Origin of the sequence: Thermus brevis (assembly GCF_026427635.1) — a bacterium.
Taxonomy (GTDB): domain Bacteria; phylum Deinococcota; class Deinococci; order Deinococcales; family Thermaceae; genus Thermus; species Thermus antranikianii.
Genome location: NZ_CP102606.1, coordinates 109,902 through 162,858, shown reverse-complemented (window position 1 = coordinate 162,858; position 52,957 = coordinate 109,902). Strand labels below are relative to the sequence as shown.

Below are 52,957 nucleotides of genomic sequence, written 5' to 3'. Positions count from 1 at the left end.
GCCCGAGGTGACCTGGCATGTAGCTTGGGCGGAGGAGGCGGAGCTCCCTCCCTTTGACACCCTGCTTCTCCTTTCCGTCTTCCCCGAGGGCTTTGTGGACCAGGAGCTGGAAAGCCGCCTCGAAGTCCATTCCTTCTGGAAACGCTTCAGTTTCTTTGACCGCCTTCCCCTTCTGGCCCGGCTTTTGAAGCCCGGGGGGCTTTTGATCTACGGCCACGGACCCTTCCTAGGCAAAAGCCCGGAAGGGGTGGAGGAAGGGCTAAAGCACCTGGGGTTTGACCAGGTGGAGCGGGTGGGGGAGGGAGAGTACTTTCTGGTGCTGGCGAGAAGGCCCGAGGCGCTGGAGGTTAAGGAGGAGGCCTGGTCCCAGGCAGTGGACGAGGAGGCTTCCTTGGACCTCGAGGAGGCGCCCCTGCAGGTTCCCGTTCTGGTTCAGGGGGATCTTTCCGAGGTGCGGGAGCTTCTGGCCGCAGGGCGGTATGCGGAGGTGCTGGCCCATCTGCCCGAGGGAGTGGAAGGGGAGGCGGCCTGCCTGAGGGGGCGGGCCCTTTTCGCCCTTTCCCGCTATGCCGAGGCGGAGGAGGTCTTAAGGCGGGCCCTTTCCGAGGAAGCGGAGGACCTGAGGGCCATGGTGCTGGTGGAGCTCGGGGAGTACGAGCGGGCCAGGCCCCGCCTCGAGGCCCTGGCCGGGAGGGGAGGAAGGTACCGGATCTACCTGGGCCGGGTCTACCTGAGCCTGGGGCGGTATGCGGACGCCCTTAGGCAGTTTGTGGAATCGGGCCTGCCCGAGGCAGAAGGGTACGTGCGGGAGGCCTTGGAACGGATCACCGAGCGCATGCGCCGCTTCGCCCGGGAAGGGGAGTGGGCGGAGGTAAGCCGCCGGGCGGAGTTTGTAGAGGATCTTTCCCCAAACCTCCTAACCCGGGAGATGCTCCGGCTTGGCTTAAAGGCCGCCCTGATCCAGGGGCTTTTTGCCCGGGCGGAGCGGTATGCCAGGAGGCTTGCGGATCTGGACGAGGCCGAGGGCTTCTTGGGGCTCGCCCTGGTGGCCCTAAGGGTGCGCTCCCCTCTGGAGGTGCGGCCTCTAGAGGATTTAAAGCCGGTGGAGCCCTACCTCACCGAGGCCTTGGCCCGGGCGGAGATCCCCGAGGCCTTGCTGCTTCTTGGGATGCTCCGGGAACGGGAGGGGCGCCACCTGGAGGCCCTGCGCCTTTTGGAGCGGGCGGCGGAGCGGGGAACAGGGGAGGTGGCGGGCCTAGCCTATCACCACCTGGCCCAGGTGAAGAGGGCCCTCAGGCGGCCCCTTAAGGAGATCCTGGGGGACCACAAGCGGGCCCACGCCTTGAGGGCCTACCCCGCCCCCTACCTTTTCCAGCTGGCCCAGGAGGCCCTGAAGGGGGGAGAGGAGGTCCTGGCCCGGGAGCTTCTCTCCCGGGCCCGGGATGCCGGGCTTTCCGAGGTGGCCGAGGAGGACCTCATGGGGCTCCTTGCCCTTCTGGAGAGGCTGGAGGGTCCCTGGGCTGCCTTTAGCCTTCTCTACCAGGCCCTGGGCCGCACGCCCAAGCCCCCCCTGGAGCTTCTGGCCCTGGCCTACCGGCTTTCCCGTGGTTTCCGGGAAAGCCCCGAGGCCTCGGAGGTGCGGGGGCAGTACCTGGCAGCCCTGTATGCCGAGGGGCGGGGGGAGGAGGTGGAAAGGCTCTTGCTGGAGGAACTGAAGGCTGACCCCCAGGCCCTGGAGGTGCTCTTTGACCTGGCGGAGCACTACGAGGCCCAGGGCAACTGGCGGAAGGCGGCGGAGCACTGGCAGAAGGCCTTGGAGGTAGCCCTCTACCGGGAAAAGGACCTGGACCTTTCCCGGGAAGTCTTAAGAAACCTCCTCTTCCTGAGGCCCCACGACGAGAGCCTTACCCTTTACCTGGAGGAGCTTAAGGCGGTGAGCCGGGGCCTGGAGGCCTTGGGGGAAAGCCCAAAGGCCCTGCCCGAGACCAAGGAGGAGCTCCTGCAGGAGGGCCTGCCCCAGTTCCACGGGGAGCACCTTCTGGTGGTGGGCGGGCACACCCAGCTCAGGAGCCGGCTGGTTCCCCTCCTCGAGGCCCGGGGCCTCAAGGTGGACTGGTTTGATGCGGACACCGCCGGGGTGGGCAAGGAGGCCCTGAGGCGTATCCAGAACCGCCTGGAGAAGGCCCATGGCCTCATGGTGGTTTCCAGCTATGTGGGCCACGACTTCTCCGAGCCCGTGCGCCTCGAGGCGGAGCGCCTGGGGGTTCCGGTCTACGTGATCCCGGGGCGGGCCCGGGGGGCCACGGGGTTTTTGAGAGCCCTCAAGGCCTTCGCCCCCGAGCTCTTCAAACGGGCCCTCAAGGGGGTACAGTAGGGTTCATGGAGGCGCCGGTTCTGAAGCTGGGCTACTCCCCCTGCCCCAACGACACCTTCATCTTTTACGCCCTCACCCATGGCCTTGTGGAAAGCCCCCTTCCGGTGGAGGCGGTTTTGGAGGACGTGGAAACCCTGAACCGCTGGGCTCTGGAGGGGAGGCTACCCCTGACCAAGCTCTCCTATGCCGCCTATGGGAGGGTGCGGGACCGGTATGTGGCCCTACGGAGCGGGGGAGCCTTGGGAAGAGGGGTGGGCCCTTTGGTGGTGGCCAAGAAGCCCTTGAGGAGCCTGAAGGGAGCCCGGGTGGCCATCCCCGGGCGGAACACCACGGCTTTTTTGCTCCTCTCCCTGTACGCGGAGGGGTTTGAGCCGGTGGAGGTGCGCTACGACCGCATCATGCCCCTGGTGGCCCAAGGGGAGGTGGAGGCGGGCCTCATCATCCACGAAAGCCGTTTCACCTACCCGGAGTACGGCCTGGTCAAGGTCCTGGACCTGGGGGAGTGGTGGGAGGGGGAAACGGGCCTGCCCCTTCCCTTGGGGGCCATCCTGGCCTGGCGGGATCTGGGGAAGGAGCTCATCCAGGCCCTGGACGAGGCGGTGCGGCGGAGCCTGGAATACGCCTTTGCCCATCCCGAGGAAACCCTTCCCTACCTGAAAGCCCATGCCCAGGAGCTTTCGGAGGAGGTGATCTGGGCCCATGTACGCACCTATGTGAACGGGTTCAGCCAGGACGTGGGGGAGGAAGGGGAAAAGGCGGTGAAAAGGCTCTTCGCTGAGGCCGAGGCCCGGGGGCTTATCCCTTCCTCCGAAGCCCCCCTCTTTTTGTAAACTCGGGGCATGTTCCAGGAGCTTTCCCTCGAGGCCCGGCGGGAGATGGCCAGGGTGTTCCAGCCCAAGAGGGTCTTGCGGGGTACCCCTCTCTACGCCTTGGGGGACCGGGCGGACGGGGTGTACCTGGTGCGGGAGGGGCTTGTCTGGCTAGAAGGACCCCGCTCGGCGGAAGGGGAGCCAGCCACCTTGGGGGTGGTGGGGCCTGGAGGGCTTTTTGGGGAGGAGGTCCTGGTGGGGGGGCGACGTCGCACCTCGGGAGCCACCGCCCTGACTTACGCCGAGTTCCTCTTCGCCCCCCAGGAAGCCCTAGCCCCCTTGCGGGCGCGTTTTCCCGAGGTGGAGCGCTTCCTCCTGGAGGCTCTGTACGCCCGGCTGAAAGAGGCAGAGGAGCGGCTTTGGGAGCTGCGCCACCTCTCCGTGAGCCAGCGCTTGGCCCGGCTTCTCCTGAGGCTAAGCCAGGCGGGGGAGGTGGCCTTTTCCCACCAGGACCTGGCCCGCATGGTGGGGGCCACCCGGGAGACCGTGACCAAGCTCCTGGGGGAGTGGGCCCTTTCGGGGGTGGTGGACCTGGGCTACCGGAGGGTGGAGGTCCGGGAACCCCAGGCCCTTGCCCGCCTGGCCGAGGCGCTTTAGGCTTTGAAGCATGGAAGCCCAGGTCCTGGCCCAGCTTTTGGGCCTACCCCAGGGGGAAGAGGTCCTCAAAGAGCGCTTGGGCCGGGAAGGACATCCCCAACTTTCTTCGGCGCTCACAGCTTACCTGAAGCGTCTTCAGGCTCCACGGGAGGTCCTGGCGGCCCTCGAGGGCCTGGGGCAGGGGGCGGTGGTCACGGGCCAGCAGGCGGGGCTTCTGGGAGGGCCTGCCCTGACCTTCTACAAGGCCCACACCGCCTTGGGCCTGGCGGAAAAGGTGGGGGCGGCTTCCCTCTTCTGGGTGGCTTCCCAGGACCACGATGTGGAGGAGGTGCGCCACCTTCACCTTCTCCTGGAGGAGGAGGTGCGTACCCTGTCCCTGCCCCTGCCGCCCCTTCCCGCAGGGCGGATTCCTTTTGCCCTTTACCGAGAGGCGGTGAGGGAGTTTCTGGGTCCCTGGTCCCGGGATGCCCGGGTGGCCTACGCCCTGGAGGGGGAAACCTTGTCCGAGTTTTTCGCCCGCACCCTCTTGGCCTTTCTGGGGGAGCGGGGCCTCATTCCCTTTGACCCCATGGCCCCGGAGCTTGCCCCCCTTTTCCAAAAGGCCCTGGAAAGAGAGCTGGAGGACCCCCTGGCCAGCGCCCAGGCCATCAACCAGGAGGCGGAGCGCATCCGCGCTTTGGGGGGCAAGCCTCCTTTGAAGCGCAAGCCAGGGGCCACCAATCTGTTTTTAGAAACTGATCAAAGAAGATTGCTTTTTTATCAGGATGGAGCCTTTACCGACGGGGTGCGCCGCTACGGCAAAAAGGAGCTTCTGGAGATCCTCAGGACCGATCCCAGCCGCCTTACTCCTGCGGCGGGCTTGAGGCCGGTGTTCCAGGACCTGGTTCTGCCCACGGCGGGCTTCGTGGTGGGTCCCAACGAGTTCCGGTATGTGGCCGAGCTTTCCGGGGTCTACGCCCTTTGCGGCATCCCCATGCCTGCCCTCTTCCTTCGCCTGAGGGCGGTGGTTTTGGAGCCTCCCATCCGCCGCATTGTGGAGAGGTACCGCCTGGATCCCTGGGCGTTTGTGGATGGGGGGGAGGATGCCTTTCTTAAGGCTGTCAAGGAGGTGCTGGAAGGGTTCAGGGGCCTCGAGGCGGAGCTTTTGCGCCTCTTGGAGGAGGTGGAGGCCCTGGGCCAGAAGGCCCATGCCCTGGAGCCCACCTTGGAAAGGCCTTTCCGCCGCTTCCAGGCGAGGCTGAAGGGGGAGGGGGAAAGGCTTTTGAAGAAGCTCCTTCGCGCCCGCATGGGGCGGGATGCGGTCCTTCTCCGTCACCTGGAGCGCCTCAAGCGGCACCTTTTGCCTCGAGGCCTGCCCCAGGAACGGGTCTACCCCTTCGCCATGTACGCCTTGCGCCACCCGGAGGCCCTCCTTAAGCTCCAGGAGGCGCCCACCTCGGGAAGGGCCACCCTGGTTTTGGGCTAGGTGGTAGGATGGGGGCAATATATGACGCATGGGTTAAAGGGCGCCCTTCTGGCATGCCTCCTTTTGCTGGTCTGGCTCCTGCCCTCCCGGGGCCAGAAGGAGGACCTCCTCCTCAGGGTGCTCCTTAAGGAGGTGCCGGAAGGCCAGGAGGTATCCCTTCTCCTGCCGGAGGGCCAGGGAACCGTGCGGGCCAGGGGGATGGCCCAGGGGGTCTGGGTGGAGGGCAGGCTCCAGCCCTTTTGGGAGTTTCCCGAGCCCTATTTCCGCCTGGATGGGCGCACCTATAGGGGTGGGGTGCGCCTTCTTGCCCAGGGGGGAAGGCTTTTGGTGGTGAACCTGGTCCTTTTGGAGGATTACCTCCTCGGCGTCCTCCCTGCAGAGATGCCCGAGGGCTTTCCCCAGGAGGCTTTAAAGGCCCAGGCGGTGGTGGCCCGCACCTTCGCCGTGAACCGCTTGAATCCCCGGGCTCCTTACGACCTCTGCGCCAGCGAGATCTGCCAGGTCTACCTGGGCTTGGCCGTGGAAACCCCCAGGCATACTGAGGCGGTGAGGGGTACCCAGGGTAAGGTCTTAAGCTACCAGGGAAGGGCCATTTCCGCGCTGTACCACGCCGACTCCGGGGGTATGACCGCAGGGAGCGAGGAGGTCTTTCAGACGGCCCTGCCCTATTTGCGGCCGAGGCCGGACCCCTACGCCCGGGGTCCCAAAAGCCAGTGGCAGCTTTCCGTGAGCCCGGAGCGGGCGGCGGCGGCCTTGAGGGCCATGGGCCGTACTCCCCAGGCCGGCTCCCTTGGGGATTCCCCGGTGGTGCTGGAGCGAAGCGCCTCGGGCAGGGTATGGCGCCTACGGCTACTGGGGGTGGAGGTGCAGGGCCCCGAGGCCCAGCGGCTGGTGCGGAACCTGGGCCTGCCTTCGGCCTTGGTGGAGTTTAGGGGTTGGCAGGCGGAGGGCCGGGGAGCAGGGCACGGGGTGGGGCTCTCCCAGTGGGGTGCCAAGGGCATGGCGGAGGCAGGGTACGGGTACCGGGAGATCCTCGGGTATTACTTCCCCGGCACCTTCCTCTCCGACCTTTTGCTGGGTGGGATTCCGGGCCCTGAGGAGGCTTGGGCCACAAGATAGCCTCGCCGACCCCGCTAAAGAGCCATGTTGATTCCCACGCCCATCGGTCCTTTGTGGCTCGAGGTGAGCCCCGGGGGGGTGCGGCGTTTGGAGCCCGCCCTTTTCCCCCGGGGCCTCGAGGCCAGGGGCCCCTTGGCCGAAAGGGTGCGGGAGCGGGTGCTGGCCTACTTCGCCGGGGAAAAGCCCGATTTTTTGGACATCCCCCTGGACTACACGGGGTTTTCCCCTAAGCGGGTGGCCCTTTATGAGAGGGTGCGCCTTATCCCCTACGGGCACACGGAAAGTTATGGGAGCCTGGCGCGGGAGCTTGGCCTTTCCCCGAGGGCGGTGGGGGCGGGGATGCGGGCTTCGCCCTTTTTCCTCCTGGTGCCTGCCCACCGGGTGATCCACGCCGACGGGCGGCTTGGGGGGTTTGCCGGGCAGGAGGGGCTTAAGGCCTGGCTTCTGCGCTTTGAAGGAGCCTGGTCCTAAACCTCCACCCAGATGGCCACGGAAAAGGGGGGGAGCTCGGGCCCGCAAAGGCGTCCTCCCACCGGGGTGCAGGTTTTCCCGGAGAGGAGGTCCACACCCTGAGCCCCTCGAGGCAGGGCACCATGCAGGGGAAAATCCTGGCGGAAAGGCTCGGAGGAGGCGTTCACCACCACCAGGTAGGGCCCCCGGGTGAAGGCCAGGTGCCCGTCTGCGGCATAGACCCGCTGGTAGGGGGCGGTGCGGAGCTCGGGGTGTTCCTGGCGCAAGCGGGCCATGCGCCGCACGGTTTGGCGGATCTCCTCCTTCCAGCGGGCCTGGTCCCAGACCATGCCCGCCCGGTTTTCCGGGTCGTGGCCCCCTTCCATCCCCACCTCCTCCCCGTAGTACACCGTGGGGTTTCCGGGCAGGAGGAAAAGCAGGGAAAGGGCCAGCTTAGCCCGCTCCACGCTTCCCCTAAGGAGGGTGAGGAGGCGGGGGGTGTCGTGGGAGGTGAGGAGGTTCATCTGGGCCCGCACCACTTCCGGGTGGTAACGGCTGAAGAGGCCCTCCAGGCGGTGGCTGAAGGCCAGGGCCTGAAGGGGTTCGATCCGCCCCAGCCCCGAGCGGGAGGATAGCTCCTGGTCCAGGACCTCTCCCCCCACGAAGCCCAGGATGGCCCGGCTCAAGGGGTAGTTCATGGTGGCGTCGAACATATCCCCCTGGAGCCAGAAGTCGGCTTCCTCCCAGATCTCCCCTACGATGTAGGCCTCGGGATTGGCTCCCTTGACCCTCCTGCGGAAGGCCCGCCAGAACTCGGGGTCAGAGATCTCGTTGGGCACGTCCAGCCGCCAGCCATCCGCGCCGAAGCGGATCCAGTGCTCCGCCACCTCCAGGAGATACTCCCGCACCGCCGGGGTTTCCACCCGGAGCTTGGGGAGCTCGGGATTGCCCCACCAGGCCTCGTAGTTGGGGTGGCGGCTATAGGGGTTTAGGGGAAAACCCTTCACGTAGTACCAGTCCCGGTAGGGGCTTTGTTCTCCGTTTTCCAGAAGGTGTTGGAAGGCAAAAAAGCCCCTACCCGTGTGGTTGAAGACCCCGTCCAGGATAACCCGCATGCCGTGGGCATGGGCTACTTCCAAAAGGTGCCTTAGGGCCATGTTCCCCCCCAGGAGAGGATCCACCTGGAAATAGTCCGTGGTGTGGTACCGGTGGTTGGCGGTGGAGGCGAAGACGGGGTTCAGGTAAAGGGCTTCCACCCCCAGGTCCTTGAGGTAGGGGATTTTCTCCGCTATGCCCCAGAGGGTTCCCCCCTTGAAGCCCCTAGGGGAGGGGGGTGCCTCCCAGGGTTCCAAAGGACCCGCCGGAGCAGGCTTTCCGAAAGGGCCAGCCCGGAAGTAGCGGTCGGGAAAGATCTGGTAGAAGAAAGCCCCCTCGTACCAGGCCACGGGCCCAAGTGTACCACGCAGGCAGTGTGTTATAGGCCACAAAAATCCTTGCCTCCTCCAGGTGGCTTTGGTATCCTCCCGGGGTGAGGGGTATGGGGGGCCGCCTTTTCGTCATGACCGGGGCCAGCGGGGTGGGGAAGGGCACGGTGCGGGCCAAGGTGCTGGAGCGCACCCGCCTCTTCTACTCCATCTCCATGACCACCCGTCCCCCGCGTCCCGGAGAACGGGATGGGGTGGACTACTACTTTGTGGATAGGGCCACCTTCGAGGCCTTGCTGCGGGAGGGTGGGTTCTTGGAGCACGCCGAGTACGTGGGGCACCTGTACGGTACCCCCAAGGCTCCGGTGGAGCGGGCCTTGGCCCGGGGGGAGGATGTCCTCCTGGAGATCGAGGTCCAGGGAGCCCTGCAGGTGCGCAAGAAGGTACCGGAGGCGGTCCTCATCTTCCTCCTGCCCCCTTCCCTTTCCGAGCTGAAGCGGCGTTTGGTCTACCGGGGCAAGGACGCTCCGGAGAAGATCGAAAAGCGGCTGAAGCAGGCGGAGTGGGAGATACGAAACGCCCACCTCTTTGACTACGTGATCGTGAACGATGTGCTGGAGGAGGCGGTGGCCGACTTCCTGGCCATCCTTACCGCCGAGAGGCGGCGCACCCCCAGGATGGGCCCCGCCTTGGAGAGGGCCTTGAAGCGGGATAAGGACCTGGAAGCTGAGCTGGACGAGATTCTACGGAGGAGTTATGGCGGAACCCGGGATTGACAAGCTTTTTGGCATGGTGGATTCCAAGTACCGGCTCACCGTGGTGGTGGCCAAGCGGGCGGAGCAGCTTCTCCGCCACCGCTTTAAGAACACGGTTCTGGAGCCGGAGGAGAGGCCCAAGATGCGGACCCTCGAGGGGATCCTGGACGACCCCAACCCCGTCACCTGGGCCATGAAGGAGATGCTCACGGGAAGGCTGGTCTTCGGGGAGAACCTGGTGCCCGAGGACCGCCTGCAGAGGGAGATGGAGCGGCTTTACCCGGTGGAAGAGGAGGAGTAGGTGGCCCGGGTCCTGGTGGCGGTGACGGGGGGGGTGGCGGCCATCAAGGCCCCCCACCTCCTCCGTCTTCTCAGGGGCCAGGGCCACGAGGTACGGGTCCTGGCCACCCCCAGGGCCCTGGAGTTCATCACCCCCCTTTCCCTGGCGGTGGCCGCCGGGGGGGAGGTGGCCACGGAGGAGGCCTGGTTCAGGCCGGATGGCCGGGCCTTACATATAGAACTCGCCCGCTGGGCCGATGTGGTTTTGGTGTCTCCCGCCACCGCCGACGCCATGGCCAAGGCGGCCCTGGGCCTGGCCGACGACCTCCTTTCCGCCACGCTTCTCGCAGGGGCTAAGCGGGTGGCCTGGGCCCCGGCCATGAACGAGGCCATGTGGCTTTCCCCCAGGACCCAGGAGCATGCCCGGACCCTCGAGGACATGGGCCATGCCCTCTTCGGCCCCGCCCACGGACCCTTGGCGGCGGTGGGGGAGGGGGAGGGATGGGGACGGATGCTGGAGCCCGAGGAGCTTTTGGAGAGGCTTCAGGCCTTCCTCACGCCCAAGGACCTTAAGGGCCTTAAGCTTCTGGTGTCTGCCGGCCCCACCCGGGAGTACCTGGACCCGGTGCGCTACCTTTCCAACCCTTCCTCGGGCCGCATGGGCTACGCCGTGGCCGAGGCTGCCCGGGACCGGGGGGCGGAGGTGGTGCTGGTTTCCGGGCCCACGGCCCTGCCCGCCCCCTGGGGGGTGGAGGTGGTGCGGGTGGAAAGCGCCTTGGAGATGCGCGAGGCCATTCTGGGGCGCTATTCCTGGGCCCAGGCGGTGGTGATGGCGGCGGCGGTGGCCGACTACCGCCCGGCGGAGGTGAGCCGGGAGAAGGAGCCCAAGGTGGCGGCGGAGAAGGTTCTCCGCCTCCTTCCCAACCCCGACATCCTCAAGGAGCTGGGGGAGAACAAGGGACCGAGGGTCCTGGTGGGCTTCGCCATGGAGACCGGGGAGGGCCTGGCGCGGGCCAAGGAGAAGCTTCTCCGCAAGAACCTGGACCTCATCGTCCTCAACTGGGTGAACCGCGAGGGAGTGGGCTTCGGCAGCCTCGAGAACGAGGTGGTCCTCCTCCTCCGGGATGGCCGGGTGCTGGAACTCCCCCGCATGCCCAAGCGGCAGGTGGCCGACCGTATACTGGACTTGGTTAAAGAGTTCTGGAAGGGTTAGAGGGGTGTCTATGCGAAGCAAAGCGGAGCGGCACCGCGCCATTCAGGAGATCGTGAGCCGGGAGGAGATCGGCACGCAGAAGGAGCTGGTGGAGCGCCTGAGGCAGCTGGGGTTTGAGGTGACCCAGGCCACGGTGAGCCGGGACATCGCCGAGCTGAGGCTGGCCCGGGTTTCCCTGGGCAAGGGGCGGCACAAGTACGCCCTGCCCTCCATGGAGCTTCCCGAGGACGTTTACGAGGAACTGAAGCGGCAGTTTGGCCTCTTCGTCAAGGACGTGGACCGGGGGGGGAATATCCTGGTGGTGAAGACGGCGGAGGGCCACGCCTCCGGCATCGCCCTTTTGATGGACCGCCTCAAGCGGGACGAGATCGTGGGCACCCTGGCGGGGGAGGATACCATCCTGGTGGTGGCCCGGACCGAGGAAGGGGCGAGGGCCCTGGAGGAGGAGTTCGGGGAACTCCTGGTGGCGGGGAAGATGCGCCTTTAGGCCTTCGTGCTGGAGCTTTTCCTCAAATCCTTCCTCACCCTCTTCGTGGTCATGGACCCGGTGGGGCTGGTGCCGGTCTTTCTGGCCCTGGCCGGGGACCGTCCTCAAAGGAAACAGGCCCAGATCGCCAGGAAGGCGGTGCTGGTGGCGGGGGGGCTTTTGGTCTCCTTTTTTTTCTTCGGGCGGGGGCTTTTGGGCTACCTGGGGATTAGCCTCGAGGCCCTGCGCATCGCCGGGGGCATCCTCCTCTTCCGCATCGCCACCGAGATGGTCTTCGCCCACCACGAGCGGGAAACGGAGGAGGAAAAGGATGAGGCCCGCCTCCGGGCGGATATCTCCGTCTTTCCCCTGGCCATTCCCTTGATCGCCGGCCCCGGGGCCTTGGCCAGCGTCCTTATCCTGGCCGCAGAGGCCCGGAAGGAACCCCTGGGCTTTGTGGTGGTCCTTTTCACGGTCTTTTTGGTCCTGGCCCTGGCCTATGTGTTCCTCCGGCTTGCGGCCCAGGTGCGCCGGGCCCTGGGGCGCACGGGGGTGAACGTGGTCACCCGGGTCTTGGGGATCCTCCTGGCGGCTTTGGCGGTGCAGTACGTGGCGGATGGGGTTAAAGCCCTTTTCTAGCCCTCTTGGCCCGGTACATGCGTTTGTCGGCCTCCTTGAGGAGGGCCTCCAGGTCCTCCCCCTCCACCAGAAGCCCTCCTGCGGCCACCTGGTAGGGCAGGTTCTCCTGAAGCCGGGCGATGAGGGCGGGGATCTCCACCGCCTTCAGGCCCAGGTGGAGGCTTACGAACTCATCCCCGCCGATGCGGAAGGCCACGTCGCGGCGGCGGGAGAGGTTTCTTAGGGCCTGGGCCAGGCTCTTCAGGGCCTGGTCGCCCACCGCATGGCCCTCCCGGTCGTTCAAGGCCTTAAGGCCGTTGAGGTCCCAGTAGATCAGGGACAAAGGCTCCCCCAGGGTCCGGGCTTCCTGCAGGAGCAGGGGAAAGGCCTCCTCCAGGGCCCGGCGGTTGCCAAGACCGGTGAGGGGGTCGGTGCGGGCGGCCTCCTGCAGGGCCTGGCGCTCCTTAAGGGCCTTGAGGAGGAGGGCGGCTTCCAAGGCGAAGGCCTGGGCCAGCTCCAGGGAAAGGGGGCCGAAGGCCTCGGGGTCCGAGAAGCTATCCAGGTTCATGGTGGCCAGCACCTCCCCCTCCAGGACGATGGGCAGGCCCAAGGTGGCCTGGATTTCCAGAAGGCGGCCGTGCTCGAAGAAGAGGGGCCTGGCCTCCACGGTGCTCAGGCTGGAAAGGTGCCGCACCTCCTCCCCTTTGAGGACCCGGGGCCGGCCCTTTTGCCAGTTGTCCACTCCTAGGCCGTACCAGAAGATCTCCTCCTCCAAGGAGGTGCGGGCCATGAGCAGGCGATCGCTGAAGCCTTCCTGGGCCACCAGGTAAAAGAACCCCCCTTCCCTTAGGAGAATGCTGCCTGCTTCAGCTCCTGGTACCACCGCCACGGCTTCGCGGATCAAGTCCTTGAGAAGGCCCTCCGGCTCCTCGTGTTGCACGAGCCCCTTCAGCACCCGAAGGAGGCTTTGGTAGGCCTTGGCCCGCACGGCGAGATGGCTGACCTCGAAGAGAAGCAGGTAGGTACCCTCCGGGGCGGGCAGGCGCACTACATGGTAGGTCTTCGTTCCCACCTCCAGGGTGTCCCCTTGGGGGAGGGGGAGGCCTTCGGCTGGGGAGTTGCGCACCACCTCTCTTTCCCGGACAAGATAGACGGGGTAGGGAGCCTCGAGGGGATTCATTCCTGGGCCTCCACCCAATCCTGCGCAAGGTGGCCGTTTCCTTCCAGAAGGAGGCGGGCGTGAGCCAAGGCGGCCTCGGTGTACTGGCCGGAGAGGAGGCGGGCAAGCTCCCGTATGCGCTTCTCCCCTTCCAGCACCTCGATGCGCACCTCCTCCCCTTCCTTCACCACCCTGAGGTGCCTCTTCGCGCGGGCGGCAATCTGGGGCAGGTGGGTGACCACCAGGACCTGCCGGGCCTGGCCCAGCTGGGCGAGCCTTTCCGCCACCTTCCAGGCGGTTTCCCCGCCCACCCCGGTGTCCACCTCATCGAAGACCACGGTGGGGGCCTCGGCCCCGGTGAGGAGGGCTAAAGCCAGGGCGATGCGGGAGAGCTCCCCGCCGCTGGCTGCGGAAAGGGAAGCAGGGGGAAGGTGGGGGTTGGCGGAGAAGCGGAAGAGGACCTCCTCCAGGCCCTGGGGTCCGGGTTCGGGAAGGGGCTTGAGCTCCACCTGGAAGCGGGCTTTGGGGAAGCCCAGAGCGGAAAGCTCCGCCTCCATTTCCTTTTCCAGCTTCCGTGCCGCCTCGAGGCGGGCTTCGGAAAGGCGCTCCCCCGCCTTATAGAGGGCCTCCGAGGCCACCCTTAAAGCTCTTTCCAGCTCCAAGAGCCGTTCTTCCCCTCCCTCCAGGGCCTTCAGCTCCTCCTCTGCCCTTTCCCGGTAGCGCAGGACCTCCTCCAGGGTGGGGCCGTACTTGCGCTTAAGCCTTTCCAGAAGGGAAAGGCGCTCCTCCAGCTGGGCCAGGCGGCTGGGATCTCCTTCCAGGCTTTCCAGGTAGTCCTCCAGCTCCCGGGCCACGGCCCGGCCACCTTCCAAAGCCGCCTCCAGGTCCCTGGCCAGGGCCTCGAGGGCCGGGTCAAAGCGGCTTCCCGCCCTTAGCTCCCGCAGGGCTGCCTGAAGAAGATCCAGGGCACCTCCTTCCGCCAAGAGGGCGTAGGCCTTTCCCGAGCGCTCCCTCAGGGCTTCCAGATGGCGAAGCCTTTGCGCCTCGGTCTCCAGCTCCTGATCCTCGCCAGGCCTGGGGCTTGCTTCCTGGATCTCCTTGAGCTGGAAGCGCAAGAGGTCCTCCCGCTCGGTCTTGGCCCTCAGAGCTTCCTCCAGGGTGCGCTTTTCCGCAAGGAGAGCCTGATGCCTCCTGTAGGCCTCCCCGTACTCCTGGAGGAGGCCCGGGGGCAGCAGGGCATCCAGAAGCTCCCGCTGCCTTTTGGGGGAGAGAAGGGCGATGGCCGTGTGCTGGGCGTGGAGGGAAAGCCACCTTTCCGCCTCCTCTTGGAGTTCTTTTAGGCTCACCACCTCCCCATCGATCCGGGGGGTAGAGCGGCCCCCAACGCGGCGGGAGAGGATGTGCTCCTCGCCCTCACCTTGGAAGAAGGCGGTCACCAGGAGGCTATCGCCAAAAGGACCCAAAAGCCCCTCGGACCTGGCCCCCAGGAGGAGGGCTAAAGCGTCCACCAGGAGGCTTTTCCCCGCCCCGGTTTCCCCGGTGAGGACGTTGAGCCCAGGCCCGAGCTCCAGGGTAGCCTCGCGGATTACGGCGAGGTTACGCACCTCGAGGCGCTTGAGCATCCTCTTCCATTCTAAGGCTTCCCTAGGGCATGGGGTGGGCGAGGGCGAGCCGCCTAACCTCCTCCCGCAGGGCCTCCGAGGGCCCCTCCATGAGGGCCCGGTCGATGAGCTCCGCCACCAGGGGCATCTCCTCCGGGGTGAAGCCCCGGGTGGTGATGGCCGGGGTGCCGATGCGGATCCCAGAGGTGACCCTGGGGGGCTTGGGGTCAAAGGGGATGGCGTTCTTGTTCACGGTGATGCCCACGGCATCCAGCTTCTCCTCCGCCTCCTTGCCGGTCAGGCCCTTGGGGCGGAGGTCCAGGAGGAAGAGGTGGTTGTCGGTTCCCCCCGTGACCAGGCGGTAGCCCCTTTTGGCCAGCTCCTCGCCAAGGCGCTTGGCGTTTTCCACCACCAGCCGGCTATACTCCTTGAACTCGGGCTGCAGGGCCTCAAAGAAGGCCACCGCCTTGCCGGCGATCACGTGCTCCAGGGGGCCGCCCTGGATGCCGGGGAAGATGAGCTTGTCTATCTTCTTGCCCAGCTCGAGGTCGTTGGAGAGAATTAGCCCGCCCCTCGGGCCCCTTAGGGTCTTGTGGGTGGTGCTGGTGACCACGTGGGCGTAGGGGAGGGGGTTGGGGTGGAGCCCCGCCGCCACCAGGCCGGCGAAGTGGGCCATGTCCACCACCAGGTAGGCCCCCACCTCCTCGGCGATCTCCCGGAAGGCCTTGAAGTCCCAGAAGCGGGGGTAGGCGCTGGCTCCCGCCATGATCACCTTGGGCCGGTGCTCGAGGGCCAGGCGGCGCACCTCCTCCAGATCGATGAGCTCGGTGTCGGGCCGGACCCCGTAGGAGACCACCTTGTAGAGCTTTCCGGAGAAGTTCACCTTGGAGCCGTGGGTGAGGTGGCCTCCCGCGGCGAGGTCCATCCCCATGAGGGTCTCCCCCGGCTCCATGAGGGCCATGTACACCGCCATGTTGGCCTGGGAGCCAGAGTGGGGCTGGACGTTGGCCCAGGCGGCCCCAAAGAGCTCCTTGGCCCGCTCGATGGCCAGGCTTTCCACCTGGTCGATGATCTCGCATCCCCCGTAGTAGCGGGCACCCGGGTAGCCCTCCGCGTACTTGTTGGTGAGGACGCTTCCCACAGCCTCCCGCACCTGGGCGGAGACAAAGTTCTCGCTGGCGATGAGCTCCAGGCCTTCCCGCTGGCGCTTTTCCTCCAAGGCGATGAGCTGAAAAAGGGCCTCGTCCCGTAAGCTGGTCCTGACCATAGGCCGATTATAGGCCCTGCACCGGGGCGCTACCAGGTTACCTTTACCGGGAACCGGGGCCTTAGGAGGAGGCGGAAGGACCCCGGAAAGGGCCTTTCCTTTGCTAAGCTTGGGACATGAAAGGAAGTGTTTTCCCGATTTTGAAGTGGGGGCTTGCCCTGACCCTGGCTATCCTGCTTGTGGCCATTATTCTCATCAACTTTACCTCCAGCCGCGACCTGCCGGAGCTGGTCCGGGTGCAGGTGGAGCGGTATGCGGTGTGTAGCTACTGGTTCTTCGGCTGGCACCTGGCTTCCACCGGGGCTTTCGCCTTTATCTTCCTGCTGGTGGGGTTTCTTCTGGGCCTTGGGACGGGGTTTTTCCTAAGGCGGGGGGTGGCCTCGAGGGGCTAGCGCCCCCCTGGCTTGGCTAGGGTGGGGACTAGGGATAGGGCCTAGAGGATTTCCAAGGCCAGTTTTTCCCCTTCCACGGGCACCCCGGCCGGGTAGCGCCCGTTGAAGCAGGCCAGGCACACGGGCCCTCCAATGGCCCGTTTCACCCCTTCCTCCGAGAGGAAGGCCAAGGTATCCGCCCCGATGAAGGCCCGGATCTCCTCCACGCTCTTCTCGGCGGCGATGAGCTCCTTACGGGCGGCGGTGTCGATGCCGTAGTAGCAGGGGAAGCGGATGGGGGGGCTGGAAACCCGGAAGTGGACTTCCCGGGCCCCTGCTTCCTTCAGCATGGCCACGATGTGGCGGCTGGTGGTGCCCCGCACGATGGAGTCGTCGATGAGCACCACCCGCTTGCCCTGCACCGCCGAGGTGGGGGAGAGCTTCAAGCGGGTCTTCAGGTCCCTTAGCGCCTGGGTGGGCTGGATGAAGGTGCGGCCCGCATAGGGGTTCTTGTAAAGGCCGTACTCCAGAGGAAGGCCGCTAGCCTTGGCGTAGCCCACCGCCGCCCCGATGCCGGAGTCGGGCACCGGCACCACCATGTCCGCTTCGGCCGGGGCTTCCCGGAAGAGCTCCATGCCCATGCGCACCCGGGCCTCGTAGGCCTCCACCCCGTCCAGGAGGCTATCGGGCCTGGCGAAGTAGATCCACTCAAAGGCGCAGGGGGCGGGGTTTGGGGAAAGGGCCTGGAGGCTTTTAAGCTCGCCTTCCTCCACCCAGACCACCTCTCCCGGGCGCACATCCCGGAGGTACCGGGCCCCCATGAGCTCGAGGGCCGGGGGCTCGGAGGCAAAGGCGTAGCCTTTAGGAAGCCTGCCGATGGCCAGGGGCCGCACCCCGTGGGGATCCCGGAGGGCCACCACGGTCCTGCGGTCCATGAGGAGGATGGAATACCCTCCCTCCAGGGCCTTCATGGCCTCGGCGGCCGCCTCAGGGAGGGAGAGGTGGCCCAAGCGGGCGAGGAGGAGGAGCATCACCTCGGTGTCCGAGGTGCTCTGGAAGGTGGCCCCTTCCTTTAGAAGCCGGTCGCGAAGGGGTTTGGCGTTGGTGAAGTTGCCGTTATGGGCGATGGCCAGAACCCCGTGGGCGGTGCGGGCGGTGAGGGGCTGGGCGTTGAAGCGCAGGTTGGAGCCCGTGGTGGAGTAGCGGGTGTGGGCCAGGCCCAGCCGGGCTTCCCCCAGGCGCAGGCGGGCCAGGCGCTCCTCCGTAAAAACCTGGTTCACCAGGCCGAGATCCTTCTCCACCAAAAACTCCTTCCCGTCCGATACGGCAATCCCCGCCGCCTCCTGCCCCCGGTGCTGGAGGGCGAGAAGGCCCAGATGGAGTAGCCCCGCCGCGTCCAGGGGTTCTTCGCTCCAAAGCCCCAAGACCCCGCACTCTTCCCTAGGCTTGTCCATCCAGCACCTCCCTCAGGGGCCGCTTCCAGGCGGCGAGGAGCTCCTGTACCTCCCACTCTAGCACCCCATCCGGGGTGAGGACCGTGAGGGTATTCCCCCCGGTTTCGCCCAGGACGCGGTAGGGAAGGCCCCTTTCCTCCAGGCGGAAGGTGACCTCCTTGAGGTCCTCCTTGGCCACGGTGAAGAGGATCCGGCTCGGTGCCTCGCCGAAGAGGGTGGCAAGCTGGCCTGGCGGCTGGTCGAGGCCCCGGGTGCGCACCTCCACCGTGGCTCCTAGGCCATAGGGGAAGGTCATCTCCGCCAGGGCCACCAAAAGCCCTCCTTCCGCCAGGTCGTGGGCGGTGCGGGTGAGGCCCAAGCCGATGAGCTCCCGGATGGCCTCCTGTACCCGCTTCTCCCGCTCCAGATCCAGCTTGGGTGGATGGCCCGTCTCGAGGCCCGTAAGGAGGTGGAGGACCTCGCTTCCCCCAAGCTCCCCTTTCTCCTCTCCCAAAAGGAGGATCACCTCTCCCGGGCGGCGGAAGCCCATCTCCGCCCGTCTCCTGATGTCCAAGACCCCCACCACCCCCACCATGGCCGTGGGGGGGATGCGCCGGCCCCCGCTTTCGTTGTAGAGGGATACATTTCCGGAGACTACCGGCACCCCCAGGGCCTCGCTGGCCTCCCTGAGGCCGGCGATGGTTTCCTGGAGCTCAAAGTAGCCTTCCGGGGTTTCCGGGCTTCCCAGGTTGAGGCCGTCGGTGTAGGCCAAAGGCCTTGCCCCCACCACGCTCACGTTGCGGCAGGCCTCGGCTAGGGCGTGCATGGCTCCAAGCCGGGGATGGAGGCGGCTATACCTGGGGTTCTGGTCCACCTTGGTGGCAATGCCCAGGTGGGTTCCCTTCACCCAGAGCACCGCCGCATCCCCCTTGCCCGGCACCAGGGTGGTCCGGGTTCCCACCTGGTGGTCGTAGCGTTCGTAGACGGGTTCCCGGCTTGCCAGGTTGGGGGAGGCGAGGAGCTGGAGAAGAACCTCCTGGGGGTTGGCGGCAAGCGGGGGAAGGGGCATCTCCCGGAGCCTTCGGATCTCGGGGTCCTCCCTTCCGATGCGCACATAGGTGGGGGCTTCCGCCAGGGCCTCCGTGGGGACCTCGGCCACCACCTCGCCCCGGAAGAGGACGCGGAAGACCCGTTCGGGGATGGTTCTGGCCACGGGCACGCAGTCCAGGCTCCACCGCTGGAAGACCTCTTCCAGCTCCTTCTCCTTGCCCTCCTTGGGCACCAGGACCATGCGCTCCTGGCTTTCGGAGAGGAGAAGCTCTATGGGCCCCATGTCCCTTTCCCGGGTGGGGACGCGGTCTAGGTCCAGCTCCACCCCGAGGCCCGACTTGAAGGCCAGCTCCGAGAGGCTACTGGTGAGCCCTGCCGCCCCCATGTCCTGGACACCTTCCACCAGGTCCTTTTCGATGGCCTCGAGGGTAGCCTCCATAAGGAGCTTCCCCAAAAAGGGGTCCCCCACCTGGACTGCCGGCCGGTCCTCCTCCTTGTCCTCGGAAAGCTCCCGGCTGGCGAAGGCGGCACCCCCAATCCCATCCCTTCCCGTCTTGGCCCCGGCATAGTAGATGGGCCGGCCTAAGGAGGCCTGGCTTCGCCTTAAGTGCTCCTCCCTAAGAAGCCCCAGGCACATGGCGTTCACCAGGGGGTTTTCCCGGTAGCCCTCGTGGAAGTAGAGGTCCCCGCCCACCGTGGGGACCCCGATGGCGTTGCCGTAGTGGGCGATGCCGGAGACCACCCCCTTGAGGAGGTAGCGGCTTCGAGCGTCCCCCAGGGGGCCAAAGCGCAAGGAATCCAGCAGGGCGATGGGCCGGGCCCCCATGCTCATGATGTCCCGGATGATCCCCCCCACCCCGGTGGCGGCACCCTGGAAGGGCTCCACCGCCGAGGGGTGGTTGTGGCTTTCGATCTTAAAGGCTACCGCCCAGCCCTCGCCGATGCGCACCACGCCGGCGTTCTCCCCCGGGCCCTGCAGGACGGCCTCCCCTTCCTTGGGAAGTTGCTTCAGGAGGGGCCGGGAATTCTTGTAGGCGCAGTGCTCGCTCCACATCACCTTGAAGAGGAAAAGCTCCACCCGGTTGGGCTCTCGGCCAAGCCTCTTGGTGATCTCCCGATACTCCTCTTCCGGGATGCCGATTTCTTGGGCTAGGGTTTCCATCACTGGAGAAGGGGAAGAAGCTCCCGGTGGTCCTTGATCTTGGCCGTGGGCTTGATCTCCCCGTTCACCTCCCTCAGGCCCACGTACTGCACCGCCCAGGGGTAGCCGGTGGCGAAGGCTCCCTTGATGTCCGTCTGGGGCAGGTCGCCCACGTGCAGGGCTTCCTCCGGGGCCACGCCCAGGGCCTCGAGGGCCACCCGGAAGGCCTCGGGCTTGGGCTTCACGTAGCCGGTTTCGTCGGAGAAGCTGTAGGCCTGGAAGACATCCAGCCCCTGCCGCTTCAGGTGTTCCCGGATGAGACGGCCCGGGGTGAGGCCGGTGTCGGAAACCAGGGCCAGGGGGTATTTCTTGGCCAGCTCCTTCAACGCCCCCACTCCAGGGAGGGCCTCGAGGTCCACCAGAAGGGAGCTTTCCTCCAGCTTCCTGGCGGTGAGGGCGATAAGCCCGGGGTCATGGGGAGCCCCAAGAAGGGCGAAGATGCGGGACACCCGGTCGTATACGGACATATGTTCCCCGGCCTTCCAGGCCTCCTCAAAGGCGATGGCCGCCTGGCGGTAGGCTTCCCGCACCTCGTGCTCCTCCGCCGGGTGCCCGGCCTCAGATAGGGCATCCAGGAGGATCTCGTACCGGGCGGGCATGACCTTTTCCAAAAACGCCTTTCCCTCCGTGAAGAGGGTGCCCCAGAAGTCAAAGGTGATGGCCTTGGGTTTCATCCCGTTACCTCCTCTAAGAACCCCAGGAACAAGGGGAGCCCATCCGTGCCGCCCAAAACCTCATCCACCGCCCGCTCGGGGTGGGGCATCATGCCGAGGACATTGCCCTTCTCGTTGGTGATGCCGGCGATGTCGTGGAGGCTCCCGTTGGGGTTGTAGTCCGTTTCCCCCTTTAAGGGGGCGTAGCGGAAGACCACCAGGCCTTCTCCCTCCAGCCGGGCCAGGGTCTCGGCGTCCGCATAGTAGCGGCCCTCAGCGTGGGCGATGGGCAGGCGGAGGACCTGCCCCTTCTGGTAGAGGCGGGTGAAGGGGAGGTCGTTGCGCTCCACCCTTACCCCCACTTCCTTGCAGGTGAAGTGCAGGTTCAGGTTGGCGAGGAGGGCCCCGGGAAGGATCCCGGCCTCGGTGAGCACCTGGAAGCCGTTGCACACCCCGATCACGGGCCGCCCTTCATGGGCGAAGCGCCTTACCTCCTCCATCACCGGGCTTTTGGCCGCCAGGGCCCCGGCCCTCAGGTAATCTCCATAGCTGAAGCCTCCTGGCAAGAAGGCCCCGTCAAAGCCCTTCAGGCTTGTTTCCGTATGCCAGACGTACTCCGCCTTTAAGCCCGCCTTCTCCAAGGCGAAGCGGGCGTCCTCGTCGCAGTTGGAGCCAGGGAAGCGGATGATGGCCCACTTCATGGAAGTTCCTTTAAGGCCTCCAGGGTAAAGACCTCCATCACCGGGTTGGCCAAAAGCTTCCCCATGGCCCTGGCTTTCTCCTCCGCCTCCAGGAGGGTTTCCGCGGGGAAGACGACCTCGAGGACCTTCCCCACCCGCACCGAATCCACGGGGTGGCCCAGATCCTTCAAAACCCCTTCCACCGCCCGGCCCTGGGGGTCCAGGATGCCCTCTTTAAGCTCAATGAGCAGGGTGGCCTGGTACTTGGGCATGGCTACCCCCTTAGAACCCGCCGGAGGACCTCCTGGTAGGCTTCCTCCACACCTCCCAGGTCCTTGCGGAAGCGGTCCTTGTCCATGGGCTCTCCCGTCTTTTGGTCCCAAAGGCGCATGGTGTCGGGGGAGATCTCGTCGGCGAGAAGGATCTCCCCGTTCCTTTTGCCGAACTCCAGCTTGAAGTCGATGAGGTCCAGCCCCCTTTGGGCGAAGAAATCCCGCAATAGCTCCCCTACCTTCAGGGTGGTGGCCTTCACCCGGGAAAGCTCCTCCTCCGTGGCCAGGCCCAGGGCCAAAATGGCCTCGGGGCAGATCAAGGGGTCGCCCAGAGGGTCGCTTTTAAGGGAGTACTCCACCAAGGGAGCCCTTAGGGGGGTGCCCTCCTTCACCCCGTAGCGCTTGGCGAAGCTCCCCGCTGCTTTGAAGCGGAGGATGACCTCCAGGGGGAGGATCTCCACCCGTAGGACCCGCATCTCCCGGTCGGAGAGCTCCTCGAGGAAATGGGTTCTCACCCCGTGGGCTTCCAGGTAGCGGAAGAGGGTTGCCGAAACCTTGTTGTTGACCACTCCCTTCCCGGGGATGAGGCCCCGCTTCTGCGCGTTGAAGGCCGTAGCCTCGTCCTTAAAGTAAACCCTGAGGGTGTCGGGCCCTTCCGGGTAAAGGATTTTCGCCTTGCCCTCGTAAAGCTTTTCCATGTGCCTCCGCTTCGGGACCTTGGTCCCCTCCAGCCTTCATTTTAAGCCCGGAGGGTGCCACAATGAGGAAGGTATGGCCCTATCCCTGGACCTTCTGCGCCCCATCGGGGAAAGGGAGCTTTGGCTGCTTTCGGAGCGCAATCCCGGCTACCAGTTTGAGCGGTCGCCGGAGGGGAGGCTTTGGGTGAGTCCCACAGGAGGGCAAAGTGGTCGGCGGAGCCTCCAGCTGGCGTATCAGCTGGCCCGCTGGAACGAGGAAAGGGGTCTGGGGGTGGTCTTTGACGCCTCCACGGGGTTCAAGTTGCCGGGCGGGGCCATCCTGTCCCCGGATGCTTCTTGGGTGGAAAAAAAGCGGTGGGAGGCTCTGTCGGAGGAGGAGAAGGAAGGGTTTCCTCCTTTGGTCCCGGACGTGGTCTTTGAGGTGCGCTCCTCCTCGCAAGGGGTAGAGGAGCTCAGGGCCAAGATGGCCCTTTACCTTAGGGAGGGAGCGCGCCTGGGGGTGCTGGTGGACCCTTATACCCGGACCGTGGAGGTGTACAGGCCGGGAAAGGAGCCGGAGCGCTTTGAGGGTGTGGACACCCTTTCCCTGGAACCGGAACTCCCGGGCTTCGCCCTCCAGCTGGCCCCTTTGTGGTAACGGTTTTCCCCTCAAAGCCCAAAGCGGGCGTAGATGGCGTCCACGTGCTTTAGGAAGGGCGCAGGGTCAAAGAGGGCCCTAAGCCTTTCCCCCTTGAGGGGGTTTTCCGGGTCCTCTTCCAAAAGCTGGGCGAAGCTAAGGCCCTCCTCCCAGCTTCTTAGAGCGTTGCGTTGCACGATGGCGTAGGCCCTGTCCCGGGGAAGGCCCTGGGCGATGAGGGCGTTCAGCACCTGCTGGGAGTAGACCAGGCCCCGGGTGAGGTCCAGGTTTTTCTGAAGATTTTCCTCATAGATCACCAGGCCTCCCAGGATGCCCTTTAACCGCCTTAGGGCGTAGTGGCTGGCGGTGGTGGCGTCGGGGAGGATCACCCGTTCCACGGAGGAATGGGAGATGTCCCTTTCGTGCCACAGGGCGATGTTTTCCAGGGAGGGGCCCAGGTATCCCCGAAGGAGCCTGGCCATCCCGGTGAGGTTTTCCAAACCCACGGGGTTTTTCTTGTGGGGCATGCTGGAACTTCCCGTCTGGCCTTCCCGGAAAGGCTCCTGGGCTTCCAGTACCTCTGTGCGCTGGAGGTGGCGAAGCTCCACCGCCACCCGCTCCAGGTTCCCCCCCAGGATGGCCAGGGCGGCCAGCACCTCCGCGTGCCGGTCCCGGGGCACCACCTGGGTGGAGAGGGGTTCTGGACTAAGGCCAAGCCGCCGGGCCACGTGGGCCTCCACCTCCGGGGGGATGTGGGCGTAGTTCCCCACCGAGCCCGAGAGCATGGCCACCCCGATGGTCTTCTGGGCGCGCTCAAGCCGTTCCCTGTCCCGCTGAAAGGCGGCGTAAAAGCTCAGGAAGCGGAGGCCGAAGCTGGTGGGCTCGGCGTGGACCCCGTGGGTGCGGGCGATGGCCGGGGTGTGCTTGTAGCGGAGGGCCAGGCGCTTGAGCTCCTCCTGGACCCCGGATAGCTCCTCGAGGATCAGGTCCAAGGCCCTCACCAAAAGGGCGTTTTGCGCGGTGTCCACGATGTCCGAGCTGGTGAGGCCCAGGTGCAGGTAGCGCCCCACCTCCTCGTCCCCGGTCCACTCCACCAGGGCCCGGGTGAAGGCCACCAGGTCGTGGCGGGTGACCTCCTCCAGCTCCGCCACCCTCTGGGCGAAGCGGGCGTCCAGGGGATGCTCCTTGAGGTGCGCAAGAAGCCTTTGGGAAAGCCCTTTGGGCACCTGGCCCAGGGCCTCCCAGGCCTCGAGGGCATAGGCCTCCACCAACGCCCACATGCGGTAGCGGTTTTCCTCCGACCATAGCTCGGCCAGCTCCGGGGTCTGGTAACGGGGGACCATGCTTTAAGGGTACTAAAAGGGCAGGGTAAGGACGAAGCTTCCCCCATAACCCTCTCCTTCGGGCTTCAGGGCCAGGAGGAGGTCGGCCCGGAAGATCATGTCCTGGCGGTTGCCGATCCGGGGCATCCCCCTTTCCGCGTAGGGGGGTTGGGCGTAGACCTGGCGCTGGACTTCCTCGGGGAAGAAAAGCTGGGTGGCGAAGCTTCTGCCTCCCGCCTCCACCCGGAGGTGCAGGTGGGGGGTGCGGCTTGGGTACCAGCCGGGAAAGAGGGTGAGAAACTCCACCTGGCCCTGGTTGTCCGTGGGCTGCCAGCCCCGGCAGAAGACCCCGGGGGCGTTCACCCCCGAGTAGCGCCCCAGGGCATCCGTGTGCCAGAGGTCCACCCGCACGCCCCCAAGGGGCTGGCAGGTGTGGTCCTGCACCCGGAGGGTAAGCCGAAGGGGGATTCCGGGAAGCCCTTCCCTCAGGTCCCTCCGCCGGGGTACCTCCCTAAGGTAGTAGGGCCCTTCCGTGAGGGCCGGGGTGGGCGGGCACTGGGCCCGCGCCAGAGGGAGAGGAAAAATCCTAACAGGGTGCGCCGTTTCATTTTCGCCTCAGGCTGAGGTCCACCTCCAGCCGGATGCGGTTTTCCACGCTGAGGAGGATGGGCACCCGGGGCTGGGTGAGCTGGAACCGTTCAAAGGGGAACTCGGTCTTAAGCCGAACCCTCACTTCTTCCCCCGCAAACTCCGCCTCCCCCTCCCACACCACCTCCTGGGTCACGTCCCGGATGGTGAGGTCCCCCACCACCTGCACGGGGAACCTGCCCCTTTGGGGCAGGGGGCTGGGAAGGCCCTTCACCTCCTTGGGCCGGAAGGTGGCGGTGGGGAAGCGGTCCGTTTGCAAGGTGTTTTGCCTGAGGTAGTTATCCCGCCGCTGCTGGTCGCTTCGGAGTTCCCTCAGGTCCACCACGAACTCCCCCGTGGCCCTGGTGCCCTGGAGGGCCACCTGCCCCTTCACCGCCTGGGTGGTGCCCACGGCATCGGCGATGCCCACCTGCACTAGCTGTTCCCGCACCCGGTAGCGGGCTTCCCCGGAAACCACCTCAAAGCTTTGGGCCAGGCTGGGAACCAGCAATACCAGGGTCCATACCAGCCATCGCATGCCTTACCACCTCCTGTTGCTATAAAAACCATAGCAGGTGGAGGTTAGACACCCGTTAGAGAAGCCAGGGTATACACTGGGTTCATGACCCGGGCGGTGCTCTTTGATGTGGGCAACACCCTGATCCTGGCAAGCCCCCGGTTTTGGCTCCTGCCTTTTTTGGAGGAACGGGGCCTTAAGCCCAGGAGGGATCCCAAGGCGGCGGCCTTGGCGGCTTTTCGCTTCTATGAGGACCATCATCTAGAGGCCCGGGATCTGGAAACCGCCTTGGGGCTTTGGCGGGAGTTCCACCGGAGGCTCTTTACGGGGATGGGCCTCGAGGAGCACGCCGAGGCCCTGAGCCGGGAGCTGGTGGAAAACTGGAGGAACCCCCGGTTCTGGCCCGTGGTGCCCGGGGCCGAGGCCACCTTACAGGCCCTGAAGGAGCGGGGCTATGCCCTGGCGGTGGTGTCCAACTGGGATGCCACCTTGCCGGAGATCCTGGAGGTGGTGGGCTTAAGGCCCTACTTCCAGCACCTTTCGGTGAGCGCCCTTTCCGGGGTGGCCAAGCCCGACCCCAGGCTTTTCCAGGAGGCCCTCGAGGCCTTGGGCGTGGCTCCCGAGGAGGCGGTGCACGTGGGGGATTCGGAGGCCGATTGGGTCGGGGCCAAGGGGGCTGGGGTTAAACCCCTCCTCTTTGACCCCCTGGGGGAGAACCCCCAGGCCCTCCACCGGCTGGAGGGGGTGTTAGACTACCTGCCATGAGCGTGCGGCAGGCCATCTGGGGGGAGAAGCAAGGGGCCATTGAGGCAAGTCTGAAGGAGGTGGACGAGGATCTTTTCCGCTACATCCGGGACTTCGCCTACGAGGAGGTCCTGGCCCGGCCGGGGCTGGACCTAAAAACCCGGGAACTCCTGGCCATCACCGCCCTGATCGCCCTGGGTAGCCCTAAGGAGCTGGCCACCCATCTGGAGGGGGCTTTACGGGTAGGCGCCACCGAGGAGGAGGTACGGGAAACCATCCTGCAGTCTGCTCTTTTCCTGGGCTTCCCCCGGGCCTTGGCCGCCATGAAGCTCTTTCACAAGGTCCTTAAAGGCCGTGGTCCTGCTCACCCGCGGGAAGGATAAGGGGCTATTGGACCGGCTCCGCGCCTTGGGGATTGAGGCGGCGGAGGTGGCCCTTTTGGAGCAGGTGGACCTGCCGGGCCTCGAGGTCCTTCCCGGAAGACTCCTCCAGGCGGACTGGGTGGCGGTCACCTCCAAAGAGGGGGCTAAGAGGCTCCTTTGGGCCTGGGAAAAGGCGGAAAGGCCCCTTCTCAAGGTGGCGGCGGTGGGGGAAGGGACGGGGGAGGTGCTGCGCCAGGGGGGGCTATCCCCTGCCTTCGTCCCTCCCCGGGCCACGGCCAAGGACCTGGCGGCGGCCTTTCCCCCAGCCCAAAGGGTGCTCTTCGTGGCGGGGGATCTGGCGGGGAAGGATTTGGAGGAAGGCCTCGGGGCCCGGGGGGTGGCGGTGGAGCGATTGGAGGTGTACGCTACCCGGGAGAGGGAGCTTTCCCCTGAGGAGCTGGCGCTTTTGGAAAGGGCCCAGGTGGTGGCCTTCTTCAGCCCAAGCGCCGCCAGGGCCTACGCCCTAAAGACCCCTAGGAGGCCCAAGGCGGCCTGCATCGGCCCCAGCACGGCGGAAGAGGCCGGGCGGCTGGGCTTTGCCGTGTGGGAGGCGGCGGAGCCGGGCCTAGAAGGGCTTTTCCAGGCCATACTTCGGGCGCTCTCATAGGGCTTCGGTTAAGGGTTAGCCCCTAAGGGGGATTCTTGTCCCTACCCGGGTGGCGTATACTGTCTAAAGACTATGGCCCTGCCCCTTTACCTGGTGGGCCTTTCCCACAAGACCGCCCCCGTGGAGGTGCGGGAGCGGGCGGCCCTGGACCCAGCGGTGGCCCTGCCGGCGGCCCTGCGCACCCTGGGCAGGGCGGTGGTGCTTTCCACCTGCAACCGCACGGAAATCTACGGGGTGGGAAGCCCCAAGGAGGCCAAAGCCCTCCTCCTTGCGCGGGGGGTGGAGGCCCACCACCTTTACCAGAAGGAGGGAATAGAGGCCCTGCGGCATCTCTTCCGGGTGGCGGCGGGCCTGGACTCCTTGGTGATGGGAGAGGCGCAGATCCTGGGGCAGGTGCGGGAGGCCCTCTTCCTGGCCCGGAAATATGGGGCCACGGAAAGCCTATTGGAGAAGGCCTTCCAGTCCGCCATCGCCCTGGGCAAGCGGGCCCGGAGCGAAACCGGCATCGGGGCGGGAGCGGTGAGCGTGGCCTACGCGGCCTTGGACCTGGCCCTGGCGGTGTACGGGGACCTCACGGGCCTTGCCGTGGCGGTTTTGGGGGCGGGGGAGATGGCGGAGCTCTTTCTTACCCACCTGAAGGCCCAGGGAGTGGGCCGGGTTTTGGTGGTGAACCGCACGGTGGAGAGGGCCAGGGCCCTGGCGGAGCGGTTTGGAGGGGAAGCCTATGGCCTCGAGGCTCTTCCCCAGGTCCTGCGCCAGGCGGACCTGGTGGTGGCTTCCGCCGCCAGCCCCCATTACCTGGTGCGCCCGGAGGACCTGCCGAGGCGGTCCAAGCCCCTTTTCCTCATCGACATCGCCCTGCCCCGGAACATCGACCCCCGGGTGGGCCGCCTGCCCCAGGCCTACCTGTACAACCTGGACGACCTGAAGCGGGTGGTGGAGAAGAACCTAAAGGCCCGCCAGGGCGAGGTGCCCAAGGTGGAGGCCCTCATAGAGGGAGCCATCGGGGATTACCTGGAGTGGTATGCGGGCCACCGGGTGCGGGAGGCCATACGGGCCCTGAAGGGCCTGGCCTATAAGGAGGTGGTGCGGGAGTACCCGGAGGCCGATCCCCTTACCTGGCACAAGGAGGCGGGGCGCAGGGCCCACCCCTGGATTCAGGCCGTAAAGGCCCGGACCCAGGAGTTCCTCCAGGGTCCTCCCTGCCCTGGGGAGTGCCCGCTTCTGGTCTTCCGTCCCCCACGGCTATGACCGCGGTTTCCCTGCTGGCCCTGGTGGGGGTTCTCCTCCTGGCCGTGGGGTTGTTCTGGCCTCGAGGGCTTTTCCTGGGGGCCTTTCTGTACCTGGGGGCCGCCTTGGCTGATGCCTTTGCCAAGGGGTTTTTCTCAGGTCCGGCCCAGCCCGCCTTGGTCCTGGGGGGGCTCTTGGCCTTACGGGGGGAGAGTTTGTTGCTTCGGCCAAGGCTTACCCCTCTCCGCCGCTACTTGGTTCTCCTGGCCATGCTCCTTGGCCTCTTTGCCCTCAAGGCCCTGCCCCATCCGGGGGGAAGCCTGCCCCTCCTCCTTACCCTGGTGCACGCCGGGGCCTTCCTGGTGGCCTACCTGGCCCTGGCGGTGGGGGTGGGGGCAGGGGTGATGTGCGCCATGCAGGACCTGCGCCTGCGGTCGGTGCCGGAAAAGGCCCTGCTTTCCGCCCCCCTTTGGAGCCTGAGGCGGCTGGAGCAGGGCTACCTTCGGGTGGGGTACCTGGCCACCACCTTGGGCCTGACCAGCGGCATGGCCTGGGCCTGGGGGTATTTCGGTAGCCCTTTGGCCCTGGATCCCAAGGAGATCTCCGTGCTCCTGGGCTGGCTGGGCCTCACCCTTTACTTCCTCCTCGAGGAGAGGCTTCAGGGCTACCCGCGCATGGCCCTGCTCCTGCTGGCCTATGCCCTTTTGCTGTTCGCCTTCATCGGCGCCCCTTTCCTGGGTTCCCGCCATCCTTCGGGCCTGGGGTTTTAGATATAGAAATTGTAACTTGACAGATTTGGAACAAGCGGTTTATAATCCTTCACAAGGAGGTGAAGGATGTGGAGCCCATGGTGGGACCCGGGGGCGGGGAAGAGGAGGCACGAGGAGCTCCTTTTGGAGGCGGAGCGGGAGAGGCTCCTTAAGCCCCTTCGTTCTCCCTGGCGTCTGAGGCTAGCCCGGGTTCTTTTGCGGTGGGCCCAGAGGCTTGCCCCTGAGGCTCCGGCGGAGCTTGGGGAGGTTTCCTATGGGGGATAAGCGGCGCATTTTGGAGATGGTAAGGGAAGGGGTCCTTACCCCGGAGGAGGCCCTGGAGCTTCTTTCCGTGCTGGAGGAAAGGGAGTTGGCTGGAGGGGAAAGGCCTCCTGTGGAGGCTTCCCAGGTTTTCGCCCCCCAGGGGTTTCGGGTTCAGGTGCAGGCTTTCGGGGCCAGCCTCGAAGTGGTGGGGGTGGCAGGGTTGGAGGGGCTGGAGGCGGAGGGTGTAGGGGTAACCCAGGAGGGCGGGATCCCGGTCTATCGGGTTTCCCTGGGCGAGGGGAGGCTTAGGGTTCCCGAGGGGGCCGAGGTTTTGCTTTTGGCCAAGGGAAGCCACGTGGAGCTTGCCGGGGTGGTCCTCAAGGGCCGGGCCCTAGGGGCCAACCTGGAAGGGGATGGGCTTTTGGGCCTGGACCTGGCCCTCTCGGGAGGCAACCTGGAAGCAGGCCTTTTCCTTCGGGATGGAGAGCACCGCCTGGAGGTGCGGGCGGGCAACGCCGAGCTCCGGTTTTTGCCGGGTTCGGACCTGGAGGTGGAGGCCCAGGTGCGCCTGGGGGGCCTCGAGGTGGCGGGACCTTGGCGGCAGGTAGCTACCCCTGGCGGGCGGGGCTGGTCCCTGGGAGAGGGGAAGGCCAAGCTCAGGGCCAGGGTGGCCATGGGGAATCTGGAACTGGAGGCATAAGATGGAGGAAAAACGGCGTATTCTGGAGATGGTGCGTTCCGGCGAGATTGGGGTAGAGGAGGCCCTGGCCCTGCTTCAGGCGGTGGAGGAACCCAGGCCCCGGGCGCAGATTCCTGCCAGGCTCCTCAGGGTGCGGATCCAGGCCCACGACAAGGGGAAGCCGGTTCGGGTCCACGTGAACCTTCCCCTGGCCTTGGCGGAGCTTCTGGAGAAGTTCCTGCCCGAAGAGGCCAAGCTCACCCTGGAGGACCGGGGGGTGCATTTGAAGGACCTCTTGCGCCTGGTGCGGGAGGGGGTGCCCGAGGGGAAACTGGTGGAGATCGAGGCGGAGGAGGAGGGCAATCCGGTGCAGGTGCTGGTGGAGGTGGTGTGAGGCCAGCTTGGCCCCCTTTGCGCCCCAGGTTCCTCTACCTTCGGGTGCGGGGGCCTTTCCCCCTGCCCCTGGTCCTCCCCCTTCCCCTTTGCGCCCTGGAGTGGGGTTTGCTCCTCGCCCTCTGGGTGTGGAAGACCCGGGCCCTTTTCCGGGGAGGAGCGCCTATTCCCTTGCCTCTCGGTGCCCTTTGGACCTTTAGGGTGTTGCCGCCTTTAACCCTGCTGGAGGTGGAGGCGGAGGAAGTAGAGATCAAGGTGGGGCTATGGTGATGAAACCCGTTCCCGTGCGGTGCCCGGCCTGCGAGGCTCCTTTGGCGGTGAAGGCCCTCTTTTGCCCCTCTTGCGGCACCGAGGTGCACGGCCGCTTCCAGCTGAACGAGTTCGCCCTCCTTTCCAAGGAGCACCTGGACTTCCTCCGGCTTTTCGTGAAGGCCCGGGGCAACCTGAAGGAGGTGGAGAGGATCCTAGGGGTTTCCTACCCCACGGTGCGGGCGCGGCTGGACGCTCTCCTCAAGGCCCTGGGCTACGAGGCCGCAGAGGAAGGGGAAGACAGGCTTGAGGTGTTGGAGGCCTTGCGCCGGGGGGAGATCAGCGTGGAGGAGGCGGTGGCGCGGCTGAAGGAAGGGAGAAGCTGAAGGCCGTTCCCTTGCCCACCTCGCTTTCCACCCAGATCTCCCCCCCGTGGGCCTCGAGGATGGCCTTCACGATGGCGAGGCCCAGCCCCGACCCCCCCCGCTCCCGGTCCCGGGCCTTGTCCACCCGGTAGAAGCGCTCGAAAAGGTGGGGAAGGTGCTCCTTGGGGATGCCTTCCCCGTCGTCTTCCACCCGCACCACCACCTTCTCCCCCAGGTCAAAGGCCCTGAGCCAGATGTGCCGGGCCCCCGCTTTGATGGCGTTGGAGAGGAGGTTGGCCAGGACCTGGTGGAGCCGATCCGGGTCGCCTTGCACCCAAAGCTCCGGGGAGGCCTCCACCTCAATCTCCCCCTCAAAGCTCTTGGCGAACTCCTCCTTCACCTCCTCCAGGAGGTCTTGGATGCGGACAGGGGCCGGTTCCATGCGCCAGGAACCGGTTTGGGAGAGCTCCAGAAGGTCCGACACCAGCTTCCCCATGCGCTCCGCTTCCCGCTTCACCACCTCGAGGCTCTCCCGCTGGGCCTCGGTGAGGGGAGTGCGGCGCAGCAGGAAGCCCACGTGGCCCAGAATGGCGGTGATGGGGGTTCTGAGCTCGTGGGAGGCATCCTGGAGGAAGCGGGTCTGGGCCAGAAAGGCCTGCTGCATCCGGGAAAGCATGCCGTTTAAGGCCCGCACCAGGGTGGCCACCTCGTCCCGCCCCTCGGGTTCGGGCAGGGGTTCGGGGCGGGTGGTGATGGCCTCGGCCCGCCGGGCCACCCATTCCAGGGGTTCCAGGGCCCGGGCCACCAGGTTCCTGGCCAGGAGGATGGAGAGGAGGAGCACGAGAAGCGCCGTACCCGCATAGATGCGGGCGAACTGGGAGAGGGTGCTCTCCAGGTTCTCCACGGGCTTCCCCACCAAGAGGGCTCCCTGCCACACGGTTCCCCCCAGGTTGACCTCCACCCGGCGGGCGTAGACCAGAAGCTTTAAGGGGGGTCCTTCCCGCGGCAGCTCGGCGTAGGCCCAGGCCTCGCCCCGCTCCAGAAGGGTACGGTAGTCCGCCTCCTTTAGGAGAAGGCGCTGGCTTCCTAAGGCGGGGCTTTTCTGCAGGCTGATCCCCCCTTCCCGGGCCAGAAGGGCGGGGTTTTCCTCGGGAAGAAGCTGGAGCTCCGCATAGAGGCTTGCGGGAAGCCCGGCCTCCAGGAGGGCCTGGCCGCCCAGGTTCAGGAGGCGGACCACCTGGTTGCTGGCCTCCAGAAGCTCCTGGCGCAGGGAGCGGTAGAGGAAGCCCCGCAAGAGGCCTTCCAGGGCCAGCCCCAGCACCAAAAGGGTTACCAGGAGGAGGCCTGCGGTGAGGAGGGTGATGCGGGAGCGCAGGGTCATACCGCCCTGCCCTGGCTTTGGGACCCCGGCGAGGAGGCCCTTAGGGCTGCTTCAAGGTGGGGCATGGGAGGGATGCGTCAATCCTCACGGAGCACGTACCCCACGCCCCGCACCGTGTGGATCAGGCGCCTTTCCCCCGCGGCCTCCAGCTTCTTGCGCAGGTAGCCGATGTAGACGTCCACCACGTTGCTTCCCCCCTGGTAGCCGGGCCAGACCTTCTCCTCGATCTCGTAGCGGCTGAAGACCTTCCCGGGGTTCTTGGCGAGAAGTTCCAGGAGCTCGAACTCCTTGTTGGAAAGCTCGATGCGCCGCCCGCTTCGGAAAACCTCCCGGCCCTCGAGGTTGATGATGAGGTCCGCCACCCTGATCTCCCCGGTGATGGCGGGGCTCACCCGGCGCAGGTGGGCCCGCACCCGGGCCAGGAGCTCCTCTATGGAAAAAGGCTTCACCAGGTAGTCGTCGGCCCCGGCGTCCAGGCCCTCCACCTTGTCCTCGATGCGGTCCTTGGCGGTGAGGATGAGGATGGGGACGTTGGAGGTCTTGCGGATGCGCTTGGCCACCTCGATCCCGTCCATGACGGGAAGCATCAGGTCCAGGATCACCAGGTTAGGGTTCACCTCCCGGAAGCGGGAAAGGCCGGTGATGCCGTCGTAGGCCACCTCGGTGCGGTAGCCCTCGGCTTGCAGTTCCAGCTCGATGAAGCGGGCGATGTCCTTTTCGTCCTCCACGATCAGGATGAGGGGAGGTTCCATACCCTCCAGGATACTCACTTTCTCATGAGAAAGCTAGGTGTACAGGCTTAGAACCGCCAGGTACATAAAAAGGCTTCCCAGGAGGACCAGGAGATGCCACAGGCCGTGAAACCCCACTTTCCCCGGCCAGGGGTCAGGCTTCTTTCTCGCATACACCCAGGCTCCCAGGGTGTAGAAGACCCCGGAGAGGGCCATGAGGCCGAAGGTGGGAAGGGGCAGGTGGAGCTTGGGGAGAAAGAAGACGGAAAGCCAACCCAGGGCCAGGTAGGCCAGGGTGTAGAGCCACCGGGGTGCCCTGAGGAAGAAGAGGCGGAAGCCCACCCCCAGGAGGGCCAGGCTCCACACCAGGCCCAGGGCGAAGGGTTTCCAGCTTTCCTGAAGGCCCTCCACCAGAAAGGGGGTGTAGCTTCCGGCGATGAAGAGGAAGATGGCCGCATGGTCCAGCCGCCTGAGCCAGGCCAGGGCCCGATCCCCCACCCGCAGGGCGTGGTAAAGGGTGCTGGCACCGAACATGAAGGCCATGGTGAGCCCGAAGATGAGGAGAGCGGGCCAAACCTCCCTGGGGGCGAGGAGAAGGAGGAAGGCGCTTCCCAAAAGGGCTAGGGGCACCCCCAGGGCATGGCTTAGGGCGTTAAAGGGTTCGCGGACCATGCCCCAGCGTACCCTGACCTGGGCTTCAGGCACCAGGGCCCAGGGCGGCTTCGATCTCCGCCACCTTCTTCACCGTGCGCAGGAGGGCGTCGGGGTTGAGGCTTAGGGAGTCGATGCCCTTGGCCACTAAGAAGGCGGCGAACTCGGGGTAGTCGGAAGGGGCCTGGCCGCAGATGCCCACCTTTTTCCCCTTGGCGTGGGCCTTTTCTATGAGCATGGCCGAGAGGAGTTTGACGGTTTCCCGCCTTTCGTCGAAGAGCCAGGCCACCCGTTCCGAATCCCGGTCCAGGCCTAAAGCCAGCTGGGTGAGGTCGTTGGAGCCGATGGAAAACCCGTCAAAGAGCTCGGCGAAGGCCTCAGCCTCGAGGACATTGGAGGGAATCTCCGCCATCACGTAGACCTCGAGGCCCTCCTCTCCCCGTTTCAAGCCTCCCTCCGCCATCACCTCCAAAACCCTGGCCCCCTCCTCGGGGGTGCGGCAGAAGGGCACCATCACCATGAGGTTCTTGAGGCCCATCTCCTCCCGCACCTTCTTGACCGCCGCCACCTCGAGGAGGAAGCCCTCCTTGTAGTCGGGGTGGTAGTAGCGGCTCGCCCCCCGCCAGCCCAGCATGGGGTTTTCCTCCTTGGGCTCAAAGAGGTGCCCCCCGACGAGGCGGGCGTACTCGTTGGTCTTGAAGTCGGAGAAGCGGAGGAGGACAGGCCTGGGGTAAAAGGCCGCGGCGATGAGGCCGATCCCCTGGGCCAGGGTATCCACGAAGTAGGCCCTTTTGTCGGGGTAGGCCTCGGTGAGCTCCTCCACCTGGCGCCGCACCTTCTCGGGCAGGGTTTCGAAGCGGGTTAGGGCCAAGGGGTGGATGCGCACGTGGCTGGCGAAGACGAACTCCATGCGCAATAGCCCCACCCCGTCCGTGGGCAGGAGGCTTACCCTTAGGGCCTCCTCCGGGGTACCCACGTTGACCAGGATCCGGGTGCGGGTCCTGGGGAGGGTTTCCGGGCGCACCTCCTCCACCTCAAAGGCCAGGGCCCCGCGGTAGACGCGCCCCACCTCCCCCTCAGCGCAGGAGACCGTGACCTCTTCCCCCTCGGGAATGAGCCGGGTGGCCCCCACCGCCCCCACCACCGCCGGTACCCCCAGCTCCCGGGCCACGATGGCGGCGTGGGAGGTGCGCCCACCCCGTTCGGTGACGATGGCCGCTGCCCGCTTCATGATGGGCTCCCAGTCGGGGTTGGTGGTTTCCGTGACCAGGACCTCACCCTCCTGGAAGCGATCCATCTCCTTGGGATCCTTAAGCACCCGGGCCCTTCCCGTGGCGATGGCCTCCCCCACCGCCAGGCCCTCGGCCAGGACCTCGCCCCTTTCCAAAAGGCGGTGGATGCGGAGCACCGGGGCCTTCTGGGAGTGCACGGTTTCGGGCCGGGCCTGCAGGATGAAAAGCTCCCCCGTGGGCCCGTCCTTGGCCCACTCGATGTCCATGGGGGTGGGAGTTCCCCGCTTCCCGCTGTAATGCTCCTCAATCCGGATGGACCAGTCGGCCAGGAGGAGGGCCTCATCCTCGGAAAGGGCGAACTGGTTCCGGAGATAAGGAGGGGTGGGACGGTTTCTCAGCCGGCCCTCCCTGGGGTCAAAGGCCAGGGTAAGCTCCTTGGGGCCCAGTTTCTTGTGGACCAGGGCCCGGTAGCCGGCTTTGAGGGTTTCCTTGTGCACGTAGTAGGCGTCGGGTCCCACCCTCCCCTGGACGATGTTCTCCCCCAGTCCGTAGATGGCGGTGATGTAGACGAAGCCCCGGTGGCCGGTGTCGGGGTCCAGGGTGAAGATCACCCCGCTTGTGGCGGTGTCCGCCCGCACCATGCGCTGCACCCCCACGGAGAGGGCCACCTTGAGGTGGTCAAAGCCCATGTGGGCCCGGTAGCTGATGGCCCGGGCGGTGAAGAGGCTGGCCATGGCCCGCTTCACATGAAGGAGGAGTTCCTCCTCCCCTTGCACGTAGAGGTAGCTTTCCTGTTGCCCGGCGAAGCTGGCGGTGGGAAGGTCCTCGGCGGTGGCGCTGCTGCGCACGGCCACAGGGAGGGCTTCCTCCCCGGCTTCCTGGGAAAGCGTTCGGTAGGCCTGGCGGATCTCCTTCTCCAGGTCCTCGGGATATCCCCCCTTCAGGATCAGGTTTCTCAGGCGGCGGCTTGCCCGGGCCAGGAGGATGGGGTCATCGGGGTCCAGGTCCTTAAGTTCCTGGGCGATGGCCTCCTTGAGGCCGTTGGCCGTGAGGAAATGCCAGTAGGCCTCGCTGGTGGTGGCAAACCCCCCGGGCACCTTCACCCCCAGGGGGCTTAGCTCCCGGATCATCTCCCCCAGGGAGGCGTTCTTACCCCCCACCAAAGGCACATCCTCCAGGCCCACCTCGTGAAAAAACCGGATCCAGCGCATACCCTGCCCCCTTCCTAGGGGATGCCCCCCTTCCTGAGAAGCTCCTTCAGGATTCCCTCGGCGCTTTCCCCCTCGTAAAGGGCCTCCTCCGTGAGGAAAAGCCGGTGGGGAAGGGCCAGGAAGGCTGCGTCCCTAAGCTCCTTCCAGTCCACCAGGGGCTTGGCCCTGAGGTAGGCCAGGGCCCGGGCCAGGGACAGCCAGGCCTTGGCCCCGCGGGGGGAGAGGCCCATGCGCAGGCGTCGGTCCTCCTGGGTGAGAAAGGCCACGTGGGTGATGGCCTCGAGGGCCTCCCTGGCCACCCTAATCCCCCGCACCTCCTCCTGGGCCTTGGGGAAGTCCACCCCCAAGGGTTCGGGAATCCGGGGTTCCTCCGTGAGGATCCTGAGCCACACCTCCCGCCTGGGGGGGCGGAAGGGGATTTTGGCGGTGAAGCGGTCCAGCTGGGCCTCTGGGAGAGGGTAGGTCCCCTCAAGCTCTAAAGGGTTTTGTGTGGCCACCACGAAGAAGGGCTCGGGCAGGGGGTAGCGCACCCCTCCTGCGGTCACCGCCCGTTCCTGCATGGCCTCGAGGAGGGCCGACTGCACCTTGGGCGGGGCCCGGTTGATCTCGTCCGCCAGGACCACCTGGGCGAAGAGGGGGCCTCTCACGAACTCAAACCGCCCCTCCCGAAACACCTCGCTTCCCGTGAGGTCCTGGGGCAGGAGGTCGGGGGTGAACTGGATGCGCTTGTAGCTTAGGCCGCTTCCCTTGGCAAAGCTTTCCGCCAGGAGGGTTTTTCCCAAGCCCGGAACACCTTCCAAAAGGGCGTGCCCCCGGGCCAGCAGGGTGGCCAGGAGGGCCTCTATGGCCTCCTCCTGGCCGAAGAGGACTTCCTGCAGGGCCTCCCGGAGCCGGGAAAGCGCTTGAAGAGGGGTTTCCGCCATGGCCTCCAAGGCTTAGGTTTCCTCAGCGCTCTTGCGCTCCTGCACGATCTTCTGCGCTAGGTGAGGGGGTACCTCCGCGTAGTGGCTGAACTCCAGGGTGTAGGCCCCTGCCCCCCCGGTGAGGCTGGGCAGGGCCTTGTAGTACTCCAAAACCTCCGCCAGGGGCACCTCGGCCCGCACCGCCGCCAGGGCCCCTTCCTGCTCCATGCCCAGGATGCGTCCCCGCCTTGCCTGGAGGTCGGAGAGGATATCCCCCACCCGCTCCTGGGGGGCGATCACCTTGATCTGGTAGATGGGTTCCAGAAGAACCGGGCTTGCCAGCTCCATCACCTTCTTGAAGGCCATGCTGGCGGCGATCTGGAAGGCGAGGTCCGAGGAGTCCACCTCGTGGTAGGAGCCGTTATAGACGATGGCCTTGAAGCCCATCACCGGGTAGCCCGCCAGGACCCCCTTTTTGGCCGCCTCGAGGATCCCCTCCTCTATGGCCTCCTGGTACTTGCTGGGGATCACCCCCCCGGTGATGCGCCATTCAAAGCTGTACTCGGGGGCGGGTTCCAGCCTCAGCCACACATCCCCGTACTGGCCGTGCCCCCCGGTCTGCTTCTTGTACTTGCCCTGCCCCTCGGCCACCTTGCGGATGGTTTCCCGGTAGGGGACCTTGGGCACGGAGAACTCCACCTCCACCCCGTAGTCGGCCAGGCGCTCCTTGGCGGTGGCGAGGTGAAGCTCCCCGTGTCCCCAAAGCAGGAACTCCCCCGTCTCCTCCTGGCGCTCCAGCTTGAGGCTTGGGTCCTCCTCCAAAAGCTTCCTCAGGGCTTCCCCCAGTTTGGCCTCGTCGGTTTTGCCCTTGGGCCGGAGGGCCACGGGCACGTTGGGCTCGGGCAGGCGGGCGAAGGGTACCGCCTCGCTTTCCGGCCGTTCCCCTTGCCAGAGCACCATGCCCCGGTGGAGGTTTTCCGCCTTGGGCACGCCCAGGATATACCCTCCTTCCGCCTCCTCCACCTCCAGGAGGTCCTTGCCCAGGGGCACGTAGAGATGGGGAAGGCGGATGGCGCCCGCTTCGCTCTGGAGGGTATCCCCGGGCTTCAGCCTGCCCCGGTAAAGGCGCACGTAGGCCACCTGGCCCATGAAGGGGTCCACCTGCACCTTGAAGACCTTGGCCAGGGCGGGGCCTTCCCCAAAGCGTTCCTCTGGGGAGGGGAAGGCCTCCAGGATCAGGTCCAAGAGGGGCAGGACCCCGATGCCTTCCATACCTGAGGCCAGGGCCACCGGGTAGAGGAGGCCCTTGCGCACCGCCTCGTGGAAGGCTTTTTCCAGGGCTTCCCCGGTCACCTCTTCCCCCTCCAGGTACTTTTCCAGAAGGGCTTCGTCGGTTTCCACGATGGCCTCGAGGACCTCCTGACGGAAGCGCTCGGCCCGCTCTCGCTCCTCCTCGGGCACGGGGACCTCCACCTCCTGCCCGTTCTCGTACCGGTAAGCCTTGCCGTGGAAGACGTCGATGAGCCCCACCCAGCGCCCGCCTTGGTAAAGGGGCAGGTCGATGGGCAGGATGTGTCCCAGGGTGGCCCGGAGGTCCTCCAGAAGGGCGTAGTAGTCCCCGCCCTTGTCCAGCTTGGTGACCACCACCATGCGGGGAAGAGCAAGCCGCTCGGCCACAGTCCAGGCCCTTTCCGTGCCCACCTGCACCCCGTTTTCCGCGGATACGGCCACCAGCGCGGCGTCGGCGGCCTCCAAAGCCCCCCTGATCTCCCCCACGAAATCCCCGTAGCCCGGGGCGTCCAGGAGGAAGATGCGGTGGTCCTTGTACTTCAGGGGGGCCACCCCGGTGCGCACTGTGGTGCGGTGGAGCTTAGCCTCGGGGGTGTAGTCGGTGGTGGTGGTGCCGTCCTCCACCCGGCCCATGCGTTCCTTGGCCCCGGTTCGGAAAAGCAGGGCCTCGGTCAAGGTGGTTTTGCCGCTTCCCGCATGGCCCACCAGGGCCACGGTTCGGATGGGAGAGGTTCCTGGGATCATCTTCCCTCCTTCTTGGTGCCCATAGTATAGGCCTAAGGAGGGGGCGATTGTCCCAAGTGCTCTACGTGCCCAGGAGGCTTCTGGAGGAAACCCGCACCCACCTCCAAAAGGAGGCGCCCAGGGAAGGGGTGGGGCTTTGGGCGGGGAGGCGGGAGGTGGAAAGGGTGATTCCCCTGCCCAACGCCCACCCAGAGCCTCTGGTGGGGTATCTGGCCGAGCCCTTGGCCCTGCTTCGGGCCCTAAAGGAGATGGAAAGGGAAGGCCTAGCCCTCCTGGCCATCTACCACTCCCATCCCAGGGGGCCTGCCTTCCCCAGCCCCACCGATATCCGCGAGGCCCGCTGGCGGGTGCCCTATGTCATCTTCGGCACCGATGGGGTCAGGGCTTTCCTTTTACCGGAAGGGCTGGAGGTACCCGTGGCCTTGCTGCCCTAGCCCCCATAGAACCAGCCCGTGTCCCACATGATGAGGGGCTTGGCCTCCTGCCTCACCCCGGCCTCCACCACCTCGGCCACCACCGCGCTGTGGTCCCCGCCCTCGTAGATGTGGCGCACCTCGGCCTCGAGCCAGTAGGGAAGCTCGGTGAGGAGGGGAAGGCCAAAGGTGGGGGAGGGTTCAAAGGGATGGCCGTTCAGGGTGCTTCCCTCCCGCACCGTGGGTTTGAAGAAGTCCTGGGCGATCTGCTTCTGGTCCTGGGCCAAGGTCAGGAGGGCCAGCTTGCCCGTGCGCTGGATAAGCTCATGCAGGCGGCTATCCCGCTTGACCCCCAGGGCGATGAGGGGAGGGGTGAAGGAGGCCTGGGTCACCCAGTTCACGGTGCCAGCGGCGTAGTCCTCCCCTTCCCGGGCCGTCAGGATGTACAGGCCATAGGTGAAGCTCCGCAGGACTTTCTTCTTGGCCTCGAGGTCCATACCGGTTTCCATTCTAGCCCTGGGCCAGGAGGGTCTGGATGAGGACCTCATGGATGTGGCCGTTGGTGGCCACGATGTAGCGGTGCCCGAGGCGGTAGGGCCTTCCTTCCAGGTCGGTGACCTTGCCCCCCGCCTCCTCCACGATGAGCCAGCCTGCGGCCACATCCCAGGGGTTCAGCTTCACCTCCCAGAAGCCCTCCAGCCTCCCGGCAGCCACATAAACCAAGTCCAAGGCCGCCGCTCCCGGCCGGCGCACCAGGAGTCCCCTGGACAGGGCCCGGTGAAAGTAGGTGAGGTTTTCCGGGTCCTTGGCCACATCGTAGGGAAACCCCGTGGCGAGGAGGCTACCCAAAAGCTCCTTCCGCTCCGTGACCCGGATGGGCCGGCCGTTTAGGAAGGCGCCTTCCCCCCGTACCGCGTAAAAGGCCTCGTCCCGGCTGGTGTCCAGCACCACCCCCACCTGGATCTTCCCTTCCACCTCGAGGGCAAGGGAAACCCCATAGAAGGGAAAGCCATGGGCGTAGTTCACGGTGCCGTCCAGGGGGTCCACGATGAAGCGGAGGGCCTTGCCCCCCTCGCTTCCCCCCTCTTCCCCCAAGAAGCCCGCCTCGGGGAAGCGGGAGAGGAGAAGTTCCTTGATGGCTTCCTCCGATTCCCGGTCCGCCTGGGTAACCAGGTCGGTGGGGCCGGACTTGGTGCCGTGGGTGAAGCCCTTGGCCTGGTAATAGGCGTGGATGCCCTTGGCCAGGTGGGCGGCTTCCAGCATGGCCTCGAGGTAGGGGAAGTAGGGATGCTTCCTGCCAATCACTTTCCCATCATACGCCGGGATTCCAGATCCTTCCCTTAGCGAAAAGGGCTTTTAGCTTGGCCTCGTCCTTTATCCCCGGGGCCCTTTCCACCCCGCTGGCCAGGTCGATGGCGTAGGGCCTCAGGGCCAGAACCTCCTCCAGGTTTTCAGGGGTTATCCCCCCGGCCAGGATGATGCGCTTTCCCGTTTGCAAAAGGGGCTTGGCCCAGTCCCTGGGGTAGGTTTGGCCGCTCCCTGGAGCTTTGCTATCCAGCAGAAGGGTGCCTGCGGGGTACTGGGCCCAGCCGGGATCCGCAGGACCGGTTAGGGGAAAGGCCTTGATGACGGGAAAGTGCCTGCCGATGGCCTCTGCCCACTCCGGAGGCTCCTGGCCATGCAGCTGGACCACCTGGAGCCTGGCCCGTTCCGCAAGCCTCAGCACCTCCTCGGGGCCTTGGTTTTGGAAGACCCCTACCCGAACCACAAAGGGGCCCAAAGCCTCCGAGATGGCCCGGGCCACCTCGAGGTCCACCCGCCTTCTGGAGCCCGGAGCAAAGACGAATCCCACGGCGAAGGCCCCCAGGGCTTCCGCCAGAAGGGCGTCCTCCAGCCGGGTGATGCCGCAGATCTTGATGCGGATCAAGGCAGAAGCTCCCTTACCTTCAGGGAAACCTGGGGGAAGGCCATGGGGGATAGGGTATCCTCAGGGCCTAGCTCCCGCATCTCCTGGTAGACCCCTCCCAGGGGATTCCGGTAAACTTCCACCCTCCTTTCCCCGAGGTTCACCAGCCACACCTCAGGAATCCCTGCCTGGGCATAAAGGGGAAGTTTTACCTGGCGGTCATAGCTTAGGGAAGCCTCGTCCACCCCCACTAGAAGAAAAATGTCCTCCGGACCGGGGTGGTCCTGGGCGTAGAAGTCGGGGCGGGGCCTTAGGAGAACCAGGTCGGGCTGGGGTTCGGAGAGGGGGGAAAGCCTAATGGGATCCTGTACTCCCACCAGGGCCCGGTCGGCTAGGGTTTGGTGGAAGAGGGCATTGAGCCTTTTCACCACGGCCGCATGCTGGCTTCCTATGGGGCTCATCTCCACCACGGTACCTTCTATGAGCTCCACCCGTTCGTCCTCCTGAATCACGCCGGCTTCCAGGAGGCGGTGGTACTCCTCGCGGGTGAAGCGCCGGGGCTGGACCATGCCCTTAGTTTAAGGGCCCCACCAGCCGCCCTGGTGGGGCCTGGACACCCTTACGGGCGGTCTAACCACACTTGGAGTAGCCGCAGACCTGGCACTTGTAGCATCCCTCCTCCCGCACCAGGGCCACCTCCCCGCAGGAGGGGCACTTGGTGGCTCCCGCCAGGGCCAGGCCGCTTTGGGGCCCCTGTACCCCAAGTGAACCGCCAGAGAGGGCGGGTACCTCGGTCAGCTCATCGGGGACTGCCTTAGGGGCAGCGGTGGCCTCCCCCTTTAGGACCTCGGGGATGGTTTCCAGCGCCACCGCGATCAGGTCCGCCTTGCTGGAAACCAGCCTGCCCTGGTAGGTGCCGTAAAGACCGCCGTTGATGCCCCTTAGGGTCCTCACGATGGCCTCCGGGGGCACCCCGTACTGGAGGGCGATGGAGACCACCCGGCCGAGGGCCTCGGAATCGGCGTTGGCCTCGTCTCCTGCCTTGCCCGAGGTGAGGATGACCTCTATGGGCCTTCCCTCCAGCATGTTCACCGTGACCAGAAAGCTCCGCTTGCCCCCGTCGGGGGAGAGGAGCTTGACCATGTCGGTAAAGCCCATGAGCCTGCCCGGGCGCTCGTACATGGGGGTACCCGGTTGAGGCGCTGGCGAGAGGGCCTGGGGGGCAGGGTGGGAAGCCAAAGGAGCTTCTTCCTTGTCCTCCTCTGCCTTCTTCTCCTCCTTCCTCACCGTGAGCACCTGGAACTCCCGGGAGCCGTCCCGGTAGACGGTGATGCCCTTGCACCTCGTGTGGTAGGCCTCCAGATAAGCGGCCTCCACCTCCTCCACGGTGGCGTGGTTGGGCAGGTTGATCGTTTTGGAGAGCGAGTTAGCAGCGTACCCTTCGGCGTCGAAGGCTCGCTGCACGGCTCCCTGCATCCGCACGTGGTCCAGGGGATGGATGTCGTGGGCGCACTCGAAGACCCGGCGGATCGCCTCGGGGACAAAGGGAAGGTTCTTGACCGAGCCGTGCCCGTCCTCCTGGATGGCGGCGATGATCTTCTCCCAGTCCCAGCCGCCTTCCTTCTCGTAATCGGGATGGGGCGGGTAGGCCTCCATCAGCTCCACGAAGAGGGGGTGGAGGAGGGGCTTGTACTCCCCGCCGATCCTCCGCCACACGAAGGGGCTGAAGACGGGCTCGATGCCGCTAGAAACCCCCATGACCATGCTGGTGGTGCCGGTGGGGGCCACGGTGAGTAGGGCCACGTTCCGCCTGGGCCTGATTCCCAGGGCCTCAAAGTACTCCCGGTGCGCCTCGTAGAGGGGGAAGACCCCCCTTTCCTTTGCGAGGGCCTCCGAGGCCTTGATGGCCTCCTCCCGCATGGCGGACATGATCTCGTAGACCCTTTTCCTGGCCTCCTCGGAAGAGTAGGGGAGGCCCATCTTGATGAGGGCGTCCGCCAGGCCCATGACCCCGAGGCCAAGCCTTCTGAGCTTCTTGGCCGCCTCCTCGTTGTCGGGGAGGGCGAACCTGTTCACGTCCAGGACGTTGTCCAGGAAGCGGATGGCCGTGTGGACATCCCTCCTGAACTCCTCCATCTGGAACTCCCCGTCCTTCACGTAGGTGGCCAGGTTCAAGGCCCCAAGATCGCAGGGCTCGCCCACGGTGAGGGGGATCTCCCCGCAGTTGTGGCAGACCAGGCCTCCGGCGATGAGGCTGTGGGTGACCGGCTCGGTGAGGTCGTACACAGGGGCTTCCCCGGCGGGCTCCACCCTTTCCACCGTGGCCAAGAAGGGTTTTGCGTAGCTGCCCCGGGGGCGGTCCTTCAGGAAAGCCATGAGTTTTTCCTGCTTCTCCTTTTGCAGGAAACCCACCACCTCGGCAAAATAGTCCCGGTTTTCCGCCCCGAGAATGAGCTCGTACTGGGCAGCCACCGGGTAGAGCGTGGGCTTTCGCTGGCTGTTAGGCAAGGCCTTGAGCCCGGCCTCGCGGCGCTTGTAGATCTTCCCATAAATGCCCAGGTTGAGGAGAAGGAGCTGAACATCTTTTAAAAGACCCAGGCTCGAGGAGGCCAAGCGGACGGTGGCGTCCTTTTTGTGGGGGTTGATCTGCACCGAGCCATCGGCGCTGAAAAGGCCTTGGAGAAACCCCACCACGGCCTCGCGGGGTGCCCGGAAGAGGCTTTCGGGGACCCGCTTCTCCGTGGCCTTGGCAGGTTTTACCCCTAGGGCCTGGAAGAACTCGGAGGGGATCCGGTTGAAATGGAGGTGATAGGTGGAAGAGGCTGTTTCTTGGAGGCTTCCCCCACCGAACCAATCCCTTAGAAGGGTGGGGAGCCATGAAACATGTTCAAAGTCCTGCCGGGAGAAGTAGAAGCCTACCCCATCTTCCCGAAGGTAACCATCGCCCAAAAGCCATCCCAGGGCTACCCCTAGCTCCCGGCTCCACCGGGTGGGAAGGTTGGCGTATTGGGCCTGCACGTCCTGGCGTCCCCTGCTTCCTCGGCTTCCCGCGGTAGCCACCCGGGCTTGGGCCACGGCCAGGACAGCGGCAGGGAGGAGTTCCTCCTTTGGGAAGAGGCCTTCCCCGCTTTGGATCAGGATGCGGTCCCCGGGCTTGAGGCTACCTGCTTCCCGGTACCCCTCAGGGGTTAGGACCTCGTGGTCTGGGGTAAGGGTGACCTCGAGGCCCTCCCGGGTGGTGAGGCGCACCACAGGCTTCACTCCGGTGAAGAAGGCCTTAGCGGCCCGGCGCACCGTGGTGCCCATTCCCGGCCTAGGTCTGCCCAAGCCCCCGAAGGGAGCCCGGTTATCGGTGACCAGGAAGAAGCTTCCCTTCTGGGCCAGTTCTTCAATGGGCACCAGGCCGTACTCCGTGGGGATGCGGGTGCTACCCACAAAGCAGGGGTTGGTGGAGCGGATCTGGTACCTGGGCCCGAGGCCCTTGAGGGCGGAAAGCTCGTTGATGCGGTCCACAAAGATAAGCCCTGGCTCCCCGGTGGCCCAGGCGTGCCAGGCGATCTCGTGCCAGAGCCAGCGGGCAGGAACCTTGCCCCCGAAAAGGGGAATGGGTTTGGCCCCATCCTCCCGCTCCGGCAGGTTGGGGATCTGGCCCGTGTAGGTGCTTCCTAGGGGATGGGGGTAGTACTTTCCCGGCACCTCAATGGGGGTCACGGGCCAGAGGGCGTCCTCCTCGAGGGCCTTCATGAAGGCTTCGGTGACCAGGACGGAGATGTTGAAGGTGGAGATATCCCCCTCGGCCTTTTCCCGGTCCAGGTCCTTGGCGGTGAGGAAGTCCAGGAGGTCAGGGTGCTCTATGGAAAGGGTAGCCATCCCCGCCCCGCGGCGGGTGTTATGGCTGACCAGTCCGTTTGCCAGGTAGGTGTGGTTGTCCTCCACGGATAGGTCTAGGGTAAGGATGGAGCCCCCTTCCTCAACGGAGGCTACCCGGACGTAGTACTCTTTGAACTCAAACTCTGGGGCAGACAGGCCCGCGTGGTGGGCTTTCTCCAGGACCAGGGTGTATCCCGTGGCGGTAAGCTGCCTTTCCCCCCGCATGTAGCGGAGAAGGTCTTTACGTAAGGCGGTGTGGGCCGAGGGGTACCCTTTTCTACCGGCCTGCGTGGTCTCAAGAAGAGGTCCCAGCAAACCTTTGGCATGAGGTAGGGGCCAGCTGGATTCCCTGCGCGTGTCGGGTTTCGTGGCCAAAAGGGCTTCGAAGCGGGATCCCTGGGGGATGCCCACCCGTTCCAAATAGCGCTCGAGTCCCTTGGCGGTCACCACCCGCACCCGGTAGTGCTCGGCCTTGGAGAAGCGTCCGGGCAAGGGGTTGTAACGCATGAGCTTGGAAGGGATGCCCAGACCGCCCAGTAGGACCATGACGTCCTGGGCTAAGCGCCGGGAAGCGGTGGTGAGCATGGGGTAGCCGGCGGCTATGGAGCCGTCTGCTTCAAAGAGCCCGCGCAGAAAGGCTCCCAGAACAAGCCTAGGGCTTTGGCGGATGGCCCTAGGGACCTCGAGTTCCCGTGCTTTCCCTTTGAGGAGGCCGTTTTTACGGAGCCAAGCCACAAGAGGAGCGCTCCGCACCACCAGGGTCACGCTCTTGTCCCGGGATTTGCTTTCCTCCCGAAGCTCCAGGCCAAAGAGTTCTCGGAAGAGCCGTTTGGCCTCTTCCCGCATGGGTTCGTCCTCATGTACGGAAAGGCCTATGCGGTCCCCGCTGACAAACCCTTCTCCCCACAGGAAACCCAAGAGAAAGGCCAGCTCCTCTGTCAGCAGGTGAGGGGTGCGGATGGGGGTGGCATTGGGGTGAAGGGGCTCATCCAAAGGGGCCAACTGAACCGGGGTACCGGTGTGCTCGTCCAGAACCCAAATAACCCAGTCCCCCGGCTTTAGGTGCTGCAACTCTACCCACTCCCGGCTGCCGTCCTCCCGTAAGACCTTTAGCTTGTGGTTGGGGGTACCCTGGACCTCGAGGCCGTTTTCCAAAACAATCCGTAGCGTGGGAGCAATCCCGTTGTTGTATCCTTCGGGGCTAAAGCGCCATCCCTGATCCGTGGCCACGCTTAGGGTGTGGCGTTGCCAACCCTTACGGAAGGGGTCCACGATTTCCCGAAGCCGGAGGGTTCCCCGGTCGGTGTGTACCAAGGTGTCGGGGTGTAGGCATCCCCCCTGCCTCACCACCCGGAGCACCGGGGCGTACACATACCGTAAGGTGGCCACGGGCCCCGCTTCCTCCCCTCCCAGGGCGGCCCACTCCAGGAAGTTGTCGAAGATCTCCATAAGGAAGCTCACCGGGCCGGAGCTGGTACCCCCGGAGCCCCGGATGGGAGCTCCCTCAGGCCGAAGGAGGGAGAAGTCCACGTGGGGCTCGAGGCCCTTCAGGGCCAAGGCGGCTGCCTCCTTGGCGGCCTCCACAATGCCCCCCATGTCGTCGGGCACTTGGATGGCCCCGGGAGGGGGTTCCTGGACCACCAGGACCCCGTAGCGTTCCGCCAGGGCCCTGAGCTCGGGGGAAACCTCCCCGTAGACCGCCCGCACGAAGTTCTTCAGGGCGATCTCCTCCTTTTCCCCTTCCGGGTTGGTGGGGGGGCGCATCAGGCCCCGGATGAAGTCGGCCACATCGGGGTGGCGGGCGGAAAGATAGGCCACGCCCCGCACCGCCCGGCGCTGGCGGTTCCCCTTGGAGCGGTAGGGGTCCAGGTTGACCCCGTTCCCCCCGCCCACCTTGGTGACCAGGGCCAGCTTTTTGGCCACCTCCATGATCCCATCAAAGCTTTCCGGGGGGTACTGGGTGGCTCCCTGCACGAAGCAGTTCAGGAGGTTGCCGTGGGGGGTGCCTGCCCCGGCCAGGATGCGCCCGCCGGGAGAGAAGCGCTTGGAGGCCATGAGGTCATAGAACTTTTCCTCCCAGTAGGCCTGGTCCTCGGGTTTTTCCACCTTGGCGATCTCCCGGGCCACCCGGCGGAACATGCCGAGAATATCCCCGTCCCCTTCCTGGAAATACTGGCGCCTGGCGATGGCTTGCGCGTGATCGTCAAAGAAATACCGTTCCATAAATCCTCCAGACCCCCTCGGGGTGTTTCCCCCACATCTTGGGGCAGACGCCTGGAATACTACAACCTTTGGGGTTTTCCCGGCAAGTGGGGAGGGTCACACTCTGCTCCCGGTTGTTGACTAAGCCCCCTTAGCCTACCAGAATGGGAAGGATGCGCGCGGCTTTCCGCACCCTCGGGTGCAAGGTGAACCAGGTGGAAACCGAGGCCCTGCTGGGCTTCCTCAAGGCCCTGGAGCCGGAGGTGGTTCCCCTCGAGGCGGGGGCCGACCTGGTGGTCATCAACACCTGCGCCGTGACCACCACCGCTGAGGCCGATGCCCGCAAGGAGATCCGCCGGGCCAGGCGGGCCAACCCAGGGGCCTTCATCGTGGTCACGGGGTGCTACGCCGAGCTTTCCCCGGAGGAGGTGCGGGAGCTGGGTGCCGACGCCGTGGTGCCCAACTCCCGCAAGGCGGAGCTTCCCAAGGTGATCCTGGAGCATTTCGGGCTTCCCTCAGATCCCATCACCACCCCCCCCAACGAGTTCTGGGGGGCGGGGGAAAGGGGGCTTCTCAATAGCCGGGTCCGGGCTTTTCTGAAGGTGCAGGATGGCTGCCAGGTGGGCTGCGCCTACTGCATCATCCCCCGGCTAAGGGGCAAGGAACGGCATCGGGATTACCGGGATGCTTTGGCGGAGGCGGAGGCCCTTCTGAGGATAGGCATAAAGGAGATCGTGCTCACGGGGGTGCGGCTTGGAAGCTACCGGGGCCATCCCAGGGGCCTTGCCGGTTTGGTGGAGGACCTCTACCACCTGGGGGCCAAGGTGCGGCTTTCCTCCATCGAACCCGAGGACACGGGGGAGGACCTCCTTAGGGTCATCGCCCGGTATGCCCCGGGGATCAGGCCCCACCTGCACCTTTCCCTGCAGACGGGTTCGGACCGCCTCCTAAGGCTCATGGGCCGCCGCTACGACAAGGCCTATTACCGCAACCTGGTGCAGAGGGCCTACGAGCTCATCCCGAGCTTTGCCCTCACCACGGATGTCATCGCCGGGCTTCCCACGGAAACCGAGGAGGAGCACCAGGAAACCCTGGCCTTTCTGGAGGAGCTTAGGCCCACCCGGGTCCACGCCTTCACCTATACCCCCCGTCCCAAGACCCGGGCGGCCTCCATGCCCCAGGTGCCGCCGGAGGTGCGCAAGCGGCGCACCAAGGAGATCATCGCTTTGGCCCAGCGTCTTGCGGAGGAGCGCATCAGGCCCAAGCTGGGAAGCCAGGTGGAGGTTTTGGTGGAGAGGATCCAGGGGGGCCTTGCCCTCGGCCACACCCCCGACTACTACGAGGCCCGCCTTTCCGGTTCTGCCCGGCCGGGGGATACGGTTTTGGCGCGGGTGGAGGGAGCGGAGGGATACACCCTTTTGGGCCGGGTGGAAAGGCTGGAGGAGGCTCCGCTTCCCTTGGAACTCCCCATAAGGTAGACTTTTTCCCATGGAGTGCGTGTTCTGCTGCATCATCGCCGGGGAGCTTCCTTCCCGGAAAGTCTACGAGGACGAGGGCTTCGTGGCCTTCCACGACATAAGGCCCAAGGCCCCGGTGCACGTGTTGGTGGTGCCCAAGGAACACATAGCGAAGCTTTCCGACTACCCCGACACGGAGGAGGGGGAGAGAAAGCTCGGGGCTCTCTTCCGCACGGCAAACCGGGTGGCCCGGGTCCTGGGCCTCGAGGGGTATAAGGTCCAGGTGCACGTGGGGGAGAAGGGAGGGCAGGAGGTCTTCCACGTGCACGTGCACGTCATGGGGAGTCCTTCTTGAGGACGAAGCGGTCCAGCACCTGGCCGCTAGGGTCCAGGGCGTAGCCCACCAGGGTTTCCCCTTCCGCCTCCAGGAAAAGGGCATGGTGGGTCACCGCCAGGGCCTGGGTGTAGGGGGAAGGAGGCTTGGTGGGGTAGAGGCCTGCCCCGCCTCCGCCCACCACCAGGTGGGTGGTGAAGCCCACCTGGAGGCGCTCGTAATGGTGGTCGTGGCCCGCCAGGACCAGGGGTACCCGGTGCTGGCGTAGAAGGGGCTCGAGGAGGCTCCTTAGGCTCGGGCTTCCCCCGTGTAACCCCGAGGAGTAAAGGGGGCGGTGGAGGATCACCACCCGCCAGGGTGCCTGCGGGCGGCTAAGGGCCTGGGCCAGCCATTCCCGCTGGGCCTTTAGGTCTCCTTCCGTGTAGAGGATGAAGAACTCCATTGCCCCCAGGCGCACTGGGTAATAGGGTCTTTCCAGCTGGAAGCGCTTGAGCTGGCCCTCGAGGTTGGGGGCATCGTGGTTGCCGAAGGCGGGGTAAAGGGGTATGGGAGGAAGCTCCTTTAGGAAACGCTCCACCACCAGCCCCCGGGGATAGAAGTTGTCCCCTGCGGTGAAGAGGGCGGCCAGGGGCTTGCGGGCGTGCTCGGTCCGAAGCAGGTTAGCCACCTGGGCCCGGCCCGGGGTGTCCTGGCCCCAATCCCCCACAACCGCTACCCGCTGGCCAAAGGCCAGTCCAAGGGAAAGAAGGAGGAAAAGGAGCCTGCGCACTAGGCCTCAGCGGCTCCGTGGGGCTTTAGGCTGGCTTCTTCCACCCCCGCTTTTTCCACCACCTCCTCGGCCACCAGGATGGGGGCCCCGGCCCTAAGGGCCAAGGCCATGGCGTCGGAGGGCCTTGCGTCCACCTCCAGCTCGATGCCTCGGTGTTCCAGGATGAGTCGGGCATAGAAGGTGCCGTCCCGCAGGTCGATGATCTCCACGCGCAGGAGTTTCCCCTGGAGCATTTCCATCACGGAGAGGAGGAGGTCGGGGGTAAGGGGGCGCGGGGGTTTTTCGCCTTGCAAGGCCACCACGATGTGGTGGGCCTCGAGGGGACCGATGACGATAGGGAGAAGCTTGTCGTTCTCCGTCCTGAGCAGGACCACCACGCTCCCGTTCTGGGGGTCCACGCCCAGGGTCTCGATCTTGGCGTTCAGCATACCTTGAGTATAGACTAGCGGCGTGAGGACTTACCCTGTGGAGATCGCTGGGGTTCGGCGCGAGCTTCCCATCGTCCAGGTGGGGCCGGATGTGGCCGTGGCCCTTCTAAACCTTCTGGGGGACACCGAGCTCACCGAGGCCGCCGCCGAGGAACTGGCCAAGCGCTTACCCCCTGAGGTGGAAACCCTGGTCACCCCTGAGGTCAAGGCGGTGCCCTTGGCCCATGCCCTTTCCCGGATTACTAAGAAGCCCTATGTGGTGGCCCGGAAGACGGAGAAGCCCTACATGATCAACCCCGTGAGCCGCCAGGTGCTCTCCATCACCACGGGCAAGCCCCAGCTTCTGGTGCTGGATGGGGCGGATATCCCCCTCATCCGGGGGCACAAGGTGGCCATTGTGGACGATGTGGTGTCCACGGGTTCCACCCTTTCGGGCCTCCGGGAGCTCATTGAGAGCGTGGGGGGCCAGGTGGTGGCGGTGCTGGCGGTCTTCACCGAGGGCACGCCCCGCCAGGATGTCATTGCCCTAGGCCATCTGCCCCTCTTTAAGCCGGAATAGGAGGTTTTATGGAAACCTATCCCATCACCATCGGCAGCGTCACCCGCCACGTGCCCCTCATCGAGCCCTTGCCCGGGCGGCGCATTCCCCTGGTGGAGTTTTTGGGAGACCCCGAGCTGGTGCGGGCGGCGGCCCAGGCCCTAAAGCCCTTGGTGCCCGCGGGCACCGAGGTACTCTTCACCACGGAAACAAGCCCGATTCCCCTCACCCACGTCCTTGCGGAGGAGATGGGCCTACCCTACGTGGTGGCGAGAAGGCGGCGCCGCCCCTACATGGAGGATCCCATCATCCAGGAGGTGCAGACCCTGACCCTGGGCGTGGGGGAGGTGCTCTGGCTGGACCGGCGTTTCGCCGAAAAGCTTCTTAACCAAAAGGTGACCCTGATATCCGATGTGGTTTCCAGCGGGGAAACCATGAAGGCCATGGAGAGGATGGTGCTCCGGGCAGGGGGGCGGGTGGTGGGACGGATCGCCGCCTTCCGCCAGGGTACGCCAGCTTTGGAAGTGCTGACAGTGGCTGAGCTTCCCGTGCTGTAGCGAGCTCTTCATGGATGTGTTTATCTTGAAGAGTCCCGAATTGTAGCGGGATATACCAAGGCTTTGAGCCCCAGGCTCGAGGCTACCTCTACGTTCTCCGGGTCGTCGTCTAGGTAGAGGGTTTCCTCCGGGGCCAAGTCCATGGCCTCGAGGGCCATCTGGAACGCCCTGGGGTCAGGCTTGGCTACCCCCAGGGTGCAGGAGGCAAAGAAGCCATCCACGTAGACATCCAGGCCGTGGTAGGCCAGGCTTTCCCGTAGGCTTGGCAAGGTGTTGGAGAGCACGCCCACCTTAAGGCCCTGTTCTTTGAGGCTTCGAAGGAGGGCTTCCGCCCCAGGGGCTTTGCGCATGAAGTGGTAGTAGCGCCAGGAGTGGAGCTCCTTGGATAAGGAGGCTTTCCCGAGGCCGAAAAGCTCAAGCTCCTGGGCCACCTTTTGGGCCAGGGTGTTCCAAAAGGTGGCTTCCTCCTCGAGGGTGCGCACCTGAAGGGTGCGGACCACCTCGTTGATTTCCCGCACCGCCCGGGCCAGAACCGCCAGGGTCTTTTCCAGGCCAGCCCCGTGGATGGAAAGCTCCAGGGCCTTCTTGTAAAGGGCTTCCTCGTCCATGAGGAGCAGAACCCCGTCCCGATCCAAAAGGGCTCCCCGCATGGGCCTAAGTGTAGCACCCCCGGGGCCTGACCCACGGGTCATTTGACCGGGTGCACCCCTTCCTCGGTGGCCAAGAAACTTACCGGCACGTCCCAGGGGTCCCGGGGAAGGCGGGGAAACAGAAGGGCCCTGGGGATGACTCCAAGCTTCTCGGCCTGGACCGTGGCCAGGAAACGGTCATAATACCCCTTGCCGTGTCCCAGGCGGTAGCCCTCCTGGTCAAAGGCCAACCCGGGGACCACCACCAGGTCCAGAGCCTGGGGGTCCACTGCCTGGGTGGTGGGTTCCAGGAGGCCGAAGGGTCCGGGGACCAAGGGGCCTAAGGGGTGAACCGTAAGCCCTATGTCCGCTACCTTAGGCAGGTAGTAGCGGGCAGGGTAAAGCCGGGTGAGGGAAAGGAGGTCCAGCTCGTGGGGCAGGGGATGGTAAAGGAGGATGGCCCGGAAGCCCCTGGCCTTAAGCCAGGGCACCAGAACCTCCACCACCTGCTCGGAAAGACGCTTTCGGTCCAGGGTTCGCCAGAGGCGGAGGCAGTGCCGGCGCAGGGCGGGCTTGTCCACGGGGGGAGGGTACCACTCCACCCCCTTGACACTCAAGGTAGCCGAGTGTCAGAATGGCCGGACAGGAGGGTAGGTATGCCGGTCTACGTCTACAAGGGCCTGGAAACGGGGAACTACTACGAGTTTGAACAGGGCTTCCACGACGAGCCTCTCAAGGCGCACCCGGAAACCGGCGAGCCCTTGAAGCGGGTCATCACCCCTCCCGCCATCATCTTCAAGGGCTCGGGCTGGCACGTGAAGGACTACGCCAAGAAGGACTCCGGCTCCAAGTCGGAAAGCTCGGAGGGCAAGAAAGAGGAGTAGCCCTGGTGCGTCCAGGCCCGAAGCTAGAGC

The 52,957-nt window shown here is 65.6% G+C and carries 56 protein-coding genes and 1 pseudogene (1 of these 57 running past the window's edge); 29 read left to right on the top strand and 28 right to left on the bottom strand.

Annotated elements, in window-relative coordinates:
- The 6 genes in view from KQ693_RS00900 to KQ693_RS00875 are tightly spaced (at most 24 nt apart) and all read left to right on the top strand, a layout consistent with a single transcriptional unit that may run on beyond the window.
- Positions 1–2,374, top strand: the 3' portion of a protein-coding gene (locus KQ693_RS00900) for a tetratricopeptide repeat protein (protein ID WP_267261641.1). Its footprint begins 410 nt before the window's first position; the window shows 2,374 of its 2,784 coding nt (coding positions 411–2,784); its start codon lies beyond the left edge, outside the window; its stop codon occupies positions 2,372–2,374.
- Positions 2,375–2,379: 5 nt separating this feature from the next.
- Positions 2,380–3,204, top strand: a complete 825-nt coding sequence (locus tag KQ693_RS00895; RefSeq protein ID WP_267261640.1) for a menaquinone biosynthesis family protein — start codon at positions 2,380–2,382, stop codon at positions 3,202–3,204.
- 9 nt (positions 3,205–3,213) lie between these two features.
- Positions 3,214–3,840: a Crp/Fnr family transcriptional regulator gene (locus KQ693_RS00890; protein WP_028493525.1), complete on the top strand. Its 627-nt coding sequence runs from the start codon at positions 3,214–3,216 to the stop codon at positions 3,838–3,840.
- Between the two features lie 10 nt (positions 3,841–3,850).
- The gene (gene bshC / locus KQ693_RS00885; RefSeq protein WP_267261639.1) at positions 3,851–5,305 is read left to right on the top strand and encodes a bacillithiol biosynthesis cysteine-adding enzyme BshC; all 1,455 of its coding nucleotides are present in this window, start codon (positions 3,851–3,853) and stop codon (positions 5,303–5,305) included.
- Positions 5,306–5,326: 21 nt separating this feature from the next.
- Entirely contained in the window at positions 5,327–6,424 is a 1,098-nt protein-coding gene (locus tag KQ693_RS00880) for a SpoIID/LytB domain-containing protein (RefSeq protein ID WP_267261638.1), read from the top strand.
- A 24-nt stretch (positions 6,425–6,448) separates the two neighbouring features.
- Positions 6,449–6,895, top strand: coding sequence for a methylated-DNA--[protein]-cysteine S-methyltransferase (locus KQ693_RS00875; RefSeq protein WP_219759687.1), 447 nt, complete (start codon positions 6,449–6,451; stop codon positions 6,893–6,895).
- On the opposite strand, the gene KQ693_RS00870 is transcribed toward KQ693_RS00875, so the two are convergent.
- A complete protein-coding gene (locus KQ693_RS00870; RefSeq protein ID WP_267261637.1) occupies positions 6,892–8,319 on the bottom strand; it encodes a glycoside hydrolase family 13 protein in 1,428 nt (475 codons plus the stop codon). The two genes, KQ693_RS00875 and KQ693_RS00870, sit on opposite strands and share 4 nt — an antisense overlap.
- Before the next feature lie 92 nt (positions 8,320–8,411).
- Here KQ693_RS00870 and gmk point away from each other — a divergent pair, with 92 nt between their 5' ends.
- The 5 genes from gmk to KQ693_RS00845 are packed head-to-tail and all read left to right on the top strand — an operon-like array spanning position 8,412 to position 11,650.
- A complete protein-coding gene (gmk, locus tag KQ693_RS00865; RefSeq protein WP_267262394.1) occupies positions 8,412–9,074 on the top strand; it encodes a guanylate kinase in 663 nt (220 codons plus the stop codon).
- Positions 9,055–9,354: a DNA-directed RNA polymerase subunit omega gene (gene rpoZ, locus KQ693_RS00860; protein WP_015718059.1), complete on the top strand. Its 300-nt coding sequence runs from the start codon at positions 9,055–9,057 to the stop codon at positions 9,352–9,354. The genes gmk and rpoZ overlap by 20 nt, the downstream gene beginning before the upstream one ends.
- Positions 9,355–10,545, top strand: a complete 1,191-nt coding sequence (coaBC, locus tag KQ693_RS00855; RefSeq protein WP_267261636.1) for a bifunctional phosphopantothenoylcysteine decarboxylase/phosphopantothenate--cysteine ligase CoaBC — start codon at positions 9,355–9,357, stop codon at positions 10,543–10,545.
- Between the two features lie 10 nt (positions 10,546–10,555).
- Positions 10,556–11,032: an arginine repressor gene (argR, locus tag KQ693_RS00850; RefSeq protein WP_015718057.1), complete on the top strand. Its 477-nt coding sequence runs from the start codon at positions 10,556–10,558 to the stop codon at positions 11,030–11,032.
- A 6-nt stretch (positions 11,033–11,038) separates the two neighbouring features.
- Complete coding sequence (locus KQ693_RS00845) at positions 11,039–11,650, top strand: MarC family protein (protein WP_015718056.1); 612 nt, start codon at positions 11,039–11,041, stop codon at positions 11,648–11,650.
- Here the strand turns inward: KQ693_RS00845 and KQ693_RS00840 are convergent.
- Genes KQ693_RS00840 through glyA form a run of 3 tightly spaced genes read right to left on the bottom strand, consistent with a single transcriptional unit; the run spans position 11,634 to position 15,656 of the window.
- Positions 11,634–12,809, bottom strand: a complete 1,176-nt coding sequence (locus KQ693_RS00840; protein ID WP_267261635.1) for a GGDEF domain-containing protein — start codon at positions 12,807–12,809, stop codon at positions 11,634–11,636. The two genes, KQ693_RS00845 and KQ693_RS00840, sit on opposite strands and share 17 nt — an antisense overlap.
- Positions 12,806–14,410 carry a DNA repair protein RecN gene (gene recN / locus KQ693_RS00835; protein WP_267261634.1) on the bottom strand — a complete coding sequence of 535 codons (1,605 nt, stop codon included), beginning with the start codon at positions 14,408–14,410 and terminating at the stop codon, positions 12,806–12,808. Before recN ends, KQ693_RS00840 begins: the two co-directional genes overlap by 4 nt.
- A 22-nt stretch (positions 14,411–14,432) precedes the next feature.
- Positions 14,433–15,656 (bottom strand): serine hydroxymethyltransferase, encoded by a 1,224-nt coding sequence (gene glyA / locus KQ693_RS00830; RefSeq protein ID WP_219759680.1) that lies wholly within the window; start codon positions 15,654–15,656, stop codon positions 14,433–14,435.
- Between the two features lie 116 nt (positions 15,657–15,772).
- Between glyA and KQ693_RS00825 the strand changes: the two genes are divergently transcribed.
- Entirely contained in the window at positions 15,773–16,048 is a 276-nt protein-coding gene (locus KQ693_RS00825; RefSeq protein WP_105318096.1) for a hypothetical protein, read from the top strand.
- Between the two features lie 41 nt (positions 16,049–16,089).
- On the opposite strand, the gene purF is transcribed toward KQ693_RS00825, so the two are convergent.
- From purF to purC, 6 genes are read right to left on the bottom strand one after another with little or no spacing between them, the layout of a single operon-like run.
- Positions 16,090–17,481, bottom strand: coding sequence for an amidophosphoribosyltransferase (gene purF, locus KQ693_RS00820; protein ID WP_267261633.1), 1,392 nt, complete (start codon positions 17,479–17,481; stop codon positions 16,090–16,092).
- Positions 17,468–19,672, bottom strand: coding sequence for a phosphoribosylformylglycinamidine synthase subunit PurL (gene purL / locus KQ693_RS00815; protein WP_267261632.1), 2,205 nt, complete (start codon positions 19,670–19,672; stop codon positions 17,468–17,470). Before purL ends, purF begins: the two co-directional genes overlap by 14 nt.
- Positions 19,672–20,385, bottom strand: a complete 714-nt coding sequence (locus tag KQ693_RS00810; RefSeq protein ID WP_219759677.1) for an HAD family hydrolase — start codon at positions 20,383–20,385, stop codon at positions 19,672–19,674. The genes purL and KQ693_RS00810 overlap by 1 nt, the downstream gene beginning before the upstream one ends.
- Positions 20,382–21,065 carry a phosphoribosylformylglycinamidine synthase subunit PurQ gene (gene purQ, locus KQ693_RS00805; protein ID WP_219759676.1) on the bottom strand — a complete coding sequence of 228 codons (684 nt, stop codon included), beginning with the start codon at positions 21,063–21,065 and terminating at the stop codon, positions 20,382–20,384. Before purQ ends, KQ693_RS00810 begins: the two co-directional genes overlap by 4 nt.
- Positions 21,062–21,316 carry a phosphoribosylformylglycinamidine synthase subunit PurS gene (purS, locus tag KQ693_RS00800; protein WP_015718047.1) on the bottom strand — a complete coding sequence of 85 codons (255 nt, stop codon included), beginning with the start codon at positions 21,314–21,316 and terminating at the stop codon, positions 21,062–21,064. The genes purQ and purS overlap by 4 nt, the downstream gene beginning before the upstream one ends.
- Positions 21,317–21,318: 2 nt before the next feature.
- Positions 21,319–22,014, bottom strand: a complete 696-nt coding sequence (gene purC, locus KQ693_RS00795; RefSeq protein WP_126248892.1) for a phosphoribosylaminoimidazolesuccinocarboxamide synthase — start codon at positions 22,012–22,014, stop codon at positions 21,319–21,321.
- 73 nt (positions 22,015–22,087) lie between these two features.
- On the opposite strand from purC, the gene KQ693_RS00790 reads away from it, so the two are divergent.
- A complete protein-coding gene (locus tag KQ693_RS00790; RefSeq protein WP_267261631.1) occupies positions 22,088–22,651 on the top strand; it encodes a Uma2 family endonuclease in 564 nt (187 codons plus the stop codon).
- Positions 22,652–22,662: 11 nt separating this feature from the next.
- Here the strand turns inward: KQ693_RS00790 and purB are convergent, their stop codons facing one another.
- The 3 genes and pseudogenes from purB to KQ693_RS00775 form a co-directional block, all read right to left on the bottom strand.
- Positions 22,663–23,973, bottom strand: a complete 1,311-nt coding sequence (gene purB, locus KQ693_RS00785) for an adenylosuccinate lyase (protein ID WP_267261630.1) — start codon at positions 23,971–23,973, stop codon at positions 22,663–22,665.
- A 12-nt stretch (positions 23,974–23,985) separates the two neighbouring features.
- A pseudogene (locus KQ693_RS00780) lies at positions 23,986–24,560 on the bottom strand (intradiol ring-cleavage dioxygenase).
- A complete protein-coding gene (locus KQ693_RS00775; protein ID WP_267261629.1) occupies positions 24,557–25,117 on the bottom strand; it encodes a YceI family protein in 561 nt (186 codons plus the stop codon). Before KQ693_RS00775 ends, KQ693_RS00780 begins: the two are co-directional and overlap by 4 nt.
- An 84-nt stretch (positions 25,118–25,201) precedes the next feature.
- Here KQ693_RS00775 and KQ693_RS00770 point away from each other — a divergent pair, with 84 nt between their 5' ends.
- From KQ693_RS00770 to KQ693_RS00725, 10 genes are all read left to right on the top strand, one after another.
- Entirely contained in the window at positions 25,202–25,861 is a 660-nt protein-coding gene (locus KQ693_RS00770; RefSeq protein WP_038070405.1) for an HAD family hydrolase, read from the top strand.
- Positions 25,858–26,223, top strand: a complete 366-nt coding sequence (locus KQ693_RS00765) for a carboxymuconolactone decarboxylase family protein (protein ID WP_028493502.1) — start codon at positions 25,858–25,860, stop codon at positions 26,221–26,223. Before KQ693_RS00770 ends, KQ693_RS00765 begins: the two co-directional genes overlap by 4 nt.
- Positions 26,195–26,869, top strand: a complete 675-nt coding sequence (locus tag KQ693_RS00760; RefSeq protein ID WP_267261628.1) for a uroporphyrinogen-III synthase — start codon at positions 26,195–26,197, stop codon at positions 26,867–26,869. Before KQ693_RS00765 ends, KQ693_RS00760 begins: the two co-directional genes overlap by 29 nt.
- Positions 26,870–26,941: 72 nt before the next feature.
- Entirely contained in the window at positions 26,942–28,120 is a 1,179-nt protein-coding gene (gene hemA, locus KQ693_RS00755) for a glutamyl-tRNA reductase (protein WP_267261627.1), read from the top strand.
- Positions 28,117–28,869 carry a cytochrome c biogenesis protein CcsA gene (ccsA, locus tag KQ693_RS00750; protein WP_015718036.1) on the top strand — a complete coding sequence of 251 codons (753 nt, stop codon included), beginning with the start codon at positions 28,117–28,119 and terminating at the stop codon, positions 28,867–28,869. The genes hemA and ccsA overlap by 4 nt, the downstream gene beginning before the upstream one ends.
- A gap of 66 nt (positions 28,870–28,935) precedes the next feature.
- Entirely contained in the window at positions 28,936–29,133 is a 198-nt protein-coding gene (locus tag KQ693_RS00745; protein ID WP_219759665.1) for a hypothetical protein, read from the top strand.
- Positions 29,123–29,812, top strand: coding sequence for an SHOCT-like domain-containing protein (locus KQ693_RS00740; RefSeq protein ID WP_267261626.1), 690 nt, complete (start codon positions 29,123–29,125; stop codon positions 29,810–29,812). The genes KQ693_RS00745 and KQ693_RS00740 overlap by 11 nt, the downstream gene beginning before the upstream one ends.
- A 1-nt stretch (position 29,813) precedes the next feature.
- Positions 29,814–30,185 carry an SHOCT-like domain-containing protein gene (locus KQ693_RS00735; protein ID WP_054392177.1) on the top strand — a complete coding sequence of 124 codons (372 nt, stop codon included), beginning with the start codon at positions 29,814–29,816 and terminating at the stop codon, positions 30,183–30,185.
- The gene (locus tag KQ693_RS00730; RefSeq protein WP_267261625.1) at positions 30,182–30,454 is read left to right on the top strand and encodes a hypothetical protein; all 273 of its coding nucleotides are present in this window, start codon (positions 30,182–30,184) and stop codon (positions 30,452–30,454) included. The genes KQ693_RS00735 and KQ693_RS00730 overlap by 4 nt, the downstream gene beginning before the upstream one ends.
- Complete coding sequence (locus KQ693_RS00725; protein WP_015718031.1) at positions 30,448–30,819, top strand: DUF2089 domain-containing protein; 372 nt, start codon at positions 30,448–30,450, stop codon at positions 30,817–30,819. The genes KQ693_RS00730 and KQ693_RS00725 overlap by 7 nt, the downstream gene beginning before the upstream one ends.
- Here the strand turns inward: KQ693_RS00725 and KQ693_RS00720 are convergent.
- From KQ693_RS00720 to KQ693_RS00695, 6 genes are all read right to left on the bottom strand, one after another.
- On the bottom strand, positions 30,773–32,179 hold the full coding sequence (locus KQ693_RS00720) for a sensor histidine kinase (protein ID WP_219759662.1): 1,407 nt from the start codon (positions 32,177–32,179) through the stop codon (positions 30,773–30,775). The two genes, KQ693_RS00725 and KQ693_RS00720, sit on opposite strands and share 47 nt — an antisense overlap.
- 77 nt (positions 32,180–32,256) lie before the next feature.
- A complete protein-coding gene (locus tag KQ693_RS00715; RefSeq protein ID WP_015718029.1) occupies positions 32,257–32,931 on the bottom strand; it encodes a response regulator transcription factor in 675 nt (224 codons plus the stop codon).
- Between the two features lie 33 nt (positions 32,932–32,964).
- Positions 32,965–33,582, bottom strand: a complete 618-nt coding sequence (trhA, locus tag KQ693_RS00710) for a PAQR family membrane homeostasis protein TrhA (RefSeq protein ID WP_267261624.1) — start codon at positions 33,580–33,582, stop codon at positions 32,965–32,967.
- A 25-nt stretch (positions 33,583–33,607) separates the two neighbouring features.
- Positions 33,608–36,004, bottom strand: coding sequence for a phosphoenolpyruvate synthase (gene ppsA, locus KQ693_RS00705; protein ID WP_267261623.1), 2,397 nt, complete (start codon positions 36,002–36,004; stop codon positions 33,608–33,610).
- Positions 36,005–36,018: 14 nt separating this feature from the next.
- The gene (locus KQ693_RS00700) at positions 36,019–36,927 is read right to left on the bottom strand and encodes an AAA family ATPase (protein WP_267261622.1); all 909 of its coding nucleotides are present in this window, start codon (positions 36,925–36,927) and stop codon (positions 36,019–36,021) included.
- A gap of 12 nt (positions 36,928–36,939) precedes the next feature.
- Positions 36,940–38,940 carry an elongation factor G gene (locus KQ693_RS00695; protein WP_267261621.1) on the bottom strand — a complete coding sequence of 667 codons (2,001 nt, stop codon included), beginning with the start codon at positions 38,938–38,940 and terminating at the stop codon, positions 36,940–36,942.
- A gap of 47 nt (positions 38,941–38,987) precedes the next feature.
- Here KQ693_RS00695 and KQ693_RS00690 point away from each other — a divergent pair, with 47 nt between their 5' ends.
- Entirely contained in the window at positions 38,988–39,374 is a 387-nt protein-coding gene (locus tag KQ693_RS00690) for a M67 family metallopeptidase (protein WP_019550842.1), read from the top strand.
- On the opposite strand, the gene KQ693_RS00685 is transcribed toward KQ693_RS00690, so the two are convergent.
- The 5 genes from KQ693_RS00685 to KQ693_RS00665 all read right to left on the bottom strand — a co-directional run bounded on the left by KQ693_RS00685 (position 39,371) and on the right by KQ693_RS00665 (position 47,352).
- Complete coding sequence (locus tag KQ693_RS00685; RefSeq protein WP_267261620.1) at positions 39,371–39,850, bottom strand: flavin reductase family protein; 480 nt, start codon at positions 39,848–39,850, stop codon at positions 39,371–39,373. The two genes, KQ693_RS00690 and KQ693_RS00685, sit on opposite strands and share 4 nt — an antisense overlap.
- A gap of 13 nt (positions 39,851–39,863) precedes the next feature.
- On the bottom strand, positions 39,864–40,658 hold the full coding sequence (locus KQ693_RS00680; protein WP_267261619.1) for an inositol monophosphatase family protein: 795 nt from the start codon (positions 40,656–40,658) through the stop codon (positions 39,864–39,866).
- Between the two features lie 7 nt (positions 40,659–40,665).
- Positions 40,666–41,277 carry a phosphoribosylanthranilate isomerase gene (locus tag KQ693_RS00675; protein ID WP_267262393.1) on the bottom strand — a complete coding sequence of 204 codons (612 nt, stop codon included), beginning with the start codon at positions 41,275–41,277 and terminating at the stop codon, positions 40,666–40,668.
- Positions 41,277–41,828, bottom strand: coding sequence for a Uma2 family endonuclease (locus KQ693_RS00670; protein ID WP_267261618.1), 552 nt, complete (start codon positions 41,826–41,828; stop codon positions 41,277–41,279). Before KQ693_RS00670 ends, KQ693_RS00675 begins: the two co-directional genes overlap by 1 nt.
- A 61-nt stretch (positions 41,829–41,889) precedes the next feature.
- Positions 41,890–47,352, bottom strand: a complete 5,463-nt coding sequence (locus KQ693_RS00665) for an LAGLIDADG family homing endonuclease (protein WP_267261617.1) — start codon at positions 47,350–47,352, stop codon at positions 41,890–41,892.
- 152 nt (positions 47,353–47,504) lie between these two features.
- Here KQ693_RS00665 and KQ693_RS00660 point away from each other — a divergent pair, with 152 nt between their 5' ends.
- Both KQ693_RS00660 and KQ693_RS00655 read left to right on the top strand, forming a co-directional pair.
- Complete coding sequence (locus tag KQ693_RS00660) at positions 47,505–48,809, top strand: MiaB/RimO family radical SAM methylthiotransferase (protein WP_267261616.1); 1,305 nt, start codon at positions 47,505–47,507, stop codon at positions 48,807–48,809.
- Positions 48,810–48,819: 10 nt separating this feature from the next.
- Positions 48,820–49,143 (top strand): histidine triad nucleotide-binding protein, encoded by a 324-nt coding sequence (locus KQ693_RS00655; RefSeq protein WP_267261615.1) that lies wholly within the window; start codon positions 48,820–48,822, stop codon positions 49,141–49,143.
- Here KQ693_RS00655 and KQ693_RS00650 read toward each other — a convergent pair.
- A complete protein-coding gene (locus tag KQ693_RS00650) occupies positions 49,124–49,891 on the bottom strand; it encodes a metallophosphoesterase (protein ID WP_267261614.1) in 768 nt (255 codons plus the stop codon). The two genes, KQ693_RS00655 and KQ693_RS00650, sit on opposite strands and share 20 nt — an antisense overlap.
- Positions 49,891–50,319 carry a bifunctional nuclease family protein gene (locus KQ693_RS00645; protein ID WP_015718016.1) on the bottom strand — a complete coding sequence of 143 codons (429 nt, stop codon included), beginning with the start codon at positions 50,317–50,319 and terminating at the stop codon, positions 49,891–49,893. Before KQ693_RS00645 ends, KQ693_RS00650 begins: the two co-directional genes overlap by 1 nt.
- Before the next feature lie 22 nt (positions 50,320–50,341).
- On the opposite strand from KQ693_RS00645, the gene KQ693_RS00640 reads away from it, so the two are divergent.
- Entirely contained in the window at positions 50,342–50,878 is a 537-nt protein-coding gene (locus KQ693_RS00640; protein ID WP_135256966.1) for a phosphoribosyltransferase family protein, read from the top strand.
- A gap of 8 nt (positions 50,879–50,886) precedes the next feature.
- Positions 50,887–51,414: a type I phosphoribosyltransferase gene (locus tag KQ693_RS00635; RefSeq protein WP_219759650.1), complete on the top strand. Its 528-nt coding sequence runs from the start codon at positions 50,887–50,889 to the stop codon at positions 51,412–51,414.
- A 20-nt stretch (positions 51,415–51,434) separates the two neighbouring features.
- Here the strand turns inward: KQ693_RS00635 and KQ693_RS00630 are convergent, their stop codons facing one another.
- Both KQ693_RS00630 and KQ693_RS00625 read right to left on the bottom strand, forming a co-directional pair.
- A complete protein-coding gene (locus KQ693_RS00630; RefSeq protein WP_267261613.1) occupies positions 51,435–52,064 on the bottom strand; it encodes an HAD family hydrolase in 630 nt (209 codons plus the stop codon).
- Between the two features lie 38 nt (positions 52,065–52,102).
- Positions 52,103–52,624, bottom strand: coding sequence for a 5-formyltetrahydrofolate cyclo-ligase (locus tag KQ693_RS00625; protein WP_267261612.1), 522 nt, complete (start codon positions 52,622–52,624; stop codon positions 52,103–52,105).
- A 75-nt stretch (positions 52,625–52,699) separates the two neighbouring features.
- Here KQ693_RS00625 and KQ693_RS00620 point away from each other — a divergent pair, with 75 nt between their 5' ends.
- Complete coding sequence (locus KQ693_RS00620; protein ID WP_019551534.1) at positions 52,700–52,927, top strand: FmdB family zinc ribbon protein; 228 nt, start codon at positions 52,700–52,702, stop codon at positions 52,925–52,927.
- Positions 52,928–52,957: the final 30 nt, after the last annotated feature.

What these genes read in the sequence shown, in the direction of transcription:
- KQ693_RS00895 (WP_267261640.1), top strand. Translation starts at nt 2,380, where the DNA reads ATGGAGGCGCCGGTTCTGAAGCTGGGCTACTCCCCCTGCCCCAACGAC.
- KQ693_RS00890 (WP_028493525.1), top strand. Translation starts at nt 3,214, where the DNA reads ATGTTCCAGGAGCTTTCCCTCGAGGCCCGGCGGGAGATGGCCAGGGTG.
- bshC (WP_267261639.1), top strand. Translation starts at nt 3,851, where the DNA reads ATGGAAGCCCAGGTCCTGGCCCAGCTTTTGGGCCTACCCCAGGGGGAA.
- KQ693_RS00880 (WP_267261638.1), top strand. Translation starts at nt 5,327, where the DNA reads ATGACGCATGGGTTAAAGGGCGCCCTTCTGGCATGCCTCCTTTTGCTG.
- KQ693_RS00875 (WP_219759687.1), top strand. Translation starts at nt 6,449, where the DNA reads ATGTTGATTCCCACGCCCATCGGTCCTTTGTGGCTCGAGGTGAGCCCC.
- gmk (WP_267262394.1), top strand. Translation starts at nt 8,412, where the DNA reads ATGGGGGGCCGCCTTTTCGTCATGACCGGGGCCAGCGGGGTGGGGAAG.
- rpoZ (WP_015718059.1), top strand. Translation starts at nt 9,055, where the DNA reads ATGGCGGAACCCGGGATTGACAAGCTTTTTGGCATGGTGGATTCCAAG.
- argR (WP_015718057.1), top strand. Translation starts at nt 10,556, where the DNA reads ATGCGAAGCAAAGCGGAGCGGCACCGCGCCATTCAGGAGATCGTGAGC.
- KQ693_RS00840 (WP_267261635.1), bottom strand. Translation starts at nt 12,809, where the DNA reads ATGAATCCCCTCGAGGCTCCCTACCCCGTCTATCTTGTCCGGGAAAGA.
- recN (WP_267261634.1), bottom strand. Translation starts at nt 14,410, where the DNA reads ATGCTCAAGCGCCTCGAGGTGCGTAACCTCGCCGTAATCCGCGAGGCT.
- glyA (WP_219759680.1), bottom strand. Translation starts at nt 15,656, where the DNA reads ATGGTCAGGACCAGCTTACGGGACGAGGCCCTTTTTCAGCTCATCGCC.
- KQ693_RS00825 (WP_105318096.1), top strand. Translation starts at nt 15,773, where the DNA reads ATGAAAGGAAGTGTTTTCCCGATTTTGAAGTGGGGGCTTGCCCTGACC.
- purF (WP_267261633.1), bottom strand. Translation starts at nt 17,481, where the DNA reads ATGGACAAGCCTAGGGAAGAGTGCGGGGTCTTGGGGCTTTGGAGCGAA.
- purL (WP_267261632.1), bottom strand. Translation starts at nt 19,672, where the DNA reads ATGGAAACCCTAGCCCAAGAAATCGGCATCCCGGAAGAGGAGTATCGG.
- KQ693_RS00810 (WP_219759677.1), bottom strand. Translation starts at nt 20,385, where the DNA reads ATGAAACCCAAGGCCATCACCTTTGACTTCTGGGGCACCCTCTTCACG.
- purQ (WP_219759676.1), bottom strand. Translation starts at nt 21,065, where the DNA reads ATGAAGTGGGCCATCATCCGCTTCCCTGGCTCCAACTGCGACGAGGAC.
- purS (WP_015718047.1), bottom strand. Translation starts at nt 21,316, where the DNA reads ATGCCCAAGTACCAGGCCACCCTGCTCATTGAGCTTAAAGAGGGCATC.
- purC (WP_126248892.1), bottom strand. Translation starts at nt 22,014, where the DNA reads ATGGAAAAGCTTTACGAGGGCAAGGCGAAAATCCTTTACCCGGAAGGG.
- KQ693_RS00790 (WP_267261631.1), top strand. Translation starts at nt 22,088, where the DNA reads ATGGCCCTATCCCTGGACCTTCTGCGCCCCATCGGGGAAAGGGAGCTT.
- purB (WP_267261630.1), bottom strand. Translation starts at nt 23,973, where the DNA reads ATGGTCCCCCGTTACCAGACCCCGGAGCTGGCCGAGCTATGGTCGGAG.
- KQ693_RS00775 (WP_267261629.1), bottom strand. Translation starts at nt 25,117, where the DNA reads ATGCGATGGCTGGTATGGACCCTGGTATTGCTGGTTCCCAGCCTGGCC.
- KQ693_RS00770 (WP_038070405.1), top strand. Translation starts at nt 25,202, where the DNA reads ATGACCCGGGCGGTGCTCTTTGATGTGGGCAACACCCTGATCCTGGCA.
- KQ693_RS00765 (WP_028493502.1), top strand. Translation starts at nt 25,858, where the DNA reads ATGAGCGTGCGGCAGGCCATCTGGGGGGAGAAGCAAGGGGCCATTGAG.
- hemA (WP_267261627.1), top strand. Translation starts at nt 26,942, where the DNA reads ATGGCCCTGCCCCTTTACCTGGTGGGCCTTTCCCACAAGACCGCCCCC.
- ccsA (WP_015718036.1), top strand. Translation starts at nt 28,117, where the DNA reads ATGACCGCGGTTTCCCTGCTGGCCCTGGTGGGGGTTCTCCTCCTGGCC.
- KQ693_RS00745 (WP_219759665.1), top strand. Translation starts at nt 28,936, where the DNA reads ATGTGGAGCCCATGGTGGGACCCGGGGGCGGGGAAGAGGAGGCACGAG.
- KQ693_RS00740 (WP_267261626.1), top strand. Translation starts at nt 29,123, where the DNA reads ATGGGGGATAAGCGGCGCATTTTGGAGATGGTAAGGGAAGGGGTCCTT.
- KQ693_RS00735 (WP_054392177.1), top strand. Translation starts at nt 29,814, where the DNA reads ATGGAGGAAAAACGGCGTATTCTGGAGATGGTGCGTTCCGGCGAGATT.
- KQ693_RS00725 (WP_015718031.1), top strand. Translation starts at nt 30,448, where the DNA reads ATGGTGATGAAACCCGTTCCCGTGCGGTGCCCGGCCTGCGAGGCTCCT.
- KQ693_RS00720 (WP_219759662.1), bottom strand. Translation starts at nt 32,179, where the DNA reads ATGACCCTGCGCTCCCGCATCACCCTCCTCACCGCAGGCCTCCTCCTG.
- KQ693_RS00715 (WP_015718029.1), bottom strand. Translation starts at nt 32,931, where the DNA reads ATGGAACCTCCCCTCATCCTGATCGTGGAGGACGAAAAGGACATCGCC.
- trhA (WP_267261624.1), bottom strand. Translation starts at nt 33,582, where the DNA reads ATGGTCCGCGAACCCTTTAACGCCCTAAGCCATGCCCTGGGGGTGCCC.
- ppsA (WP_267261623.1), bottom strand. Translation starts at nt 36,004, where the DNA reads ATGCGCTGGATCCGGTTTTTTCACGAGGTGGGCCTGGAGGATGTGCCT.
- KQ693_RS00700 (WP_267261622.1), bottom strand. Translation starts at nt 36,927, where the DNA reads ATGGCGGAAACCCCTCTTCAAGCGCTTTCCCGGCTCCGGGAGGCCCTG.
- KQ693_RS00695 (WP_267261621.1), bottom strand. Translation starts at nt 38,940, where the DNA reads ATGATCCCAGGAACCTCTCCCATCCGAACCGTGGCCCTGGTGGGCCAT.
- KQ693_RS00685 (WP_267261620.1), bottom strand. Translation starts at nt 39,850, where the DNA reads ATGGACCTCGAGGCCAAGAAGAAAGTCCTGCGGAGCTTCACCTATGGC.
- KQ693_RS00670 (WP_267261618.1), bottom strand. Translation starts at nt 41,828, where the DNA reads ATGGTCCAGCCCCGGCGCTTCACCCGCGAGGAGTACCACCGCCTCCTG.
- KQ693_RS00665 (WP_267261617.1), bottom strand. Translation starts at nt 47,352, where the DNA reads ATGGAACGGTATTTCTTTGACGATCACGCGCAAGCCATCGCCAGGCGC.
- KQ693_RS00660 (WP_267261616.1), top strand. Translation starts at nt 47,505, where the DNA reads ATGCGCGCGGCTTTCCGCACCCTCGGGTGCAAGGTGAACCAGGTGGAA.
- KQ693_RS00655 (WP_267261615.1), top strand. Translation starts at nt 48,820, where the DNA reads ATGGAGTGCGTGTTCTGCTGCATCATCGCCGGGGAGCTTCCTTCCCGG.
- KQ693_RS00645 (WP_015718016.1), bottom strand. Translation starts at nt 50,319, where the DNA reads ATGCTGAACGCCAAGATCGAGACCCTGGGCGTGGACCCCCAGAACGGG.
- KQ693_RS00635 (WP_219759650.1), top strand. Translation starts at nt 50,887, where the DNA reads ATGGAAACCTATCCCATCACCATCGGCAGCGTCACCCGCCACGTGCCC.
- KQ693_RS00630 (WP_267261613.1), bottom strand. Translation starts at nt 52,064, where the DNA reads ATGCGGGGAGCCCTTTTGGATCGGGACGGGGTTCTGCTCCTCATGGAC.
- KQ693_RS00620 (WP_019551534.1), top strand. Translation starts at nt 52,700, where the DNA reads ATGCCGGTCTACGTCTACAAGGGCCTGGAAACGGGGAACTACTACGAG.